Raw genomic sequence first — 56,365 nt, forward strand, 5'->3', positions numbered from 1 at the left:
CCTCGTAACCTCGGTGAGCTCCTACAGGATTTGGGTCTGCTCACCAAATTGCATTTTGTTTGATAAGGCGAATTTATTCGCGAAGGCGGCGTATCAGACGCAGATATTTTTGCAGGAGAAATCTGTTCGCGAATGAATTCGCTCCCACAAAAAGTGCATTTCAATCTGCGGTTTGTATGTTGTTCGTGAGCTCCCGCAGCCTTGTGCTTGAGTGCCATACATAATTAGCCCAAGCAAAAAAAACCAGCCGACATAGTGAGGCTTCAACTCACTAAGTCGGCTTTTTTATGAACGAAGACTGGAATCCTCTTCCCCAAAACGGCGCCACACTGGAACACCCGGCGACGGCAACCACCCCTGACAAGTCATGGGAGAAGCAGGACACCCTGAACTCTGCCAGTGGCTTTGCCACACAGTCGCGGGATCAGTTGGTGCCCTTGATCAACGAGCACGAACTGGCAACGCAGGCCCGCCAAAAACATCTGCAAGCCCTCAGAGCCAGACCAGGCTTCGCGCTCATCGCTCAGTCAACGCTGCTGCTCAAAGCCTGCCAGATGGACATGGATTACCCGCCCAAGCTGCGTGACTACGTCCGTCAGCAGCTTAAAAAAATGCTTTTGCAAACCATCGGCAAACCACTATCGCCCGACAAACTGAGTATTCGGTTACGAACTGACACCAACCCCGAAATCGATGAAAGCGGGCGCGAACGCTACTCGCGCCGCATGTCGCTGACGGACATAGGCGTGCTGTCCTTCAACAGACCGATGATTCTGGAGCTCATGCAGCACGGTTTTTTCGACAAGCCGCTGGATGATGCGTCGTCCAGCGCAACCTCCACGCTGACCGCCAGCACAGCTCTGGAATTGATCACCAAGGCTTCATGGGGGGCTGATTATCGCGACCTCATGGAGAAGTTCTGGAGCAGGCATCGGGGCACTTATCGAGCCTTGGCCAAACTGTCGTTTCTCGACGAACTGGCTCATCAATTCGCGCGTAAAGTGATTACACGAGAGGGCTATCAGCTCGCGCTGGACGCACTGGGTCTGAAGAGTTTCCCCACTTCTGCGCACGCTCTGGAAATATCCATTCGCGGCACCTACTCGACAGCGAACATGCTGTCGATCAATGGTCAGGTCATACCTGACGCCTTTCAGTTGAGATCGAACAACACGTCGCATTGTTTTATCCATATGCCGGGCCGACGCACAGCACCGCTGGAGTACATCAGTGAAGAACCGCGACACATGACGCAGAAAATAATCGAAGTGTTGAACAGCGTTAATGCGCTCGCCACCACAGCCGATGATTCGATCTCTGCGCAATTGTCAGTGGGCCTGAAGCAAATCGAAGGTGATGTATTTACCGCGATCACCCAGGCCCAGGAAATCCGGTCACTGGATTATCTGGCAACACAGGTCGGCTCAGGAGAGCAGCCTGATCCGCTAAAAGCCATCGGGCACGCAATGAGCCTGCTCAGCGCTGTGGATATCTGGCAGACACAACCGCAGATTCTCAGCCAGATACCTGCTCCGGATCGGCATGCGGCAGACATCATGGGCACTTTCCTGCGCGAGAAGTACGGTCAGCACCTGAATCCCGATCATGTGTTCATCCGCTACCTGCGTGGCCACTCGATCACGCCGTTGGGCAACGCGCGAAATCCGGGCAATGACATTCAGGTGCCCAGCGAAAACCCCGTCAGTCTGAGCGACGCACTGGTGAATAATTACCGGGTTGCGTCGCCCACTGGCTACATCGACCACGGCGGACGAAGCGTCGTGTACCTCGATCCGACAGGCAAAGGAGAATGGTCAGCCAGCCAGGAGTTGCCCATTGATCCGCAGGCCATAGAGAAAAAAATTCAGCAGATAGACTTTCTGAAGCTGATGAACGGGCATATCGATACATTTTGGGAGCAGCATAAAAGCGCCGTTGAAGATTCACTGCAAAACCACTTCATGACCCAAGCGGTGCTGTGCCTGAAACTAGGCAGCTTGCGGCGAACGGGGTTCGACCTGATCGTGAAAGCGCTGGACGAACAACACAACAGACCCGAAGGCACGCCGGTTCAGTGGTCGGTACCTGGCTTCTTTTTACAGCACTCGGTCTTTGAAAACCCTTCGCCCCAGAACTGCTCCAGCCTACTGGTGCTCAGCGAACCGGGCAAAGCGTCGAGGGTGTTCTACCAGGCGGGCATGATCAAAGCCTTCGTCGAGTGCCCGAGCGAAGCTCTGCTTCAGCACTACCTCAAACACGCCGCGCTCAGTCAGACGTGGCGACAATCCGTGCTCAACTACGTCCCCCTGCGCCACCACGAACGGCTCACCTACATCCTGAAAGTCTGGTCAGGCGAGCAAGCCCCAAGCGAACCGGTTTCCTCGCTGCGCCCCTGGACCGATGTACTGATCAATCACGACGTACATAAAGCCATGGCGCAAGACCTGGATAAGCACAACGTTACGAACTCACCTTTTGCCTGCATCAGACAAGGACTGCAGCAGAACAGCCGCTGGGATGCCGAAGACATCATCGTCACCTCGCACGAGGTTTCGCTGCGTTACTGGAGCCGCCGATTCAACCATCTGCAATTACTACTGGCGCCCATGTCGTTACTCATGACGCCCGCTCTGATTGCCTCGCTGGCCACCGAAGTCGGCATTGCGGCATTGAGTATCGTCTCAGCAAATCTGCCCGGCGCCCGTTATGCCGAGAAGCAACAGGCTTTTCTGACGATCCTGTCTCTAGCGCTGCTGCAAATGCCGCCCGTTACCCCCCGAATGGCCCACGCGTTGCGCAGGTGGGCAGCGCCGGTGAGGCCCGCTTTGCGCTCGGTAACTTCAGCAACCCACACCACGAAAAGTTTTGGTACCTGGTTGAACCGCTCGATGGGGCCCCGGCAAACCCGTCTGGAAAAATTCTTTCATACCGATGCCATGCTCAAAACCTGGCGCATTCCCGCCAACCCTTGGTTTTCGACACTGGCGGTCAAGGCGTGGAAGCTGCGACGTCAGTTTTTAATCTGGACCGCCGAAACAGGGCAGGCACGCACGCTGGTCATCAGCAGCCATGGCTACCATCTGCCGTGGAGCAAACAAGCCGCAATCCCCAATGGGACCGAATTGCACGTCTACACGCCTCACGGACACTCGTTGTCTGATCCCGGGCTGCATCGGGTAGTCAGCAGGAAGGTGGAAGCATTTGCGGTCCTTGATACGCAGAACAACAGCGCAGTCAAACCGGCCCCGCCGGGCTACACATTGACGGATAAGTTGATGGCGGGCACCTCGCGACAGGGCATGATAAAAAATTACACGCTCGGGAAATTCCAGAGCCCCAACTACGAGAGCTATCGGGACATTAGCCACATCGTGCGCAACTCGAACAGTTCCCCCTTCCTGAGCTCTTTACCGCCTGCCCCCATGGACATACTGACCGTCAGAAATCGCTTCGGCATGCCCAATCCCAGCCTGGAAAACCTGTTTGAAGCGTTGGCGGACAGCGGCATTCATTACGACCGGATCGTGCTCCTGCACTGCCGCTGCTCATTGCTTAAAGCGCTGGTGGGACAAGCACCGGTGTATCGCGCCCCATGAATGCAAAACAACCTATTTGCAGCTAGCGTGAGCACAAAATCGTCGAAAAACATTTAACCTCCCGATAGCGCAAAGACTGATGGCGGGCTAGCATGCCTGCCTTCATGGACAGGCAAAACATTCGGACACGTTATGGCTTTTCGCTCTGCTGGCCCTTCGCAACGCTCGCTCCTGTTTACGCTGGTGATCCTCCTGGGCTGTGGCTTTCTGGCAACGTCGCTGCTCAGCTATTACGCGTCGCGCACGTCCATTCGCGACAACATCATCAATACCGAGCTGCCGCTGACCTCCGATACGGTTTACTCGGAGATTCAGAAGGATCTGGTCCGGCCGGTACTGATTTCTTCAATGATGGCCCGCGACACGTTCATGCGTGACTGGGTTGTGGAAGGTGAACGCAACCCGCAGCAGATCACCCGCTACCTCAAAGAAGTCATGGACCATTACGGGGCGTTTACTACGTTTTTTGTGTCCGACAGCAGCCTGACGTATTACCAGGCCAAAGGCATTCTGAAGAAAATCGACGCCCGCGAGCCGCGCGATGTCTGGTATTACCGTGTCCGGGATATGGAAGCGCCATATGAGATCAACGTCGATCCGGACATGGCCAACAAGGACAACCTGACGTTTTTCATCAACTATAAAGTCTTCGACTACGACAACAAATTCATTGGGGCCACGGGGGTCGGGCTGACGGTAGACGCCGTCATCAAGCTGATCGACCGCTATCAACAGCGTTATGACCGCAGCGTGTATTTCGTCGACGCCTTCGGTCGTATCGTGCTGACCGGCGAAAGCGGAGGGCCGCAGGGCGCGGCTATCGGCGAGTCACTCAATCAGTTGCCGAGCATGGCCAACCTGCTGAGCAAAATGCCTAAACCGCTCAGCGGCACTTACGAACATCGGGTCAACGGCAAAGAACACTTTCTCAACGTGCGCTACATACCGGAGCTGAACTGGTACCTGTTCGTCGACAAGGAAGAAGAATCCGCGCTGAGTGACATACGCCACTCGCTGTACCTGAACCTGTTTATCTGTCTGGTGATCACGCTGATTGTGGTCTACCTGCTGAACCTGGTGGTGAGCCGCTTCCAGTACCGGATCGAAGCCCAGGCAACCCTCGACAGCCTCACCGGCCTGCCGAACCGGCGCGGTTTCAACCTGTGGGCTTTCAAGACCTTAAAGGATGCTCAGCGCGATTCGCGTCCACTCACAGCGATGCTGCTGGATCTGGATCACTTCAAACGACTCAACGACACCCACGGGCATCTGGCCGGGGATGAAGTGCTGGCCGGTTTTGCTGACGACCTGAAAAGCTGCCTGCGTCAGTCGGACATCATTTGTCGTTGGGGTGGCGAAGAGTTCATCATCCTGCTCAAGGGCACGGATACCGCTAGTGCCCATGAAGTCGCGGAAAAAATTCGGCTATTGGCCGAGCAACACACTTACCTGTTCTCCCGCGAACCGCTACAGGTAACGGTCAGCATCGGCCTGAGTCAGGTACGATCCGACGACACGCTGCAAAGCCTGATCGCCCGCGCAGACAGCGCGCTGTATCGCGCCAAGCAAAACGGTCGTAATCAGATCTGCACGGAGGCGCCACCCGCACCATGAACACCTCAGACAATGCCGCGCAGCGCTGCCCAGCCTGCGGGGCAAGTAACGCTTGCACCCTGGCAGACCCACGCACCGCAGATCAGGCGTGTTGGTGTTTTTCGGTGAGCATCGACCCGGCGGTGATTCAGGCGCTACCGGAAGAACTGCGCAACGAAGCCTGCCTGTGCCCGCGTTGTGCGGGGATCAATGATGCGCTTTCGGACAAAACTGATCCGAGCCGCGACTGAACCCTGCGCAAGATTCTATGTTTGCCCGCAAGCCTGATTAACGACGTGGGACCGGCTTTAGCCGGGAAGGCGGTATCTCTGTAGATGAAGATTCAGCGTCTGTCCCGGCCTCTTCCCGGCTGAAGCCGGTCCCACGTCATTAAACTCAATCCTGGGAGCGAACTCATTCGCGAAGAGGCCGGTGCGTGCAAAATCCATCTGCCCATGGTTAATGACGCCTGATCTGTAGGAGCTGCCGAAGGCTGCGAAGCGTTCGTCCTGACACACCGCCTTCGCAGCCTTCGGCAGCTCCTACAAGAATTGTCCCGAATCAGCGCCAGCACCTCGGAACAGGTAACATACCCGCCCTTCTCCCTTGTAATCACCACCGCCATGCGCCTCGATCGTTTCCTCAGCAACCTGCCACGCTTCAATCGCAAAGACGTACGTCTGGCGTTGATTGGCGGGCGGGTCAAAGTGGACGGGCAACGGGTCAGCGACCCGCATCACGATGTGCGTGAGTTCAATCGGGTAGAGTTTGACGAGGAAGTCCTGCAAGTCGGCAAGCCAGCGCGCTACTTCATGCTGCACAAACCTCAAGGCTGCGTCAGCGCCACCACCGACCCGCACCATCCCACGGTGCTGGACCTGCTGCACGAACCGGACAAGCAGGAACTGCACATTGCCGGTCGACTGGATTTCAACACCACCGGGTTGATGCTGCTGACCAATGACGGCCAATGGTCACGGCGTCTGACTCAACCCCAGACCAAGCTGCCGAAAGTCTATTACGTCGAAACCGAGCAACTGATCGACGAGCGTTATGTGCAGACTTTTGCCCAGGGTTTGTACTTCGCCTTCGAAGACCTCACCACTCAGCCCGCACAGTTGACCGTGCTGGGTCCACGTAGCGCGAGATTGAGCATCGTCGAAGGCCGCTACCATCAGATCAAGCGCATGTTCGGCCATCTCGACAACAAAGTGCTGCGCCTGCATCGTGAAAGCATGGCTCACCTGAAGCTGGACCCCGCACTGCAACCTGGCCAATACCGCGAGCTAGAGCCTTCGGAGATTCAGGGCGTATAAGCCTTTACTGACCGCTCGGCAGACTGGCCAGACAAACTACGAACGGCACTTGCGGGTTAGCCCATCCACTGCTTGAATCCAATCGTCGGTCCACATGTGACCGGCGAGTCATGCGTGCATTCCAAGAAACCTTTTGCCGCCCCGAGCCAACGCTCACGGCAAATCGCCCGCCAATAATAAAACCTGTCGGCAAGATCATTTCGGATCGACAAGGGCCCCTTTGCAAGGCAATGCCTACCTGTCACGAAACTCGTGCAACGTTGTTTGCGCGCACATCTTGTTTACGTCAGGAGACACACATATGAGGCCAGAAATTGCTGTGCTTGATATACAGGGACAGTTTCGGGTTTACACGGAGTTCTATCGGGCAGATGCCGCCGAAAAGACCATCATCATGGTCAACGGCTCACTGGCCACGACTGCATCGTTTGCCCAGACCGTGCGCAACCTGCACCCGCAATTCAACGTCGTACTTTACGATCAGCCTTATGCAGGCAAATCAAAGCCTCATAACCTCAATGAAAAGCCACTGAGCAAAGAGCTGGAAGGTCAGATCCTGCTTGAGCTGATCGACCACTTCAACGCGGAGCACGTGATGTCGTTCTCGTGGGGTGGCGCGGCGACGCTGGTTGCCCTTTCCCATCGACCACAGCGGATCGAAAAGGCCGTGATCAGCTCGTTCTCCCCGGTGATAAACGTGCACATGCGCGACTATCTGGAGCGCGGTATCACGCACCTCAGCGTTCATGATCGTTATGAAGTCGGCAATCTGGTCAACAGCACCATTGGCAAACACCTGCCGCCGCTGTTCAAGCGTTTCAACCATCGGCACGTGAGCAACCTGGACACCCACGAATACGACCAGATGCACTTCCACATCAACGATGTATTGACCCTGGATACCAAGAGCTACCTGACGGTCGCGCAGAACATCAACGTGCCGGTGCTGTTCCTTAACGGTGAGTGGGACGAGTACACCGCGGCCACCGACGCCAGACTGTTCGCCCCGGTTGTTCAGCACAGCACCTTCAGCACGATCCAGAGCACCGGGCACTTCCTGGACATGGAACACAAATCTGCCTGCCGTGACTCGCGCGACGCCCTGATGGACTTCCTCACGCCAAAACCTGAGGCCCGCAGCCGATCAACCTATCACTACCAACAGGCACAACCCCTACATGCCTTCGCCCTCTGAACCCGACGCACGACCGAGCAAGGGAACCCATCCGCCCGTGCAGCACGCACAAACAGGCGCGGATGGGCTCCGTTCGAGACAGGTATTCAGGGAATTAAAAACAGGGGCGAGAAATTAGCGCTTCAATTCAGCGTGCCGTTCTGGTACAAAGTCAGCCGCTTCAGAGCGGGTGTAGTTTAGTGGTAAAACGAAAGCTTCCCAAGCTTTAGTTGAGGGTTCGATTCCCTCCACCCGCTCCATTTCTTTCAAGGCTTCTGTGCCTTTCTTGTAACCTCCATAACTTCCTGCTTATTTTTTTCGCTTCGGCACGCTTCGACTGCGCTCGTCCATACCTGACTGCATTATTTCCTGTAGGAGCTGCCGAAGGCGGCGATGGCGGTGTGTCAGGATAAATGCTTCGCAGCCTTCGGCAGCGCCTACGAGGAATGCATTTCAACTTCAAAAGCCTGATGCAACGATGAGCCTGCGAGTTAACATCGCTCCCGGCCCCCCTTCGTTCAAGGAGCATCAAATGGCAGACAAAGCACACCATTACGAAGTCCAGGTCACCTGGACGGGTAACCAAGGCACAGGAACATCGTCCTATCGCGGTTACAGCCGGTCACATGTCATCCAGGCTGAAGGCAAACCCTCCATTGAGGGATCTTCCGATCCAAGCTTTCGCGGCGATCCGAAACGCTGGAACCCGGAGGAATTGCTGCTCGCCTCGTTATCGGCCTGTCACAAACTCTGGTACCTCGGTCTTTGCGCCGAAGCCGGAATAGTCGTGGTCGAGTACGAGGACAATGCAGAAGGCACAATGGTCGAGGAGAGCAACGGCGCGGGCCAGTTCACCTCAGTTGTGTTGAAGCCAAAAGTCACTCTGGCTCCGGGCTCTGATATCGAAGCCGCTCAGGCCCTGCACAAGACAGCTCATGAGAAATGCTTCATCGCGCGCTCGGTGAACTTCCCGGTCAGTCATGCAGCTGTCATATCGGTGACTGCGACCGCATAAATACCTGACTGGACTGTTTCCTGTAGGAGTGAACTTGTTCGCGAGACGTTGAACCTGCGCAATCAGAAATTACGACTCGCCAACACGTTAGCTCCTACAATCTACAACCCCTGACTATATCGACAAAAATCGCGTCGCCCTTCTCCACCAAGGGCGTTTCTCGCGGGTTTCGTGCAGCAGGATGTTGGGCATGTCCCGCAGACGAATCCACGATTCATTCTGCCAGTGCAGCAGGTTCATTGATGCGCCATCCCAGTCCAGCATACCGAGGAGCGGACGTTCGATGCGGCCTGGGTTTTGAACGTCACGCAGCACAGGCACGACCTGCAATGTTAGCCATTCACGCAGCTCACGATTTTGCGCCGAGGGGTGGTAAATCAGTAATGCGTATGCGCCTGACTCGTTGACCATCAGGGTGTCCTGAGTCGAGCCGTAGCAATGCAGCGGCAAGGTACGACACTCGTCGCGTCCGAGTTTTCGGGTTTTGCGTTCGTCGATGAACAAGCCCATCAAACGGCCCAGATCGCGGGCACAGAACCAGGCCTGGTTTTCCAGCATGAGCGCGTGGAGCGGGAGGGTTTGGCGGGTGAATCGGGTTGGGATGAAAGGCGTCGTTTCAGTTGTCGGCATCAGTCTATTTCTCTTTGCTAGTTAGACTGCCAGCTACCGTCGCCAAACGAATAGGGTGGCAGTTGTACGCAGGTTGGCGAACCGGAGCAAAGAACCGGCAGACCCGAAAGTCTCCCACGTACAACCGCCATAGCGGATCGCGGGCAACAACTGCCCGCTTCCGAATGGTACACGCTATACATCATTGCTAGCCGGATCGCCAAATCCAGTGCTGAGTTATTCAGCAGCCGCGGAGGTTACGGCGCGGGCTTTGGTCAGGCAAGGCAAGAAATGTAAAAAACCGGGGTGAGAGAACACATTGATAAATTTAATTTAGTGGTTATAGTAACCACCATTGAAGATCTCAAGGAAGACGTGTGAATAGCCGACACCTCATCGCTCAGATAGAGGCTGACGGTTGGTATCTCGTGAGGGTCAAGGGCAGTCATCACCATTTCAAGCATCCAACCAAGCCTGGACTGGTAACGATTCCTCACCCGAAGAAAGATCTACTGACCAAGACAGCAAGCAGCATATTGAAGCAGGCCCTGCTCTGACAGGCAGGGTTTCACTAAGTCCCAGGGAGGACTAAACAGTGCTTTACCCAATCGCGATTCTTCCCGGTGATGAACAGCACGCATGGGGTGTCGAGGTTCCAGATATCCCCGGCTGCTTCTCTGCCGGTGACGACCTGGACGACGCCATGGCGATGGCTCGCGAAGCCATTGAAGGACATCTGGAAATTCTGGCTGAGGATGGTTCGGCCATTCCGACCGCGCAGAAAGTGACCGTGCACGCGCAAAATCCGGATTACAAAGGCTGCACATGGGCGTTGGTGGACATTGATATCACCAAGTACATGGGCAAGTCCGAGAAGCTCAACATCACCCTGCCCGCTCACCTGCTGACCCGGATTGATGAATACGTGAAGCATCATCCTGAAGAGAAGAGCCGCTCGGGCTTTTTGGCTTCGGCAGCGCTCAGGGTATTGCATGAAGTGCGAGGTTAAGACGCCAAACGTTACACCAGCGAACCGTTAGGCACATCGTAAATACCTGGCTGCACCGTTTTCTGTAGGAGCTGCCGAAGGCTGCGATGGCGGTGTTTCAGGATAAATGTTTCGCAGCCTTCGGCAGCTCCTACAGAAAATGCATTTCAACCCAGTAGTTTGCATGTTGTTAGCGAGGCGGAGCGTCAGGTATACCGCCTCGCCAACAAGTTGCCTCCTACAAAAATAGACCTCAATCCTCTGCGACCCCCGCAAACCACCCCTGAAACAGCAACCGTACCGCATCCGTCCAGCGGGTCCACCAGCTTCCTGCTTCAACACTTTCCAGCGCGATCAACGGCCGAGTTGCCAGTTTTTGCTCGCCGTCAAACACGTCAATGCTGCCGACCACTGCGCCTTTATCCACAGGGGCAATCAGCGGCGCATCGATGTGGATGCGGGTTTCAGGCTTGTGCGAACCCTTGGGTGTTGTCAGCGTAATGTCATCGAGAACACCCACGGCAAGGGTGTTTTCAGCCCCCTTCCAGACTCTCGGGTGGCTCAAAGGCTGAAGCGCTTTTTCAAAGGTCTGGTTCTCGTAAAAGCGGAAACCGTAGGTGAGGAGTTTCTCGGTATCTGTCGCACGTGCCTGCGCCGAACTGGAGCCGAACACTGCGGTAATCAAGCGTCGTCCATCCCGTACAGCGGAGGTCACCATGCAGTAACCCGCCGCTTCGGTATGCCCGGTCTTGAGGCCGTCAACCGTACTGTCACGCCAGAGCAGCAGGTTGCGATTGGGCTGCCGAATACCGTTCCAGGTGAAGTGCTTTTTCTTGTACAGCGGGTAGTACGCCGACTCGTCGTTGATGATCGACTGGGCAAGCATCGCCATGTCATGGGCAGACGAGTAGTGATCAGGTTCTGGCAGGCCAGTCGGGTTATCGAAATGGGTATTGCTCAGCCCAAGACTTTGCGCGGTTTTGTTCATCAGGCTGGCGAAGCTGTCGGTACTGCCCGCAATGTGTTCGGCCAGCGCAACGCTGGCATCGTTGCCCGAGTCGATGACGATGCCTTGCAGCAAGTCGTGAACGCTGACGCTGCTGCCCGGATCGAGGAACATTCTGGAGCCTTCGGTGCGCCAGGCGTTTTCGCTGACGGTGACCAGTTCGTCCGGTTTCAATTGCCCGGCCTGAATATCCCGTGTGGCCACGTACACCGTCATCAGTTTTGTCAGGCTGGCGGGCGGCAGACGCTCGTCGGCGTTGTGCTCGACGATGACATGACCGGTATTCGCGTCCATCAATACCCAGGCATTCGCTGACAACTGGGGCGGTGAAGGAATCATGGCACCGGGCGTCGGAGCGGCCATGCCGACGTTCGACCAAAGGGCGTAAACGCAGATCAGGCTGATCCGCAATATCAGTGGTTTCACAGGGCGCAGGTCCAGATTGGCAGAAGGCCCGCCAAAGTAGGTGATGGCCTGCCCTGTCTCAAATGAAGCAAAGTTAAGAAAAGTTTAAGCGCGCCAGTGTGTTAGCTAAGTCAGTGGGCAGTCGATCACGATCCGTGTGCCGCCTGACTCCGAGGCTCGAATATGCAAGGTAAAAGCATGCAGGCGCACCACGGCCGCTACCAACGAAAGACCAAGCCCGTAACCCGGTTGCTGACGGCTGGCATCGCCGCGATACAGCCGCCGCACCACACTTTCCCGCTCGGCTTCGGGGATGCCCGGACCGTCATCAATCACTTCGATGCGCAGACTGTCGTCCACGACATGCGCCCGCAGACAAAGCCGCCCGCCCGGCGCGGTGAACTTGATCGCGTTATCCAGCAGATTCGTCAGCGCCTCGAACAGCAGCGCCTGATCACCTTTCATGACGGGTAAATCAGCGCCCAGCTCAAGGGCGAGAACCTGGCCCTTTTCCTGCGCCATGGGTTCGTAAAACTCGTGGGCCTGGCGCAGTAATACGTCAGGCTGAAAAGACGCAAAGGCCAATCGCCGTCGGGTGTCTTCCAGCTCGGAAATCCTCAGCAGTCCCTGAAAACGAAACATGATCGCTTCGCTCTCTTCCAGCGCCAGACTGAGGCTAGATGCGTGCGCGTCGGTCATGGGCAGTTGCTGTAATTGATAGAGCCGAGCACGCAAACGCGTCAACGGCGTGCGCAAGTCGTGGGCGATGCCATCGCAGACGCTTTTGACCTCATGCAACAGCCGCTCGATATGTTCGAGCATGGTGTTCACGGCGCTCGCCAGCATGTCCAGCTCATCACGGGCGGGCGACAGTGGCAGCCGCTCTGACAGGTTGCCGGAGACAATACGCTCGGTGCTGCGCTGCAGCCGTTCGACGCGACGCAATGGCCTGCGCCTGAGTAATTGCCAACCGATCAGGCCGGGTATCAGGGTCAGGGACAAACCCCAGAACAGCGCCTGACCGATGATGCCTGCGACAGCCGATATAGAGCCGCCGTCTCGGGCCAGCACTAATATTCGGCCGTCATTGCGGCGCTGTAGAAATGCGTGGCTGCTACGGGTTTCGCTCAAGGTGTCCGCGATCCGCAAACCACGTTTCAGGTAATGCACACGGCCGTCATCGGGCAAGCTGGAGCGCAGCTTCAGCAAGTTGCCTGCGATGTACTGCCCGTTGCCTTCAAACAACCCATAGGCGTCGATGCCGGGAATGGAATACGCCTCGCTGCCCTGCAATTCATCAAGCAGGTTGGCGTCATCGATTTTTTGGTAATAGTGCGCGCGCTGCATCAAGGTGCGCTCGGCCACGGTGCCGAGATAATCGGAAATCTTCCAGTACAGAACACCGGTGAACACCGCGCCCCACGCAACAAAGAACAGTGCGTAAAGGCCGATCAGCCGACTGTTACTGGAGCGCCAGCGCTCAGTTTTGAGTGCCAAGCACGTACCCCGACCCACGAATGGTATGAATCAACGGCGCGCCTGGCCCTTCGATCTTTTTGCGCAAGCGACCCATGTGGACATCAATGATGTTGGTGCCGGGATCGAAGTGATAACCCCAGACCTCTTCAAACAGCATGGTGCGCGTCACTTGTTGCCCGGCATGACGCATCAGGTAGGTGAGCAATTTGAACTCGGTGGGCAGCAATGTGATGCGCTCGCCGGAGCGCGAGACGGTGTTCTCGATCAGGTCGAGGGTCAGGTTGCCAACGTTGAGCTGATGGATCTGCGACTCGGCAGTCGGGCGTCGTAACAGTACCTCCAGGCGCGCAACCATTTCGACCATCGAGAACGGCTTGGTCAGGTAATCATCGCCGCCGCACCGCAACCCTCTGACGCGCTCATCAACATCGGATAATGCGCTGATCATCAATACCGGGGTGCGAATGCCGAGGCTGCGCAACGTAGTGACGATGGTCAGGCCATCGAAATCCGGCAGCATTCGGTCCAGGGTAATAGCGTCATAGCTGCCAGCGATTGCCATCGCCAGGCCGTCACGCCCCGTACTCGCTCGTTGCACGTCAAAACCATGAGCTTGCAGCTCGGTGGCGATGGATTGTGCGGTCACCTCATCATCTTCGATGACCAGCGCCTGATTCATGATTATCCCCGCTGACAGTCCGCGCATGCGGCGTTGAAGAACCGCGAGCCTAGGTAGTTGGCCACGGTGGGTAAACTAAATATTTATTAACGCAGGGTAACTTTTTAAGGGCGCGAGCGCCGTTTAGTGTCGTGTTTTTCTTCAACGAGTCCCCTGCCATGCCACGCTTGTTCACACCCCTCGCCTTTTCATGCGCTTTGCTTACAGCCCTCGCGGCCCATGCAGCGCCGGTGCCCGCACCGACCACGCTGACTGTTCTGAGCTCCGGCGGCATCATGGGTGCCGTTCAGGGAATCGCGCCGGACTACGAGAAAGCCACGGGCGTGAAGCTGAACATTGAAGCGTCGCCTTCCATGGGCAAGACACCTCAAGCCATCCCTAACCGGCTGGATCGAAAAGAGCCGGCTGACGTGGTACTGATGGTCGGCTCTGCGCTGGACAAACTCGTCGCGCAGGACCAGGTCGATAAAGCCAGCCGCGTCGATCTGGGCAAATCCTACATCGCCATGGCCGTGCGCAAGGGCGAGGCCAAGCCGGATATTTCCACCATGGACGCGTTTCGCAAGGCGCTGCTCGACAGCAAGTCCATCGCCTACTCCGATAGCGCCAGCGGCGTTTACCTCTCGCGCATCCTGTTCCCGAAAATGACCCTTGGCGCTGACTTCACAGCCAAGGCCCGAATGATTCCTGCCGAACCAGTCGGTGCAGTTGTCGCCCGCAAGGAAGCGCAATTAGGCTTTCAGCAGCTCAGCGAACTCAAGCCCGTTGAAGGCATCGACATTGTTGGCCTGATCCCGGACCAGGCGCAGCAGATGACGCTTTATTCGGGTGCTGTTACCCGTTCGACTGAACATGCAAAAGAGGCTCAGGCACTGCTGAAATACATGGCCTCCAAGGAAGGCGCAAAAGCCATTGAAGACAGCGGTTTGAAACCTGTAACAACCCGATAAACCGTAAACCTGTAGGAGCGCCGCCCCGGTCGCTCCTATAGAAAAACATTTCAATTAGAGGTTTGGTCACCAAAGCGCAATGTCATAGGTGATGTAGATCCGGTTACTGTCACGACCACGAGCAAAGTCCGAGCGGTACACGTAGTTACGCAGCTTCACGCCGAGCCCTTTCAATGTGCCGCTTTGCAGCACATACGCCAACTCCGCATCGCGTTCCCATTCTTTCAATTGCGCAGCGCCCGCTTTGCCGTTGTCGCCACTCAGATAGCGTGTCGAGAATGTCAGGCCCGGTAGCCCAACGCGCGCAAAGTCGTAGCCGTAGCTGAGCATCCAGGTCTTTTCATCCTCCTCGATGAACTTGCCAATCCCGACGTTGCTGAACGAGTACACGGTAGCGCCGCTGATATAGGGCAGGCCCGCGTCACCGCTCAGGGTCTGATAACCACCCCCGAAACTGTGCCCCGCCAGTGCATAGGTCAATTGCCCGCTGAGCATGTCGTTATCGATTTCGCCTCCGCGTCCCGTTCCGGCATCGACGCTGTTGAAATAACGCAGGTCGCTGGTCAGCACGCCTGATCCCAAAGGCAAATCATGCTGGATCGACGCAAATTGCTGCCGGTAAAAGTTTTCCAGTTCGCCGTAGAAGTAGCTGAGTTTGATGTTTTTCCCGAGTTTGTAATCACCGCCCACGTACGAGAAGTCCGAACCTCGCCCCGTGAAACCATCGGGGACAATTGAACGGCTGTCCGACGAGTCGCGCAGTTTGAATTGATCCAGGTGACCGCCCGTAAGTGTCAGGTTGTCGATGTCAGTGCTGGTGAATTGAGTGCCCTGATACGTCTGAGGCAGCAGCCGCGCGTCGTTGTAAATGAGCAGCGGTGTCTTGGGCAACAGTGTGCCGTACTTCAGCGTAGTCTTGGCCAAACGCACCTTGGCCGCAGCGCCGAGGCTGGCGAACTCATCGGCCGCACGACCGTCGTCATGCACGGGCAGCAAGCCGGTGCCGCTGCGTCCCCTGCCCGAATCGAGATTGACGCCCAACAGGCCCAGCGCGTCGACGCCAAAGCCTAATGGCCCTTGAGTGAAACCGGACTGGTAGTCGAGCAGAAAACCCTGCGCCCATTCAGTACGCTCACTTTTGGCGGTACTGGCAGCGCGAGCGCTCAGACCGTTTTCATCGCGGAAGTTCTCGTTGAAGTAGACATTGCGCAGTTGCAGCTTCAGCTTGCTGTCTTCGATAAAACCAGCGGCTTCTACACCGGCCCACGGCAACAGGGTCAACAGCGGTGCGCCTTTCATGACGGCGATGGCTCCACGCTTGAAAAACATAGTCATGCTCAATACTCATTGTTGTTATTGGAGATGCAGTGATCCGCACGCCCTGCTAAGAGCGTGTGGTTGGTTCAGTAACAGGTGACTAAAAACCGCTTCGTGTTAGGTAATCGCCGAATAACGTCAGAGTCAGTAGGAACTCACCGAGGTTACGAGGCCAGCGATGGCGTACTGTCTGACACACCGCCATCGCTGGCCTCGTAATCTCGGTGAGCTCCTACAGATTTGGCTCAACGCGGAAGCTGCGTTTGCACGAAGAGGGCGACGCCGTGAAGCGAGGTTTCAGGTGCGCTGCTATCAAACAAACAACGTCAGCGCACCGGTCAGCAGTGCCAGGGCTGTGACCACCAACGACGTCAGCACCGCCCATTTAACGGCGGCTTTCTGGAAGTCGCCGATGTCGCGGTCGATCATGCCCATCAGCAGCAGAGTAGAAGCCACCAACGGGCTCATCAAGTGCACCGGCTGCCCCAGAATCGATGCCCTGGCGATCTCCAGCGGGCTGATGCCATACGCCGCTGCGGCATTGGCAAGGATCGGCACCACGCCAAAATAGTAAGCATCGTTGGACAGGACAAAAGTCAGCGGCATGCTGGTCAGTGCAACCACCAGCGGGAACAAGTGGCCCCACTCTGGCGGGATCCACGCCACCAAAGTTTGCGCCAGCGCGTCGACCATCTTGGTACCCGAGAAGATCCCGGCAAACACTCCGGCAGCGAATACCAACAGCACTACGGTCATGGCATTGCCAGAGTGCGCCAGGATGCGTTCTTTCTGAATATCCAGCTGCGGATAGTTGATCATCAGCGCCAGCACAAAGCCGATCAGGAACAGCACCGCCGAGTGCATCAGGCCCATGACCAGCGCGATCATCACCACAACAACCAGCGCCAGATTGACGTAGGCCAGCTTGGGACGCTTGTGCGGGGTATCGCCCAGAATGGCTTCGATGTAGCAGTTACCGCCGCCGCTTTGCAGGTTCACATTACCGATACGTTTACGCTCGGCACGCCCCAGCAGAAAGGCTGTAAACACCACCCAGGCCGCGCCGCCAATCATGGTCGGCAGCAACGGAATGAAGTACTCCCCGGCATCCAGCCCCAGAGCAGCAATGGCGCGTGTTGCCGGGCCGCCCCACGGCGTCATGCCACTCATGATGCTCAACGAAAGCATCGACACGATGCCGAGGATCATCGGGTTCATGCCAATACGTTTGTACAGCGGCAGCATTGCAGCGCAGGTGATCATGTAAGTGGTGGTGCCGTCGCCATCAAGCGCGACGGTCAGCGACAACAACGCGGTGCCCACCGCAATTTTCATCGGATCGCCATTCACGCGTTTGAGGATCTTGCGAATCAGCGGATCGAATAACCCGGAGTCGATCATCAAGCCAAAAAACAGGATCGCGAACAGCAACAATGCTGCAGACGGCGCGACCATTTTCAGGCCATCGAGCATCATCTTGCCGGTGGTACCACCAAAGCCGCCAATGACGGCGAACACTATCGGAACGATCGTCAACGCCACGATGGGAGACAAACGTTTGGACATGATCAGGTAGGTGAACACCACGACCATGGCGAGGCCAAGGAAGGCAAGCATATGGATATTCTCTTGTTGTTATTTTCTGGCCAAGCGAATGCAGCCGGGCTTGCCGAGAACCGTGTGGACGATACCCGATCTACTCGAACAGCGATCGTTTGGAGTGGGCGTTACTACAAAAATTTAACTGGCCAACTGTTGCGCGACAGGCGCATAAACCTCACCGGAAAAAAGCCGGCGAGCAGTGCGGATCACTGAGGCTCGAATCGTTTGCCCGTCGTCCCCCACGTAGGCCAGCGCGACCTGAATAGAGCCACTGGGGTGTTCGATCCGGACCTGTTGCAAACGCGTAGACTCGCCGCCAATTCCGAGCAACTTCGCGACAACAGTGCCGTCGCTGACGCAAGCAGTCGCCAGCCCGATAGAGCCAGTAATGGCCAACGCCTTATGACAGTTATGCGGCATGAAGTAACGAACCTTGAGCGTGCCACCTGCATCCGGCCGCGAGACCAATACCGGTTTGGGGATTACTTTATTGCTGACATCGCCCAACCCCATCGCCATGCCTGCGCGCAGACGCAGAGCTTCGAGTTTGCGCAGGAACTCCTTGTCAGCGTCCAGCTCCGCAGGCGTTTCGTCACCTCGTTTACCCAGCAGGGAAGCTTCGATGATGACCATCGGCATCGCCATATCGATGCAGGTCACCGGCACCCCATCGAGGATGTCAGTCTGCTGACCGGTGGGGAACAACTTGCCCGTCTTGCTACCCGCCGCATCTAGAAACGTCAGTTGCACGGGAGCTGCCGAGCCTGGCACACCATCGATACGGGTCTGGCCTTCGTAGCTGACCTGACCTCCAGGCGTGTTGACGTCAGCACAGACGAAGGTGCCGGTATTGAGGTTACGAATCCGCACCTGAGTCACGTCACCGCTCGCCTTGACCAGCCCCTGCTCCACCGCAAACGGGCCAACGGCACAGAGCATGTTGCCGCAGTTGGGCGCGGTATCAACCCGACGCTGGGACACCATAACTTGCACGAACAGGTAATCCACGTCTGCGTCCTCGTGGGTCGAAGGGCTGACAATCGCGACCTTGCTGGTTTGCGGACTGCCGCCGCCGATGCCGTCGATTTCCAGTTCATGACCGGAGCCCATCAGCGCCAACAGAAGTTCATCACGCTCAGCAGTCGAATCAGGTAAATCGCAGGCAAGAAAGACCGGCCCTTTGGAGGTGCCGCCGCGCATCAGGACGCAGGGAATCGGTTGCATAATGGCTGACTCTTGTTGATCAATGGGTGTCATTGATGTGTTGAAAGCAAGAGTCCCACGGATGTTTTTTCTTATCCAATGCAAAGATCGTAGCGATTATTCCACTTTGGTAAATAATAAACTTGCGCTTAAAATCTCCCATGACTAACCACTGACAGGAGAATAAAAGTGGAATATGAGCTGCAAGATATTCGATCGTTCGTGAAAATCGCCGAACTGGGCAGTTTTCATGAAGCTGCTGAAGTGCTGCATATTTCTCAGCCAGCATTGACCCGGCGCATCAAGAAGCTCGAACAGGGACTGGGCACCTCGCTACTCGATCGCACCACTCGCAGGGTGAGCCTGACCAGCGTAGGGCGAGACTTTTTCCCCAAGGCACGCCGTCTGCTGGACGATTTTGAAGACTCGATTCTGAACATTCGCGAGCTGGCAGAACGGCAGATTGGTCAAGTGACCCTCGCCTGTATTCCCACTGCGGCGTTTTACTTTTTGCCCTCGGTGATTCGCCTGTACAACGAGCGCTATCCAAAAATTCGCATTCGATTGCTGGACCTCAGCGCCAACGAAGGACTGGAAGCAGTACTGCGCGGGGAAGCAGATTTCGGCATCAACATGATGAGCGGCCAGCATCCGGATATCGAGTTCGTGCCGCTGGTAAAAGAGCCTTTCGTGCTGGCCTGCCGTCGCGACCATGAACTGGCAAAACGCGAGTCTGTGTCCTGGATCGAACTCAGCGAATACCGCCTTATTGGTGTGGGACGTCTGAGCGGCAACCGGATGATCCTTGACCACGCATTGGCAGGGCTGAGCTGGCGTCCAAAATGGTTTTATGAGGTGCAGCATTTGTCGACATCGCTGGGCATGGTCGAAGCAGGTTTGGGCATTTCGGCCATGCCCAGCCTGGCGATGCCGGCCGAAGGTCACCCAACCCTGGTCAGCGTGCCGCTGGTTGATCCTGTGGTCGACAGAACGCTGGGGCTGGTGTCGCGGCGCGGAGCCTCGCTGTCTCCGGCCGCGGAAAAATTCGTCGCCATGCTGCTGGAGCAGTGGCCGCAGTGATGATGTCGCTCAGCCAATCCGCGATCTGTAGGGCCCACCGAGTTTACAAGGCCAGCGAGGACAGGTTCGCTGTCGCTGCCTCGTACTGGTCGTGAGTCCCTAAAGGATCTGTGCATTCAATCTGGCTCGAGCGGCCTGACCGTCAACACCTGAGTGACAATCCGTCAGTTCCCACCTCGTTATTCTTTCCCGCTCATCTGCGTATAGTTTTGCTCAGACAACAGCACATTCGTTACATCGGTGTTGTTCATTCCGGGTTCAACTCGACGTGTATTTTGCATCCCACTTTTTAGTGAAACATTGCTGCGACTGCTCACGTCAAGTGTCCAGGCTCTGATGCCTCTTGCGCGATCGTCGGTGGCTGCAACCCACGCTCATGGATTGAGCTAACGTCTTGAGTCAGCCTCTCGTGCCCTGCCGAGAGCTGGAGGTTTTATGTCAGAGAGCAATAACACTCCGATCACCCCGACGAGTTCACGCAGGCAAGTTCTCAAGGTTGGCGCAACTGCGCTGGCTGCTGGCTCACTCTCGGCAATGGCCATTGGCAGCAACGCTGCTCAAGCGGCAACTTCAGCCCCTACTGGAAAAGGACATCACGACATGACAAGTTTCACGACTAGCGACGGCACCGAAATCTTTTACAAAGACTGGGGCACCGGCCAACCGATCGTTTTCCACCACGGCTGGCCACTCAGTTCCGATGACTGGGACGCGCAGATGCTGTTCTTCGTGTCCAAGGGCTATCGTGTGATCGCTCACGACCGTCGTGGTCATGGCCGCTCGACGCAGACCGCGACCGGTAATGACATGGACACCTACGCCGCCGACGTTTCTGCGCTGGTGACTCACCTGAAACTCAAGGACGCTGTGCACATCGGCCACTCCACAGGCGGTGGCGAAGTGGCTCGCTATGTCGCACAACACGGCGCTGGCCGCGTGGCCAAGGCCGTACTGATCGGCGCAGTACCACCGATCATGGTCAAGTCCGCGAACAACCCCGGCGGCCTGCCGATTGACGTGTTTGACGGTTTCCGCGCCGCACTGGCAGCCAATCGTGCCCAGTTCTACAAGGAAGTGCCGATCCCGTTCTACGGCTTCAATCGCGACGGCGCCAAAGTCTCTGACGGTCTCAAAGACAACTGGTGGCGTCAGGGCATGATGGGCGGCGCCAAAGCCCATTACGACTGCATCAAGGCCTTCTCGGAAACCGACTTCACCGAAGACCTGAAAAAGATCACCGTACCGGTGCTGATCCTGCACGGCGATGATGACCAGATCGTGCCGATCGCAGACTCGGCTGAGTTAGCAATCAAGCTGGTCAAAAACGGCACGCTGAAAGTCTACAAAGGCTATCCGCACGGCATGTGCTCCACTCACCCTGAGGTCATCAACGAAGACCTGCTGGCCTTTATCAAGGGTTGATGGTTTCTGAATTGAACCCAATCCTGTAGGTGCTCACCGAAGGTGCGGGGCCAGCGATCGCGGCGTCTCAGACAAACCGCAATCGCTGGCCTCGTAACCTCGGTGAGCTCCTACAGGGCAATCATTGCTACACGACAGCAATTTACGTACTTTTCTATCGGCTCTGCCCCAAACACACCCTCTCTACATACTCCTGCAATGCACTCAATTGACGGATGGCGTCATCTCCGTCGACACCGGTATGGAGAATTCTTTCTGCAACCGCCGGGTCAAGTTGGGCTCGACTTTCTTCATCAGACTGGCCGGTGGAGGGGGCGGCGGTTCGCACTGCGGGGCAACTGGCGTTGACGTACACCCGCCGAGCGCCAGTAGCGACAGCAGTGAGCATGGCAGCATTTTTTTCATCGGCGCGGGCCTGTTCCTGAGTATGGCGGGTGTCCAGATCGAGCAGCAGCTTCTGGGTCTTCTTGCGTGATTCGTTGGCGGCGGTGAGCTGGCGGATCTTCTCTCGCTCAGCATCGCGCTCAAGCGCAACGGTGTCGCGGTCGGTTGTTACGTTTTCCAGCCGCACAGCCAGATAAGTACTGGCGATCAGCAGCGCCAGGACTATCCAGCCCCATAGAGGTATCCATTTGAAGAACGCGCTCATGGCACATCCTTGAAGAAAATGTGACGGCCGAGCTTGAATGTCCGCCTGGCCATCGATGCCCAGGCCGGAGCCTTGGGCATAGTCGTGGCGTAGTAATGAGTTGCGCCGCCAGTAGGATCAGATTGCTCGCCCGCGATGACTGCCGAAGCAGCTAGCGAAGCCAGCGCGAATTGAGCGGCTGGAATGGGCTTGCTGCCGCTCAGAAAGGGGTAGTTCGGATCATTACGATTCCAGCAACTGAACTGATACGGCGCCCGGCATACCCCCACATAGCCCTCCCCCCACCAGTCCGGTTTGCCGTCGTTGTGCAAATCCATTTCCACCCGGTTACGGATGGTCCAGCCAACGGCAATCATCCCCACCAATCCTTCACCACGAGCCTCGCCCCAGAGTGTGCGGGCGAGGGTATCGCGGTCTGTTTCTGTTGTTGCCATGGTTTTCTCCGGGCGAAAAATTACACCCTCGCCGTTTATAGGTGAGGCTATATATTGGGAGAAGCCATTCGCTAACTAATGGCTTCCCTTACAATAATGCGACACAAGACAAGACTAAAACGAAGGTACGAGAGGTATTGTTCAATAGGTAAATAACGATTTAAAAGCACCTAATTAAAACAAGGGATACTGACAAGGTTCGCGCCAAGGATTAGATATCCGGCAGTACCGGCCATTCGATAGACTGAGGATATCCCGCTAAATCAACTACCCTCAGAACGTTAACGCGGTACAACTTCCACACGTTCAAACTTTCGACTTCGCTGTCTGTTGCCAAACCCAAGTCCACTGCGTCCTGAAGAGGAGCAATTCGTAACGCCGCCACACCTAGCAACTCGCTGACTTTCGCCTGCGCCTGACTCAACATCACATCTTCAGATAATTGCGCCAACGAGGGAAGAGTCTCCGAGTAAATTTCCGTCTCAACATCAGGGAAAACTTTAGACTCATTACCTACATTAAATTCAGGCCCGTCTACGGCACGAAAACCAAGCCCATCTTTTCTAACCGCATAGCCACTCATAGATTGTCCTCCCAGCCCATACATTGCAATATTCCGACAGAAGAAGATGAGCAATACATCACGCTCATTGTTTTAAGGTTGATGTCTCCAGTGGCAGTAGGCACAGGTGATGATTGGTTATATCCGCCTACATACGGGAAGCCATTTACTTGTGCGGGGCTCAGATATCCATTACCTGGCGTCGCTAGTGCCGCCCCAACAGGCGCGAAACCTACATATCCACTGGTTGTACCAGCCACTAAAGATGCGCGGGCCGCAGTCTCGGGAACAAAACTATTCAAAGACGCAATTACTGCTGCGTTAGCCGTACCAGAGGCGACCGTTGGATACGCAACGATGTTAGAGCCTGCGACTAACTCGTAACGAACCTTGTTACCGAACTGACTAACTGAAAGAGGGTATTTGTTCGAGGTTGCATCAGTTCGAATGGCTCCTACACGAGCCGCATGGGTGAAGTCAGCTGGAAGTACCGGAGCCGATTTGCTAAGCGACAAAAGAGAGGCGATAGCATGCGTCACAGGATTGTGGATAACGTGAACGAAATACCATGTTGATCCAGCCGACACGCCTGTATCCAAGCCGTTTAAGCCCGCAGCCGTAAAATTGCATGACAGTGAAATATCGCTCAAAGTACGCATCGTTAGATGAGGCCCCTCCACCACCAAACGATCAGCAGTGATAGTAATGACCGCACTCACTCCCGTCGTAGATATTCGAAGATTCGAGAAACTGCCCTTGATGCCGACGCTCGCTTTCTCTGCCAGTTTTTTTGGGGTGACTATGGTTGAATCGTCTGTTCCGGTATCAACTTGCGTCTGCGTTGCAATCTTTGCGACACCCGACTTTTCTTCAGTCGCAGCACCTGCCAGGTTATCCGTAATCAATTGCTCAATAGCCAGCGCTAGCTGATTATTTTGCCCCTCCCTCGGCTCAAGTTCCGCAGACTCGATAACATTGATAATTTCCTGAGTTACCGCATTACCCCAAGAACTGGGGATATAAGTACCTGCTTGGCCAGTCGTTATATCTTCATCCACAAACTGACCGTTAACCAGCCCAATGTCTGGCATACTTTTTGGAAAATCCATTATTTCTACTCTGATAGGTTGTGCAAAAGCGCGATCCGTATACCGCTAATAAGCGGAGCTATAAAAAGGCTAATAAGGTGTTACGACGCCAATCAAATAGCTGCCTGCAGTTGGAATACTCAGATCAATTTAATGCGACCAGGATAAGCAATGTTTCGGGGCCGAATAGCATCCCAGTGATGCGCCGAGGAAGTTTCAGAGCCCGTCAGACGACCGCTTGAAACAGCAGTGCGCTTGTCATAGTTTCTGACATCGGCGGACCGCCCCTCTCCACTACCAGTCAGTACCTCACTAGCAGCCTGAAAGGAACCAGCCACACGGGAAACATCGGCTGCACGAGCCTCATCCAGGACTCGAATAAACTCCCCGCGCGCCTCAGGTATCCGGAAAGTGTTGACGCCATCACCATCAGTCCATCCCCCCTCCATACCTACACGAGTGGATTCAGTTGCCATCATTCCGGATTGCTGCGCGTGGTCCCATAGCCACGGCCAATCTGAGCGAACCAGCACTGCCCCGGAAACTGTTGCGTAGCCACCGGGAGGGAGCGCCATAGTGCTGTCGAATACAATCCTGCCCAATGGAGTGGAGTCACTACGCCCCACTGGCCACCAGCTACCTGCACCATCACTGCGCAGATGCCACCAGTCCCCTGCCCCCATCAACACCAAAAATGGATAACCGGCAGCGTTGAGATGGGTGTGCAGCTTGATTTTGTCATCACCACTCGCAACAACACTGAGCCGATTATCCGTGTTGTCCGCTCGGCGCAGGATGACATCCCGAACTCCCAGCGCGGGGGTTGAAGCAGGTAGTGTCAAACTCACAGTCGCTACAGCAGCATCAATAATTACCAACCCCAAATCTGAAGCCAGCAAGGTTTTAGAGGCGGAGGCTTTACGTACGGTCGCAGCCGTCAGCGCCTTTTTATCGATGGCTTGATGCACCCCAAACGGGGTGACGGCCTTTTGTTTGTTGGTCCCTGTCTGAGCCTCTTCTACACTGGCAAGCTTGACGGCGCCTGAGTCCATCTCAGTTGCTGTCGGCATTGCGTCCGGAATGGTGCGGGTGACGATTCTGTTAAGGGCGTCCAGTAACTGCGCGTCATTACCCTCCTCAGGCACCAACTCCGCCGCCTCAATAACGTTGATAATCTCCGACGTCATTGCATTACCCCAGTCCGCCGTGATCAACGATCCGACCTGACCGGTAACGTTGCTTTCGTCGACAAATCGGCCATCTACCAGCCCGACGTTGGGCACGCTTTTCGGAAAATCCATTATTCATTTACCCCGTAATTTATAAACTCATGTGCATGCGCAGGGACTGCCCGGCGGATGACGCATTCGAACGCGCTACTGGAGTTCACCCCGAAACGGTTGCCCCAGTGGGTTACCGCGAAGCGACGGCCTAGTCGCAGGCGTGGGCCGGTGTTCAGGGTCCACATGTACTGCGCTGACCAGGTGCCGAAACGTGCTTTGCCGAAGCGCGCATTACCAAAGCGTGGTGTGCGGTATTCGGTGACGGTCGCTTGCGGATACCCCACCGAAATCGCCAGTTGCACGAAGAACGCAGGGGTCTGTCCGCCGACTTCTGTCAGGCGACGGCGGACGGCCAGTTGCCGGTCTTCAAAGCTTGGGTTCAGGCCAAGGCACGGATCGGGAAGGCCCATGACCTGCTCCCAGTCCGGGACCAGTTCGCGTACCCGGTTTGGATCGCTTTCGCCCAGCAGATCAAACAAGCGCAGGTCTTCGCGGGCCAGCTCCAGGGAACCGGCTTCGAGCAACTGATGAATTTCCGGCACCCGTTCTGCATCCCACGCAGGCCCTTGCGGTAGCAGCGCCTTGAGCTGCGCGTAATACGCAGCAGCTGTTCTTATCGCCATAAGATGCCTCCAAAGGTGGGTAGCTCATTGGCGCCCGGCTGCACGTTGCCGAGTGGCGCGAACAGGGTGTGATCCTTTTCGCCAGCGGCGCCGCTGATCGCTTCCGCGATATGGCTGCCGAGCATGACAACGCCCAGGTCGGCCTCGCGGCTGTGCAGGTCAATCAAGGCGTCTTCCACCGCAGCGCGAATCGCCCCGCTGTCGGGCGTCAGTTTGATTTCGTACTGGATCGGCAACTCGACCGGCGCCAACACTCGCACTTCTGCAGTCACCGGGCGCATGGACTCGATGTACTCGGAAACGCGCTGCAACTGCTCGGCATTGGGAATCGGATCGATGTCGCCGTCGCGCACCACGAACAAGCCAACCGTGCCAGGCCCCATCCAGTGCCTGCGTACCCATGCCCGCGTCACGCCGGGCACTTCCAGCGCCCAGGTCACGTAGTCACTCTGATTACCGCCATGGGGCACTACCGCATACGAGCGCATGACTTTGGCCCGCAGTGCCTCAAGGCTTTCCTGCTCGGTGCCACCGGTCAGACCGGGCTCAAGCACCACGAAGGTATCGGCGACACCGGCGACCGGCGACACAGTGGTCAAGCGCATCGACGTAGGGGTGTTACCCAGAATGCCTGGCACCACAGCTTCCAGTTTGACCGAACCGCTCAGCGCCGTAAGCGTGACCGACAACGTCACTTTGAAAAGCGCGCCGTCACCTTCACGTTGCAGCAATGTCCCGGCATCCAGCACCGCCCCTACGACTCCGGTGAAGCTGGCGGTACCGGCTGAACTCACTGCGGGCAGATAACCGCGCCTCAGCCGCAAGAGTGCCATGCGCAGCAGGTTTTCCTCATCGGCGGTGTCAGGCAGGATCTGCGCGGCGATGTAGTGTTGATGCCCGTAGCGACCATAAGAGGCGGCACCATTGATGCGCGCCAGCACCTCGGCGTCGGAACGCAGCAGCGCGCTCGAACCTGCCAGATCGCTGCGGGCACGACTGATCAGCTCAGGTAGAGAAGGAGTTTTAAACGGCATTGATCACCAGCCATAAATTATCGAGATAAATTTCCACCGTGGCGCCGCCAGGCAAGGCCAGCCTCACCCGCATGTCGAGCCGCTCGGCACCGCGTGTGATGTCGATCAGGACGGCCGAAACCCGGCCGTCATCGAGCATCCATTGCAGCGCTTCACGGGCGTAATCCCGGGCATCGCGCTCGGTCTGCGCGGTGAGCGTGCGGCGACGCAGCAGGTAAAGGCGCGAGCCAATCTGGTCGTCGGTGACCGAAGGAAAACTGTCGCCCCACCAGCCATAGCGCTCCGGGTCATCGAGCTTGTCGTCGACCCCGGCCCGCCGCCATGTCAGCAGGCTGATGATTGCCGCGCGGCGCCAGGCCAGCTCTGTGGTTTCTTCATTGATCACGCTCATGGCTAGCCTCCCGGCACTGGTTTTTTGTCGGAGCCTTCATGCACGTGTGTCACCAGGCTGACTCCCGCCGCGACCTGATCGCCAGAGGACTCGATGCGCCCGGTGGTGTTGATCAATGGCGTGTCGAAGGTCACCCCGCCGCTCGCCTTGACGCTGAAGTTTTTGGTTTGTAACGCCACGGAGTCCGTGGCGCTGATCTGCAAGGTCAAGGTCTGCAACTCGATGACACGATTGCGTTTGAAGTGGATGAAATCTCCCTCATCGGTGTGCAGCGCCACTTCGCCGCTCTTCAGACCGGTCAAACGAAAGCGGCGGTCTGAAATACAGATCACCACGCCGTGTGACCGGTCGCCGCCGATGAAAGCGGTCAGGCCCTCAGCGCCCGGATGCGGGTTGGAGGTGTAGCCGTACGGTTCAAAGTGCTCGAGACCGTCCTTCACTTCGTCGGCGGTCAAAGTCATCTGCAGGGACTGAATTGCCCCGGCGGGGTTGACCAGATTGACGACTCCGCGGACGAGCGTGTTCAGCAGCTCTCTCATATCGAAGGCTTCCAGTAGGTAATAAAGTGGGTGAGCGATGGTTTACGTGGCGTTACTCAAGCTTTTTGGGCTCAGGTAGAAACGCTTCGATGGGCGCGACTGTGAGTTCTGCGGTGGTGCCGCTTTCCCCGAGGCTGTACTGGATCTGGCTGATCAGCATGTCCTGATCCTCACCGATCAAAGGGTCGACGATGCGCACGATCATGTTTTCCCGCCAGAGATCGCCGTTCGATTGCCGCCAGCCCTGAATCTTGTAGGTGCGGGTCAGCGCCTTGCCCTTGCGGCTGGCCCGCTCCCAGTCGGCACGAGATTGGGCGAGCTCCTGGGTCAGCTGATTCTGCTCATGAATGTGCTTCAGCCGTTTGCGCGGTGGTGTGTCGTCATTGGCAAAGGCTTCGACCTGCGCGGCTGCACTGGCGGGTTCTTTGTCTTCACGCTTACGCTGGCCAGTTACACGGTATTGAGAGAACACCCCGGAATAATCCAGTTGCGCGGAACCGGTCAGAATGTTGTCGCCCAATTGCAGCCGGTCCACCGCACGCCCACCGCTGCCGGGCGCGACAATGACCAAATTACCTGCCCCATCATCGGAGGAGAAAAGCCGGGAAAGCGTGAGTAATTTGTCGATGGATTCGAACGCGGTTTCGCCCGGCGTAATGACGTGTTCCTTTACCGGGAGTGTTTTGGCGACCTCACTGAGCACCTTTACGCTGTAAGGCGTAGCGAGCGCTTGCACGATGAACTGCACGCTCTGTTTTTTCCATTGACTGGCCGAACCGGTCGCCGCGCAATCCACCAGATCCGCCGTCAGCGAGCGCCCGGCAATCGAGCGGGTAACGCTGTTGGCGTCGTAGCTGACTGGCGTCGAATACACATGACCGGTGAGTACCAAATCAGCGCCGATACGAATTTCGCAGCGAGCGCCCTGCTTGACCGGAACTTCAATATCCTTGCCCGGCCAGCGCCAGGACACACCCAATGTGAAAGTGCGCGCCTGCTGCTCAATACCGGCAGTGATACTGACTGTTTTCCAGCCACGGTAATCCGTACCGTCGACGCTGAGCGTGACGACGTTTTGCGCGTCCATGGGTTACTCCTGAGCGACTTGAAGGGTCGCCGCCGGCAAAAAGCCTGGATGAGAAATGCCGTTACGCGCGACGATTTCATCGCCGCGAGTGGCGTCTGCAAACAGCCGGAAAGCCAGCACCACAGCGGGCACCGATTCTTTGGGCGTCATGTCAACGAGGTTTACCCCTGAACGCGCAACGGCGGTCAGGTGTTCCCTCATGCGTTTGCGAACCGCTTCAATACGCTCGAAGTGTTCGTAATCGGCCACCAATGCTGCTTGCCAAAGCACATCGTTCAGGGCGTCACGCAACTGCGTCACGTCAGACGCCACCGGGACTTCTGGCCGCGTCACCGGCGTTGCGACCTGCTGCTCAAGACCGGGCACCCCCGGCAATGCCGCAGGTGCCGCGACCACTGGCATTGCCGAAGCCAGACGGATGGCATCAGCCAGCACCACATCGCGCACCAGTTCACGCGTCGCGGTCACGGTCGCGACCGTCGCCGCGCCTCCTGAAGCGGTTGCCGGATTCGCCAGTCCCAGTGCAGTTTCCACCTTGGTCATGGCCTGGCGCTGCGAAGTTTTGAAGCGGTCAAACTCGCCGGTCATGCTGGAGAATTGTGCGCCCAGCATCGTTGACAGATTTTCGGGAAAGTTAGCCAAGGTGTCCGCCAGCGAAGCCGCCGAACTGACAAATCCGGTCAACTGACTGAACTCACGCTGAATCGCCAACTGCACCCCGGCGACGCCGTTTTGCAGGGCCGTCATGCTGATCCGCGCTTTGTTGATCAGTGACATCGCGCTCTTGTATCGGGCCAGTGCCGAATCCAGAAAGCTCTGGTTTTCCATTTCGAGCAGCCTGGCCGTATTGGCCACACCCACGGGGTAGCCTTTTTCACCGGCTTCCACGAACGAAAGAGAGAATCTCGCGATGCCGCCTTCCGCCCGCGCCTGTTTGACCTGACAACCCTCAGTCGCGGTCACGGTCATGCGCCCGAACCAGGGGTGAATCAACTCCCCCGAGCCGGGTTGATCGAGTGCATGCAACAGGTTGTCGCGCTGCACAAAGCAATCGTCTCCGATGACAAAAGCCTCGAAGGTTATCGCCCGGGTTTTGCGCCCCATGTCTTCAACCAAAGGCCGATCACGCTGGGGATATTCATGCAACTGCGTACGCCGCCCCACTACCGTGTTGTCACTGTCGACCCAAAAGCCGACACCACGGAACGAGGCCGACTGCAGGTCATCCCGCCAAGTCTTGCTCATGTCGCTGTCCTTTATTTCGAAAGGCTACTGTTGCGAGAGACTACGTACGCCCACTCGTGGCGATATCGAGAAACCCGGCTGATTGGTTTGCGCCTCACCGACGGTCGTGCCCGGCGGCGCATTCTGGAACTGCACCGTCAACGCGCCTTGCAGGTTCATGCGGTTGTTCGCCGCCGCCTGCTGGTTGAGCGACCCGGCCATGATCAGGCTGCCGGGTGCACCGGCTTGCTCAGGTGTTCGCAGCAACGAGTCGGCTGATGCACCGCCTTGAGTGAGGTTGCGCTGTGCTTGTTCGTCGCGGACAAGCTGGGCGGCATCAGCTTTCAGGAACTGGCCAGTGCCGCCGCCGACGCCTGCGTTTGACTTGCGCTGATCCGCGGCAAACTGGCTCAACTCATCGGTGGCACCTTTGATCAGTCCGCCGCCAAACAACGCCATCATGGGTTCAACGATGGTTTTCACTTCTCCCCAAAGCTCATGAAACCAGGTGGCTACCGGTTCCCAGTGTTTCTTGATCAGCTCCAACGGAGACCAGTCAAAAACACCTGCCAGAGAGTCAGTAAACGTTGATGCAAGGTCCGTCACCCCGCTCCAGATCGCTCCGAGCGTCTCGGTAACAGCCCCCCAGACTTCGATAACTTTGGCTACGGGTGGCCAGTCAAAAATGCCACTGAGAAAACTCATGAACGGGGACGTTATCGCTTTGACCGCATCCCAAAGCGCACTGAAATACCCTTTCAAAGGCTCCCAGTTTTCAATGATTGCGCCCAACGGCGACCAGGAGAAGATGGTTTTAATCCCCTCCCATGCCAACATCCCTGCCGCCTGAATCGTTGTCCAGACCGTCTTGAAAAACGCTGCAACCGACGACCAGTTGGCAATCAACAAGCCGGCTGCCAGAGCAATACCACGAATGATGAGCCCCACGGGATTGTTACCTATAACAGTGCTCATAACAGCACTGGCGACCGTCGCCGCGACCACCGCCAAACGCAGGAACGTAAACCCCGCCGCCGCACCGGCGATGCTTCTGACCAGCCCGGGATTGGCCTCGGTAAACGCCGAGACCTTGCTGATCAACGGCCCGATTGTGCCGAGGAAATCGTTAACCGGCGGCAACAAAGCCGTGCCAATGGCGATCCCCAAGCGGGTCGTCTGGTTATCCATCACCTGCAGCCGACTGGCGGTTGTCTGCGCAGTGGCCGCATAAGCGTCCTGTACCGAGCCTGCATACTGCTGACTGTTGCCAACCAACTGGAAGTTACGGTACAGCGTGTCGAGATCAGCCAATAGCGGAGCAGCAGATTGATCACCGAACAACTGCGACAGCATCGCGCCCTGCTTGCCTTTTTCCAACGCATTCAGCTTGGTCAGCACATTGCTGATCGTACCTTCGGCATCTGCAGACATGCCTTCAGACACCGCTTGCGCGTCCAGCCCCAACGCCTTGAAAGCTTGCTTTTGGCCCTCGGTTGCGAGAGTGCCTGCGTTCAGCGTTTGGGCAAAATTGCGCATACTGCTGGCGGCCGCTTCTTCGGAGGCGCCGCCCTTGACGAATACAGCGCCCATTGCAGCGGCCTGCCCCGAACTCAATCCGGACGAATCTGCGGCGGTGACGATCCGGGCGACTTTCCCTGCGTCCACGCCCCCGGCCCGGCCCAACTGAGCGATCTGGTCGGCAAGGGCCATGGCTTCAGTCTGGTTAAGTTTGAAGCCGGTGCGCCATGACGCCATCATTGCACCGGACTGTTCCCCGGTCTGATCGAACGCAATGCCCATCTTCAAAGCGTCTTCGGCGAACGCTTTCAATTCCTCTCGGGCAATGCCCGACTTCCCGCCCAACGCAAACACTTGCGCGATGCCCGCAGCGGACACCGGCAGGTTTTCCGACAGATCCAGAACGTCCCTGCTCATCGTCTTGAACTGCTCAGGCGTCTGAAAATCAACCACCCGCCTGACCTTGGCCATAGAGCTTTCAAAGGCAATAGCAGCTTTGGCGCCATCAACGAAGGGCTTCATCAGCCCTTCCTTGCCTGTCAAAGTGTCCATGAAGGGGATGTTGCCCAAGGCGCTCAAGGATTTACTCAGGGTCGATGCTTCTTTCTGCGCGCCTTTGAGCTGGAGCGACAACCGGTCAATACCAGTAATCACCATCGCGACTTGAAGTTTATTAGCCATTATTCCCTCGTTGCTCTTCGAGTATTCGAAAGGCATGCCACTCGCTTTCCAGAATTACATCCAAAGGTCTTCCCATGAGCACCTCAGGGTCCGACCTCCAGAAGTAAGCGAGGTCGTACACCACGCCGATCAGGTCGGCGACGCCACCGAAGCGCTCTGCAGGAAAAAACCGATGATTTTCCACACCAGGCTGTTCAGATCCGCCAGGTCCAGCTGGTTGACTGACCCCGCCGGAATGGCTGCACACACCGCGATGTATTTGCAGGCAGCTTCGATATCCGCCACCGGCATCGACGAATCGGAAAGCGTGTAAGGCAGCACCTTGATCGCCCGACATTCTTCAGCCGTCGGGCGACGCAGGTGCAGTTCGGTGAGTTCCTGACCGTGTGCCTTGATGGCGACGGCCAGGGTAAAGGTCTCTTTGCTCATCACTGCCAGTCCCCCGAGATGCCTTCGAATTTGAGGCTGACCTTGCCGTCCTCACTTGTGCTGGTCATGTCATCCACCGCGTAGGCGCCGCTGAGCACGTAAGTGGTGCCGTCGTTGAACTCGGCGGTGACCGTCATGTTGGTGCCGGTCTCGATTTTTGCCCGAGGGAAATCGACGGTACGAATCGCGTCGACCTTGATGAACGGCGTGACTTCATTTTCCTTGAAGTAGCCGACCACGACGGTTTCGCGCTTGACCCGGGACATCGGTACCTCTACCGCGCCCGTGATAACCAGCTGTTCGCCGTCGACCTTGATGTAGCAAGTACCCGCAACTTTCTGACCCATGTGAATCTCCACTAAAAAAGCCCGCACAGGGCGGGCTTGAAATGACGTTTGATTAAGCGGCTCAGGCCGCGTCGGAATACTGCAGACGGAACTGATACAGCAGCGCGAACACGCGCAGTTGATTGACCAGATCCGGTGGATACAGCACGTTCAGGCGATTCGGATTGGTCGCATCGCGCTCGACGATCAGGTTGTCCTTGAAGGCGTCGATGTTCTCGACAATCCCCAGACGCACCAGCTCACCATAAGCAGCGATCACCTCACCGCGAATCACCTTCGGGGTCACCATGCGCTGACCGGGACCGAATTTGGTGCCGTCGTTCGCCAGTTTGTGACGACCGTATTTGCTGGTGATACGGGTGCGCAGGAAACGCAGTACATAAGCCGACTGGTGCAGCGGCTCGCTGTCCAGATACGAGTCATCCGGCTGGTTGTACGCGTTACGCTGATACGTCGTGATCGCCCGCTGGATACGCATCGCGCTGCCCGAATATTCGAACGTAGCGATGCCGCTACCCAGCAACGACTGGTATTCATCCAGCATGAAACGGTCGCTGACCTCCGCTGGTTCAATAGCCCCCAACTCACCCGACTGGGTCGGGCATGCAGGGTCAGCGCTGATGAACACCGCAGTACGTGCGCTGAACTGCGCGGCCACTTCCCATACCGGCTGCGGAATGCTTTTTTCCATTGCGCCGATGGATACCGAAGGGTCATTACGCAGTTTGCCCGCAGCGACCAGGGCACCCAACGTACCGCGCTTGGCACTGTAGACCCGACCGTAGATCTGCTTCGCCCAGGACCAGCGGCCCGAGGTGAAATCCATGGTGGATTTCCAGTAATCCAGTGTTGCCGCGTCGGTCCATGGCTGGCTGATGAACTCGAACGGTTCATCGCCCAGCGCGGCCAGCGCGGCGGCCATTTCCGGTGTGCCCACACCACCGGCCATCGCGGCCACAACAACGTCCAGACCCGCTGGCAGTTGTTCACCATTGGCGGCACCCAGTCGGTTGAAGCTCAACTGGATATCGTTGCCCAACTCACCTTTGAACTTGCTGACCAGCGTCACAACGCCCGCTTCGGCGGTAGCGGTCACCGGCAGATCGGTGGCCGTATTGATAGCGCTCAGCAACGCAGTGGCTGCTTCGGCAGCAGTCGCCAGTTCAGGCACGATGGCACGTACGCGCACGCCGCCCACATACAGGTTGAGCAGACCGGCCGCCGTGGCGGTACCGGTCAACGTGACCTTGCCTTGGGCATTGGTGCCGGACTCGATCTTGAGTGGCAGGCACCAGACCTCGCCCGCAACGTCGATCTTGCGATGCGCTGCATGCATGGCCCACAACATCGAACCGGCGCCGCCGATGGAGCGCGCTTCGGTGCTGCGCGAAATCAGCACCAGGCGGCCGATGTCTTCACTGGTTGCATCATCGTTGACCTGACCAATGATCAGGCGACGCAGACTGGACGCGCCGCTGTTGGCCATCGAGTTATCAAGCTCGGCGTAAAACAGTGGCACACGAAGATCGGATGGAATCTGGCTGAAACCTACAGTCATTTGGCTGCACTCCCTTTGGCTTTGGGCAGGCTTGGAGCCGTACCCACGATTACGTCTGCATCATTGATCCGTCGCTGCCAAAAGGCAGTCAGCGGTACTTCGTAGCCCTCGGCGGACAGCAGTTCGCCGCCCCGGGCCGGATCCGGAACAGCCCGGCCTTCGGCAGGTTTCACATGCACTCGTTTCACTGGGGTATATCCTCACGGGTTTTAAATTCGATACGGCCATCCGGGCCGCGATCAGTCAGATTTCGGTCGACCATGGGGTCAATGAAGTCGATGTCCATATCAACTCCCTCAAGCAGTGGCAGGCCATCGTTGACCTGCTCCTGCCACGTTTCGGGAGGCCCTGCCGGATCACTGCGACCCAGCATGAACTCAGTGAAAAACCGGAATTGGTACACAACCCGGTTATCGTCAATCAGCAACATCGAGCTGCCGCTGTACTGCAAAGGATCGTCCTCAGCTTCAGGCTGAAAACCCACCAGAGCAGCCCATAGCTGAACCCGAATGCTGTGCAGATCCTGAGTCGCGGCCTGGCCGTATTGGTCACGGTTAGCCAGCGCCACGTTGATCAGGTATTGCTCACGAACGATGTGCCGGACCACGTTGGTGGTGGACTCCTGAGCGGTATCGCCCGCCGTCAGGACATAGGCAGCAGGCATCGCAAGCTGGTCATCGGTGCGGGCGCTGTCCCATTGCAGACCACCGGCGACCCGGCCCTGAAAACCGGAACAGCGCTCGCTTATCTGTGTGATCAAAGTTGTTACGTTCATCTCAGAACTCCAGTTTCAGAACTCCAGACACCACAAAGCCCCGCGGACGGGGCTTTGCAGTGGTCGTAAAAAATGGCTCAGCAGGCCCTGTAGGTCGGGGCTTTCAGAGGTTCTGATGAGTAAGTCATCAATGAAGCAGCCCGGCCTTTCCGCCGGGCTGCTATCTTTGTTAGTTGGTGATCAACAGATCCAGGCTAGTGGCGTCGCAGGAGTAGTCGCCTTTGTTGTCAAACACGAAATACAAAGGAGCACCTGTTGTAACCGGAATAGCATCCTCGCTCACGACGGCGCTGCCGCCATTAGGGAGGTCGTAAGTCTTGATCGCAGAGTCACCAGACTTGATGATCAAGGCAATGCCGTTGCCGCAGGACGTATGCAAATCATTCACACGGCCGTGAACACTGACCGACCCAGTAATTGGACTCGTCCAGCGAATAATCGACTGGGTGTTGTTGCCTGGGTGCAACGCGGCATCACCTTGCTTGAAGACAAAGCTGCCGCCACTTCCCGAAAAACCGTAATCAGCCTTTGGAATTGCGATCCAGCCGCCCGTGGCCGAGTTCTGCCAGCAGGTTGCTGGAGAGGCACCGCACTGATCTGCCGCAAAGGAAGGCATGGCGGTATAGTTCGCCGACGAACCGCCGCCCGCCGCACTTTGCATGAATGCCCAAGTAGAGCCAGCTGGTGCACTCTCTTTCATCAAATACATATCGCGAGCCAGGTTCCACGACTGAGCCGCAGCCCAAGTGTTTACGGAAATAAAGGACGACAACAATGTCGTAGCCAACAGAAGCGTTTTGAACAGTTTCATAGTTCACCTCGAGGTATTAATTTGGGTATCGATCCGGTTGCGTGGACTGTCCGCACGCTGGTCGCTCAGAGGCGATGACTCGGGGCTCTCGGCCCTCACATGATTCAACGTCCCGCATCGGGAACATTTGATCTGGAGTTCGGTGTACCCGCCCAATCGGGCAAGAAGTCTTTTGCATTTCCCACATCTGCAATCTTTCAACATCTGCTTATGCCTTTTACTTATGCCGGGGCACGCTAGGCTCAATCCGCAGTCGCCGGCCGGTTTTGCGTTGCAACGCAAAAGCCCCGAGAACGGGGCTTTGCAGTGATCGTGAAAAGTGGCTCAAAAAACCCGCCGAATGCGGGCTCTCAGAAGCTATTGGCATGCAGGCATCAGCTCATTGCCCGATCTTCCAGACTTGCGCCAGATTGCCGTTGCTCTGGTAAACAGAGCCGACAAATACAGCCAGAATCATGACCAGAGGCCAGGCCTGAACCGGCATGACCAGCATGCCTTTGCAGATGTAAACCATCACCGTACCTGCGCTGACCATGACCAGCCAGGCGAGACAGCTCATGTTGCGGCGAAACCGTGCGCCCTTGCGGCGAAACGTGAAGAGCCGAACGAACAAGCCCATGCACAACCAGAACGTCACCTGGGTGAGCAGTGCGCTAATCAAAGGCTTATCCATCCTGACCTCCAGGCTGCCCGGTCTCTAATCTGCCGCGCCGTTTGATGGCTGCCAGCGCCACCGTGACCACCAGCACGGATGCCCCGAATGCTGCGGGCCCTGAATATTTGAAAGGGCGGATCCCCCAGACCTCGAAGTCCACCAAAGCGGGGGCGAACAAATAACCCATTACGAATGACACCAACAGAAAGACCATCCGCTTCCAGACCGGCATTTCTTCTGTGGTGGTAAAGAACACCAATGCACCTGCCAATGCGCCGATGGCGGCGAGCGTATCGATGCCTGTCAACAATCCTGCGAAACCCGCACCGGCCGCACCAGCGACCACGACAGATGCGGCCGTGCTCGCTGGCTCGGCCATGCTCATACTCCATTGCGAACCCCAAGGGGGAAAAAGAAACCCCGCCGAAGCGGGGTGGGTGACTGCCTTTAAAAGGCCTGATGATAGGGCTGCAAAAGCCTGCCTGGCCGTTGCTGCCTCAGGCGTAAATCTCAGATCGTGCCGCCTTTGTACCTGCCGCCGGAAAGCATGGGAAGAGGCGATTTTGAGGAGGTTCACATACGACTTGAACGCGACAGGAATGTGACCAGAACACGACAAAGTCGCTCGACGAATGGTTGCCGAGTCATCATTTCAGGAGATCGGCAAACGGATGACACAGCTGTCGCGAAGTAAACACAGGATCTGTAGGCGCTGCCGAAGGCTGCGATCGCGGTGTACCAGAAGAGATGCTTCGCAGCCTTCGGCAGCTCCTACAGAAAACGCATTTCAATTCAGTATTTAGCTGTTGAGCAACGCGAGGCCGCGATGGCGTTCTGTCTGACACACCGCCATCTCTGCCTCGCGTTGCTCGTACGCTCCTACGGGAAATAAATTTCAAATCAGGTCCTGCATGTGTCACCTGCTGGAAGCCAACCCACGCTTGCCCGAACTCACCATTACAATCGCCATCACCTGCTCATGCAGCCGCTGCACCCAGTTGCGATAGGTTCGGTCGGCCCCTTCGGCAATCCCTGCGGTGCGCATCTGTTCGCGCACCGGTACCAGCTCGCAGTAACGTTGTGTGGCCAGTCTGGCCAAAGCCGCCTGACCCGGTGTGCGCTGTAATTGCGCAACGGCGCGATCTATCGCGGTGGCGATGGTGTCCATGCCAGTGCGGCCTGCAAGAATGCGCGAGCCCGGTGTGCTGCGCGGCGGTGCCCCGCCCCACTCGATCAATGCGCCTAACTGGCTGCCCAAACCACCGCCTAAACCTTGCTCACGGGTCTGCTCGCCCCAATGCACCATCAGCTTTTCAATTTCCTTGATCATTGTTGTTCCCTCTACATCAGCTCAATGCCCGCGAAGCTGGCATCGCGAAAAACCCAAGGCGTGATTGATCGACCTGACCGAAGTCAGGCAAATCGTCGTAAACCCGTGGGATGAACAAGAAGATTAGCAATCGCTAATATTTACATCAATAGCAAAATGTAATTTACTGTCTGCTAACGCAAAGCGATGATTGAGCCATGGATATCTACGAACAACGCCTTAGAGCCCTTCGCCATGCTATGGCTGGCCTCACCCAGAAAGACTTCGCCAACCAGTTCGGTCTGGACGCGTCTTATTTATCGCAACTGTTGAACGGCCATCGAAAGCTGGGCGAGAAAGCGGCTGCAACCCTTGAGGGCAAAATTGATCTGCCCGCAGGCACATTGGTTGCTCCAGAGACAAGCGATCTGCTTGAGGGCGCAGCGCCAAAAGCCGTGGCTGCCGTCGACACCAAAAGAGTCATGGAAACCTTGGGGTTTATCACCATTCCGCACCTCAACGTCGCAGCGTCGATGGGCTACGGTCTGGTTCCGGAAAATCAGGTTGAAGTCATTCGCGAGATGACCGTTCACCTTGATTGGCTGAAAACCCAGGGCGTGCCGTACTCCAGTCTTGAAAATCTGGCGATCATCACCGGTGATGGCGACAGTATGGAGGGCACCTTTCGCGACGGCGACTCGTTGCTCGTGGACCGGGGAATCACGGAAATCCGCACCGACGCGGTTTACGTGTTCACCCTTGACGGCGACCTGTTCATCAAGCGGCTTCAGCGGATGACCGGGGGCGCACTAAGAATGATCTCGGACAATCCCGTTTACCCGCCGATCATGATCGACGGGGCCGATCTGGAGAAAATCCATATTCAAGCGCGGGTCTTGCTCGTGTGGAATGCCAGGAAACTTTGAGGCTCTGAACCAAGCTAAAAAACACGCCCGCTCCTGCGGGCTTTTTTACGCTCAAACGAAAAAGGAGTACACACGTACTCTTTTACCTTGCCGTTTTGCCCCTCAATAATTACTGTATGTATATACATAACACCAAGGAGGATCACATGTCCAAGACGCAAACCAGGGCCCTCGTCCCCCCTACATCGCTCGAACTGCTGGGCGCACGCCTTCAGAAAATCATTACGTCACCCGCCGCTCGCAAGGAACATGCGGCGTTGGTCTACAAGGCGCCAGACGAGTCTCAGCAGGACTGGGATCAAATCATTGATGCCATCACCGAGACCGATGGCGTGTACGCAACCCTTCAGGACGACGGCTCCGTACGCGTGTTCTGGGACGTACCGGCTCAGGACTGAATGATTTATTCAAAACGCCAGGAAATATTTAGCAAAAGCTATTGTATAAATATTTAGCTATTGCTAATTTAATCTCGTACCCATTCATTACCGAGTACGAGCCATGAAGAACCCAAAGCATCACCCTCGCTGCCTGGTGTACCTGCATCCGGCAGCCGCTTCGAGTCCTGCTGCAATCCGGACTATCCAGCAGCAAGTCGGCCTGCTGCTGATCATTACTCCGAAAAATCGTCGCGATCAGGTCAATCCTGCCTTTGCCACTGCGGATCAGTCCAACCCTTGGGGAGGTGACGCAGCATGAGTCAGACACTCAATCAACTGCGATCCGAATTTGCCACGCCCTGCCCAACGCTGAGCGCCGTTAGAGAGCGGTATTTCTCTCATATATCGAGCGATCGTTACCTGATGCGCAAGATCAGCAGTGGCGCAATTGCCCTGAAAGTTACTCGCCTGGGCGGCTCCAATAAAGGTCAGCCAGTGGTGTATTTGCACAACCTCGCGGACTATCTGGATGCTCAAGACCAGTTACAGGCGGCGTGACCCGAGATAGCCGCTGCCAGACAGCGGCATCGATTTCATTCCCTGAAAGCAACAAATCTGATGCAAAACCCACACGCTTATCAACAATGGCATTGACAGGCATGCACAGCGAAGCGTCTAGGACGGCACTTTTCACAGACAGCGCTGATATTTAAGACTTTTTTCAGCTCATTACTGGATATTTCAAAATAATCAGCTAAGTGGTCTCAAGCTGAACCGTTTAACGTCGATAGGCTACTAACGTTTCCTCTCTCGACAGGCCCTTCGCATGAATCTGAGAAATCTTAATATCGCCCCCCGATCGCTACTCTGCTTTGGCTTTTTTGCCATGCTGATTACAGCCTTGGGCCTGTTCTCATTACAACAGTCTGTTGGTTTGAAAGAGTCACGAGAGACACTGCAGGACAACGTGCTGCCTACTATTCAGGCAATTGAGCAGATCAAGACTGACCTGGTCACGATCCGTCTTGGTAATACCGGTTTGCGCGCCGCGCAAGACGCAGAAAATGCCAAGAGGCAGCTCGACCGTATAAGCCAGGCACGCAACAGCCTGGAAACAGATGTCCGTAAGCTGAAGCCGTTACTGATTACCGAAGCCGGTCAAAAGGCATTCAGCAACATGGACCGCAATCTGGTGGCATACCTGGCCGTTCATTCGCGCTTCCTGGACGCGGTGGCGCAAAAGCGTGAAGACGTTATCAATGCGATGACGATCTCCACCGGTGAGATGACTCAGGCCGCCGAACTGTTAAGTAAGGACATCACAGAGGTTTCGCGCCTGGCCAACCTGAAGATGGCCGAGTCCGACGCTGTGGCCGACCAGACTTACTCCCAATCGCGTAACGTGACCATCGCGGCTATCGTGATCGCGCTGGCGGCGACGCTGGCACTGGCCGCGTTGTTTACCCGCAGCCTGGTAGCGCCGATCGCCAAGGCCCTGGCCGTTGCTCAGCAAATTGCCGCCAACGATCTCAGCAAGCCAATCGACATTGATGGCAAAGACGAACCGGGCCGCCTGCTGCAAGCGCTATCGGTAATGCAACAAAACCTGCGTCGTACACTGGGAGAGCTGGGCGACTCCTCGTCGCAGCTGGCATCGACCTCCGAAGAGATGACCGCCGTTACCGAGGACTCGTTGCGTGGCGTGCAGCGTCAAAACGACGAAATCAATCAGGCTGCAACAGCCATTAATCAAATGAGTGCGGCGGTTGAAGAAGTAGCACGCAACGCTTCGCTGGCTTCCACAGCTGCGCGTGATTCGAGCCAGTCGGCAGAAAACGGCAGCAAGCGTGTCGGCGAAACCGTGAGCGTGATTAATGAGCTGCATCAGGCAGTAGGTGTCACTGCGGTCGAGATCGACGGTCTGGCCGTACAAGTGCAAGGCATCAGCGGCGTGCTGGACGTGATTCGCGGTATCGCTGATCAGACCAACCTGCTTGCCCTCAACGCAGCGATCGAAGCAGCGCGGGCTGGCGAAGCCGGTCGTGGCTTTGCGGTAGTAGCAGACGAAGTTCGGGCGCTGGCCCATCGTACTCAGCAGTCCACTGCCGAGATCGAAAAAATGATCGCCTCGATTCAGGACGGCGCCGGTAAAGCGGTCAGCGCCATGGGCCACAGCAGTGAGCGCGCACGCGCCAGCCTTGACGTCGCTGAAGCGGCTGGCCTGGCACTGGCTGAAATCACGGCGGCGATAATACAGATCAACGAGCGCAACATGAGCATTGCTTCCGCCACTGAAGAGCAAGCGCAGGTTGCCCGGGAAGTTGATCGTAACCTGACCAGCATCCGCGACCTGTCCCTGCAAACATCCGCAGGCGCCAACCAGACCTCGGCTGCCAGCAGCGAGCTATCGCAACTGGCAGTGGGGCTGAATCAGTTGGCATTGCGCTTCAAGATGTGAGGATGATCATGCTGCCGCCGTGTCTTCGGCACGGCGCAGTCTTGCACAAAATGAAAACCCTGCAGGAACTGCCGAAGGCTGCGAATCGCGGCGAGTCAGGATGAATGCCTTCGCAGCCTTCGGCAGCTCCTGCAGGAAATTCATTCCAGTCCGAAGGATGCAGCTCTAGACCTTCACCCGCCGCTCCACCACTATCTCCGGCAAATCCAGCCGTCGCATGTATACCCGCAAAGGCTCGCTGATGCGCAAGCGGTCGTCGATGTTCTGCTCAAGAAGCAACTGAAGGCGCTCACGGCTGAGGGTCATCAAATCGTTTTCTGCGGCCATCCAGACGAAGTCGCAGGTCGGGATAATGCCGTCATCACTGACGTCCATACCAAACGAATCTTCGCTGAAGCGCACGATGTATCGCTGTGCCTTGTGGTGGTAACCGACGAAGCCGGCGAGGTCGTCGGCGGCTTCGCAAATAGTGCTGGAAGTGGTTTTCATCGGCAGTCCTGCCCCAGTGAGTGGGGAAGCAATCACAGTGCGCGGCGGAAGATGTCTTCTATCTGGGCCTGGTCAGCAGGACGCGGGTTGGTCAGGCCGCAGGCGTCTTTCAAAGCGTTGGCCGCCAGGACCGGAAAGTCCTCTTCCTTGACGCCCAGCGCGGTCAGCCCCGGCGGTATGTCGATGGAACCGGACAACGTACGGATCGCTGAAATCGCGGCACGGGCACCCTCCTCCGGCGCCAGGCCGCGAATGTCCGCCCCCATGGCATGCGCCACATCCGTCAGGCGAGCCGGGCAGACCGCGGCATTGAAACTCTGCACATGAGGCAGCAATACCGCATTGCACACCCCATGCGGCAAGTCGTAGAAACCACCCAGTTGGTGTGCCATGGCATGCACAAAACCCAAAGAGGCATTGTTGAACGCCATGCCCGCGAGGAATTGCGCGTACGCCATGTTCTCCCGCGCTTCCATGTCGGAACCATCGTTCACTGCGCGACGCAGATAACCGGCAATCAACGCCATCGCCTTTAGAGCACAGGCGTCGGTGATCGGCGTAGCGGCCGTCGAGACGTATGCTTCGATGGCATGAGTCAGCGCGTCCATGCCGGTGGCAGCGGTCAGCGATTTGGGCATTTTGGCCATCATCGCCGGGTCGTTCACCGACAGCAGCGGCGTGACATTACGATCTACAATGGCCATTTTCACGTGACGGACTTCGTCAGTGATGATGCAAAAGCGGGTCATCTCACTCGCTGTACCCGCCGTGGTGTTGATGGCAATCAACGGCAATTGCGGATTCTTCGAGCGGTCCACGCCTTCGTAATCACTGATGTGCCCGCCATTGGTGGCGCACAACGCAATGCCTTTGGCGCAGTCGTGAGGCGAACCGCCGCCCAGAGAAATCACGAAGTCGCATTCTCGCTCACGCAATATGGCCAGTCCGCTTTCAACGTTGCTGACGGTCGGGTTGGGTTTGGCGCCATCGAATACCACCGAGTCAATGCCCTGCTCTACCAGAAGACCAGCGATCTGGGTCGCCAGCCCTGCCTTGGCAAGGCCAGCATCGGTAACGATCAGTGCTTTGAGAAAACCGTATTTACGAATCGCCTGCATGGCCTCGTCGAGACAGCCAAGGCCCATGATGTTCACGGCGGGAATGAAGAAGGTGCTGCTCATGATGGAACCTCGGCGCAATCGCCTGCGTGGGAATGCTTACAGCATGCGCGTGCCGAGGAAGGAAAAATTGATCTGGCTCAATGAATTGGGCTGTGAGCGCGATCCTGTAGGAACTGACGAGCAACGCGAGGCTGCGATAGCGATCTGCCTGATAAACCGTCATCGCAGCCTCGCGCTGCTCGTCAGCCCCTACAGGTAGTGGGTCTTAGCTGATAAACCCATCCGCCTGCAGCAAGGTTTCAAGGCATTGTTCCTGAATACCGTAAAACACTTTCAGTTCCTGGATTTTCGCCAGTATCTCGGTGGATTTGAGCGGCTCGGCGCGTTTGACGGCCAGAATCATCTTGTTCTTATTGGTGTGCTCCAACGAGATGAATTCAAACACCTTGGTCTCGTAACCACAGGCTTCGAGCAGCAGCGCACGCAAGCTGTCGGTGACCATTTCAGCTTGCTGGCCCATGTGCAGACCGTATTGCAACATCGGCCGCAGCAACGTCGGGCTCTGGATTTGCAGACGGATCTGCTTATGGCAGCACGGCGAACACATGATGATCGACGCACCGGAGCGAATGCCCATGTGAATCGCGTAATCCGTGGCGATGTCGCAGGCATGCAACGCAATCATGACGTCCAGCGCACTGGGCGCCACGCTGCGTACGTCGCCGCACTCAAACTTCAGCCCCGGATGTTCAAGACGTTCCGCCGCGTTGTTGCACAGCGTGACCATGTCCTCGCGTAGCTCAACACCGGTGACCTGCCCTTCGGCTTGCAAGGTGTTGCGCAGGTAATCGTGAATCGCGAACGTCAGGTAACCTTTGCCGGAGCCGAAGTCCGCCACTTTGATCGGCTGATCGAGCTTGAGTGGCGACGACGTCAGGGCGTGAGAAAACACCTCGATGAATTTATTGATCTGCTTCCACTTACGCGACATGGACGGGATCAGCTCATGCTGCTTGTTCGTCACGCCCAGGTCAGTCAGAAACGGTCGGGTCAATTCCAGATAACGTTTCTTCTCCCGATCATGGCCTGCCGACGGTGCTTCACGTTCCTGCTGCGCCTTGCTCTTGAACAGCGTGCTTTTGCCTTTCTTGCTGAACTCCAGCTGGACCTCATCGGTCAACGACAGCAAGTGCGCATTCTTGAAAGACTCAGGCAATAGCTGTGCAATGACCTGCACCGCCTCGACCAATGGGAAGTTCTTGGTAATGTCGCGGGTTTTGTAGCGATACACAAAGGACAGGCAAGGCTGATCCTTGACCGTCAGCGCCTTGATGATCACCCGCTGCAACTCGGCTTCAGCGCCCACGTACTTGGCCAGCACCAGCTTGATGAACGAGTTCTGGGAAAGACTGTTTTCCAGCAGACTCAAAAACTGCGCACGATGATCCGGCGCGGGCTGGGTGGAAGTAGCGGTGACTGACATCGAAAAACGCCTCGGAAACGAGCTGATAGCAAAGATGGCTATTTTAGGCGGGTTAAGGCGCTGGAGGTTGGATTAATTGATGAACGCCGGTCTGGAAGAATAAAGCCGGATTGGCGAGCCTGTAGCCAGTTTGTTACTTTTTGATTCCGAATGGCTAAAGTGACTTTAGCCAAAACGTAAGTTCCCCTGCATAATCCGTCGCCTACGCCAAGATATCGAAAACCTGCGCGCTATAGATACTCAGCGCAATGAGAAGTACCGCGGCAATCTGCAGTCCTGGCCGATAAGTAATACCAAAGGTCTAAACCCATAAAATATGGCTGCCTGTTATTAAATGCGAGTTGCGGGCAAAGCCTTGAGAAATCATTCATGAATAAGCTGTGTTTACTCGGTCTCCTGGTCGGTCTGGCCAGTCAGCCAGCGTTGGCTGCAAACAATGTCAACGCCTCGGCCGCCAATAGTCAGGCCACGCTGCAAGCTAAAAACGCCTTCATCGCCAACTTGATGAAGCAAATGACCCTCGACGAAAAGATCGGTCAACTGCGCTTGATCAGCATCAGCCAGGAAGTACCGCAGCCGATGATTCTCAAGGAAATTGCTGCGGGTCGCATTGGCGGCACGTTCAATTCCATCACCCGCGCAGAAAACCGCCCGCTTCAGGAAGCGGCAGTTGCCAAGAGCCGTCTGAAAATCCCGATGTTCTTCGCCTACGACGTGATCCACGGCCATCGGACTATTTTTCCGATCAGCCTGGGCATGGCCGCCAGCTGGGACATGGCCGCGATTGCCGAGACTGGCCGCATTTCGGCTATCGAAGCCAGTGCCGACGGTCTGGACATGACGTTCGCACCGATGGTGGATATCTCTCGCGATCCGCGCTGGGGCCGTAGCTCCGAAGGCTTTGGCGAGGACACTTATCTGGTTTCACGCATTTCCAAAGAAATGGTCAAGTCATTCCAGGGCGCAAATGTCGCATCTGCGGACAGCATCATGGCAGCGGTCAAACACTTTGCCCTTTATGGCGCAGTCGAGGGTGGTCGTGATTACAACACTGTGGACATGAGTCCGAACCGCATGTATCAGGATTACCTGCCGCCCTATCGCGCCGGTATTGATGCAGGCGCTGGCGGTGTAATGATCGCACTCAACTCAATCAATGGCGTACCGTCCACCTCCAACAACTGGCTGCTGCAAGACCTGTTGCGCAAGGACTGGGGCTTCAAGGGCGTGACGATCAGCGACCACGGTGCGATCAAGGAGTTGATCGATCACGGCGTTGCCAAGGATTACCGCGAAGCGGCAAAACTGGCCATCAAGGCCGGCGTTGACCTGAGCATGAACGACAAGGCTTACGGTGAAGAACTGCCAGGTCTGGTCAAAAGCGGCGAAGTTTCCATGACGGAAATCGACAGCGCGGTCCGCGAAGTGCTGGGCGCCAAGTACGACATGGGTCTGTTCGCCAACCCATACCTGCGCATCGGCGATGCCGCTCAGGACCCGGCCGACACCTACTCTGACGACCGTCTGCACCGCGCAGAAGCGCGCGACGTAGCACGCAAGACTCTGGTGCTGCTGAAAAACCAGAACGAAACCCTGCCGCTGAAGAAAGAAGGCACCATCGCCGTGATCGGCAGCCTGGCCAAAAGTCAGCTGGACATGCTCGGCAGCTGGTCTGCCGCAGGTCGCCCGAATCAGTCGGTCACTGTGTATGACGGTCTGGCCAATGCCGTCGGCGACAAGGCAAAACTGCTTTATGCCCGTGGGTCCAACGTCAGCGATAACGAGCACATTCTTAACTACCTGAACTTCATCGAACACGAAGTAGAAGTTGACCCGCGCCCCGCTCAGGAAATGCTCGCCGAAGCGGTGAAGACCGCTGAACAGGCCGACGTAATCGTCGCAGTAGTGGGCGAGTCTCGCGGCATGTCACACGAATCCGCCAGCCGCAGCAGCCTGAACATCCCTGCCACCCAGCAGGCATTGATCAAGGCACTCAAAGCCACGGGCAAACCGCTGGTACTGGTGTTGATGAATGGCCGTCCGCTGACACTGGTCGACGAAGTCGAGCAAGCCGATGCGATGCTGGAAACCTGGTTCCCGGGTACCGAAGGCGGCAATGCCGTGGCCGACGTACTGTTTGGCGACTACAACCCGTCCGGCAAGCTGGCAATGTCGTTCCCGCGCTCGGTGGGTCAGTTGCCTATTTATTACGCGCACCTGAACACAGGGCGTCCGTATTCACCGGAGAAGCCAGGCAACTACACATCGCAATACTTTGAAGAAACCAACGGCCCGTTGTTCCCGTTTGGTTTTGGTCTGAGCTACACGCAGTTCGATGTTTCCGACATCACCCTGTCCGCCAAAGACCTGCCACGCAAAGGCAAGCTGACCGCCAGCGTGACCGTGAAGAATACCGGCAAGGTAGCGGGCGAAACCGTGGTTCAGCTGTACCTGCGTGATGTTGCAGCGTCCATCAGCCGCCCGGTCAAAGAACTCAAGGGCTTCGAGAAAATCATGCTGAAAGCCGGCGAAGAAAAAGTCGTGACCTTCAGCCTGACTGAAGAAGACCTGAAGTTCTTTAATCCACAGTTGAAATACGCTGCTGAAGCCGGTGAATTCAAGCTGATGATCGGCCTGGATTCTGCGACGGTTAAAGAAACGAGCTTTAATTTGTTGTAATCACCGCGGCCTTCCCCTTGTGGGAGCGAGGCTTGCCCGCGATGAGACTGGACGCGATAGATCTGATATCTGCGGCGTCCTTATCGCGGGCAAGCCTCGCTCCCACAGGAGTTAGCATTCCAAACCAGATAATGCGCAATCCTGGCTGCCCCGCTCATGCCCTCCACTTCCCGGTCCCTGCGCATCACGCTGTATGTCCTGCTGATCCTGGCGGGCGCTGCTGTCTCGGCCGGATTGGCGATGCGACAGGCGCAGCGTCATGGCGTAGAGCAAGATGCTGCACGGGCGCAGGAGCAGCTTTCGCTTTACGCCAACACCCTGCATACCCTGATTGAACGTTATCGGGCACTGCCCGCAGTGCTGGCCCTTGACCCGGAATTGCGCGCCGCCTTGAATGGCCCGATTACGGCCGTGTCCCAGGATGCCCTGAACCGCAAACTGGAGAAGATCAACGGCGCAGCGCAATCCTCGACCCTGGAGTTAATGGATCGCAATGGCCTGGCCATCGGTGCGAGCAACTGGCGGCTGCCGACCAGTTACGTGGGTCACAACTACGCTTTTCGCCCGTATTTCCAGCAGACCAAAGCCACCGGCGTCGGACGCTTTTACGCGGTCGGCGTGACCAGCGGCATCCCCGGTTACTTCCTGTCCCATGCGGTAACAGGCGATGCAGGTGAGTTCATGGGGGCCATGGTGGTCAAACTGGAATTCCCCGACCTTGAGCATGAGTGGGCCAAGGGCGAAGACTTGCTGCTGGTCAGTGACGCCAAGGGCATCGTCTTCATTGCTAGCCAGCCGCTTTGGCGTTATCGCGAATTGCTGCCCATTACTACGCAAGATCGCGCCGAACTGTCCGCGACTCGCCAGTACGACAAACAACCGCTGTCCCCGCTGCAACGCACTGAGCTGCGCGAATTCAACCAGCAAAGCCACCTGACCCAAGTCGATGGACCGGATGGCAAGGCTGATTATCTGTGGCAGTCCATGCCGCTACCTGGTGAAAACTGGACCCTGCACTTGTTACGCAACCCGCAACTGGCCAGTGAGGATGCCCGAAACGCAGCGCTGGCAGCCGCGGGCATCTGGCTGACGATCGTGTTTCTCGGATTGTTCCTCTACCAGCGCTGGCGTCTGGCACGCCTGCGCGAAAGCAGCCGGGATGAACTGGAGCGACAGGTTCAAGAGCGCACTCGGGATCTGCGTACCGCACAAGAGGGCTTGGTGCAGTCGACCAAGCTCGCCGCGCTGGGTCAGATGTCCGCAGCCCTGGCCCATGAAATCAACCAGCCGCTTACAGCGCAAAGCATGCAATTGGCTACGCTGCGTCTGCTGCTGGATCACGGCCGTATCGACGACGCCTACAAGGCCCTCGAACCGCTGGATCAACAGCTGATACGGATGAAGGCGCTGACTGGCCACCTGAAAACGTTCGCCCGCAAAAGCCCCGGAGGTTTGCGCGAACGGCTCGATCTGGCGGCGGTGGTTGATCAAGCCTTATTGTTGCTGGACTCTCGACTACGCGACGAGCATGTCGATTGCGTCCTGAACCTGACGAGACCGGCCTGGGTACGCGGCGACGCGATCCGCCTGGAGCAAGTGCTGATCAACCTGTTGCGTAATGCGCTGGACGCCATGCGCGACAAGCCCGTCAAACGCCTGGAAATCCGTATCTATCCGGAGCAGACGCGCTGGCTCATCAGCGTGGCGGACAGCGGCGGCGGTATTGAAGACGAGCATCTGGCGAATATCTTCGATCCATTTTTCACCACTAAACCTGTTGGCGATGGTTTGGGGTTGGGGCTTGCGGTGTCCTATGCCATCGTCCACGAGTTGGGTGGACGGCTGAGCGCCGAAAACCAGAACAATGGCGCGCTGTTCTGGTTCAGCCTGCCCAATGACTATCTGGAGCCTGATTCTGCATGTTGAACTCAGTGATTGTGGTCGACGACGAAGCCCCGATTCGTGAGGCCGTGGAGCAATGGCTGACCCTGTCCAGCTTCGATGTTCAGGTCTACAGCCGTGCTGAAGACTGCCTGGCGAATCTGCCCGAGCATTTCCCCGGAGTAATCCTCAGCGATGTGCGCATGCCGGGTATGAACGGCATGGAGTTATTGAGCCGCTTACGGGCAATCGACGCCGATCTGCCGGTGATTTTGCTGACCGGACATGGCGATGTACCCATGGCCGTGGATGCCATGCGCGAAGGTGCATATGACTTTCTCGAAAAACCCTTCAGCCCCGAGGTGCTGTTGCGCAACTTGCGTCGCGCCCTGGAAAAACGTGAGCTGATTCTGGAAAACCGTCGCCTCCACGAACAGGCCGACACCCGGACTCAACTGGAAGCCAAGCTGCTGGGCGTTTCACCCGGCCTGCAAACCTTGCGGCGTCAGGTACTGGACTTGTCGCAACTGCCGGTTAACGTGGTCATTCGTGGTGAAACCGGTAGCGGCAAGGAGATGGTCGCCCGCTGCCTGCATGATTTCGGCCCTAGGGCGCACAAGCCTTTTGTGGCGCTCAACTGCGCGGCGATCCCGGAGCAGTTGTTTGAAGCCGAACTGTTCGGCCACGAGAGCGGTGCTTTCACCGGCGCTCAAGGCAAACGTATCGGCAAGCTGGAATACGCGGACGGCGGCACGTTGTTTCTTGATGAAATCGAAAGCATGCCGCTGGCTCAACAGGTCAAACTGCTGCGCGTGCTGCAAGACAAGAAACTTGAGCGGCTGGGTTCAAACAAGCCCATTGATGTCGACTTGCGTATTGTCGCCGCCACCAAACCGGACTTGCTGGAAGAGGCTCGCGCCGGACGCTTTCGCGAGGATCTGGCCTACCGGCTGACGGTGGCCGAATTGCGCCTGCCACCGTTGCGTGAGCGCCGTGAGGACATCCCGCTGTTGTTCGCGCATTTCGCCAATGCGGCAGCGCAACGTCTGGGACGCGGCGCACCTGAACTCAGTGGCGCACAGCTGGGCCAATTGTTGAGTCATGACTGGCCCGGCAACGTTCGCGAACTGGCTAACGCTGCGGAGCGGCAAATTCTCGGCCTGACCTCATCGCCGACGTTCACAACCGATCCGGGACAATCCCTTGCGGCCCAACAGGAAGCCTTCGAAGCACAATGCCTGCGTGCCGCGCTGGCCCGGCACAAAGGGGATATCAAAGCAGTGCTCGAAGAACTGCAGCTGCCGCGCCGCACCTTGAACGAGAAGATGCAACGGCATGGGTTGCTGCGCGAGATGTTTGTCGAGTAGATCTGCAGCCAGGGCATCACTGATCGATCTGAAAACACCGTCCCTGTAGGAGCTGCCGAAGGCTGCGATGCATTTTTCCTGACACACCGCCATCGCAGCCTTCGGCAGCTCCTACAGATATTCGCGTTAGCGATGAAATTATCGGCAACTTTCCGCCTACCCCAACACCATCAATAAGCGGATTTCCGCTCATCCAGATAACGCCATCCCCTCTAAACCGGCCTTTTCTCACATGGCACAGCTCCTGCTATAGCCACAGCAAGGCCGCGCACTGACGCGCCATTCTAAAAACAATGAATAAAAAGGAACATGATGGACATTCCCAACTCTGCTTCTAAAGGGTCGGCCAACGCTCCAGCGGCTGAAAAAACCACCTCAAGTCGTCTCAAATCGATTTTCAGCGGCTCGGTCGGCAACATGGTCGAGTGGTATGACTGGTACGTCTACGCCGCCTTTTCCCTCTACTTCGCCAAGTCCTTTTTCCCGAAAGGCGACACCACAGCGCAACTTCTCAATACCGCAGCCATTTTCGCCGTAGGCTTCCTGATGCGCCCGATTGGCGGATGGCTGATGGGTTTGTACGCTGACCGCAAGGGCCGCAAGGCAGCACTGATGGCTTCGGTACTGTTGATGTGTTTCGGCTCCCTGATCATCGCGCTGACACCGGGCTATGAAGTCATCGGCGTCGGCGCTCCGATCCTGCTGGTCTTCGCCCGATTGCTGCAGGGCCTGTCGGTTGGTGGCGAGTACGGCACCTCGGCTACCTATCTCAGTGAAATGGCAACCAAGGAACGTCGCGGCTTCTTCTCGAGCTTCCAGTACGTGACGCTGATTTCCGGCCAACTCATCGCGCTCGCCGTATTGATCGTGCTGCAGCAGACGCTGACCACCGAGCAACTTTACTCGTGGGGTTGGCGCGTGCCGTTCGTGATCGGCGCACTCTGTGCTGTGGTTGCGCTGTTCCTGCGTCGTGGCATGGAAGAAACCGAATCGTTTACCCGTGCCAAGAAGGAAAAGCCAAAAGAAAGCCTGATGCGTACTTTGATGCGCCATCCGAAGGAACTGATGACTGTCGTGGGCCTGACCATGGGCGGTACGCTGGCTTTCTACACCTACACTACGTACATGCAAAAGTACCTGGTGAACACGGTGGGGATGAGTATCAGTGACTCGACCACTATTTCTGCCGCAACCCTGTTTCTGTTCATGGTGATCCAACCGCTGGTTGGCGCGCTATCGGACAAGGTCGGTCGCCGCCCCATCCTGATCGCCTTTGGTGTGATGGGTACGCTCTGCACCGTGCCGATCCTGACTACCCTGCATACGATCCAGACCTGGTGGGGCGCGTTCTTCCTGATCATGGCGGCGCTGATCATCGTCAGCGGTTACACCTCGATCAACGCAGTGGTGAAAGCAGAACTGTTCCCTACCGAGATTCGCGCATTGGGCGTTGGTCTGCCGTATGCACTGACCGTGTCGATCTTTGGCGGCACGGCGGAATACATCGCGCTGTGGTTCAAGAGCATTGGCATGGAGACCGGGTACTACTGGTACGTTACGGCGTGTATCGCCTGTTCGTTGCTGGTTTACGTGTTCATGAAAGACACACGCAAGCACTCACGCATCGAAACCGACTGATTCCATCAGCGGCAATGATAAGGGGCAGCCACACTCGTGGGTCTGCCCTTTTTTAATACGAGAAATTCTCAACTGGCACCCGCCAGATCGGTGCAATCCACAGCTAAAAAAATAACAAAAAAGGCAATAATTATGACAATTTAAATTTGTCAAGAGGGTTTATTACAAGATTTTTCAAAAAAATGCACCGTCCTGATGCAGGCCAAGCTGAGAAGCCCGAAAATCGTGCCCTGTATCCAACTATCATTTCTAGCGATGGTCGTTAGCACTGCTATTCACTTCTGAATAAATTTCAGGCGCGTAGCATTCACTCCATACCGAACTGACAACCCATTCGATTACTGGAGTACACCATCATGAAAACCAACAAACTGATTTTTGGCATTGCATTCTCTGTTCTGGCTTCAAGCGCATTCGCTTCGCCACAACTTCCAAGCCTGCCAGGCAACAACCACACCAACGCGGTTGAGCAATCTTCGACCCTTACTGTTGCCGAAGGCGGTTCCGTACACACCAACGTAGGCAGCATCCGCCAAGCGGCTGTTGGCAGCGATCAGGTTGGTGCTGATCGTCTGGCTGCTGACGGTGCCGACAATGTAGGTCCTAACCGCCAGGCCGCTGATGGTGCTGATCACGTAGGCGCAAATCGTCTGGCTGAAGACGGTGCTGACCGTGTAGGTGCAAATCGTCTGACTTCTGACGGCGCCGACCACGTTGGTGCAAATCGTCTGGCCGCTGATGGCGCAGACCGCGTAGGTGCAAATCGTCTGATCTAACTGATCGAACGGTCCCTTTTAGCCCGGCCTTGCGCCGGGCTTAATCGTTTTTGAGTCACGCAAAAATATCAGACGCTTTGAATGTCAGGCACTATAGACGCATCTTTTCATGCGCCTTTGAGCCCACAGGATTAGCACATGTCAGACGATATTTATTCGTACGAACCCTCCCAAGGCCACGGCTTGCCACACGATCCGTTCAATGCAATCGTAGGTCCTCGCCCTATCGGCTGGATCTCGTCACAAGATGCCAACGGCAAGTTGAATCTGGCGCCGTACAGCTTCTTCAACGCCTTCAACTACATCCCGCCGATCATTGGCTTCTGTAGCGTTGGGCGCAAAGACAGCCTGAACAACATCGAACAGACTGGCGAGTTTGTCTGGAACCTGGCCACGCGGTCGCTGGCTGAAGCCATGAATCAGAGCTGCGCACCGGTTGCTGCGGATGTCAGCGAGTTCGAATTGGCAAACCTGACGCCGCTGGCATCGCAAATAGTGGCCGTGCCGCGCGTTAAGGAAACGCCGGTTTCGTTCGAGTGCAAGGTGACCCAAATCATCCAGTTACAACGCGCCGACAAAGAAGTCGTGCCTAGCTGGCTGATTCTGGGTGAAGTGGTGGCGGTGCATATCGCAAAATCACTGCTCAAGGACGGGATCTACGACACAGCGGCTGGCGAGCCTATTCTGCGTGGCGGCGGCCCGGCAGATTACTTCCAGCTAGGTCCGGAAGCGCTGTTCAAGATGCACCGCCCCAAAGCCTGATCATTGAGCCTGAAATGAAAGACCGCCCTCAGCATCGATATTGATCAAGCGGTTCAGCTCATCGGTAGCTGCAACATCAGCTTCATGGGCGGTCTTGAATTTTTGCTCGGGCAGCACCCGATTGAATACCGGTGCACCACCGGCCCCCAGGCCCTTTACTGCAATGGCGGCGCTGTAGCCACCTTCGCCTGGGACGACTGCTGAAACCGCTTCGAAGCCATTGAGTTCTTTACGTGCCATGGGTCCAGATCCTGCCTGTGCTTTGAAAGCTGGGGATTCTAAACCTACGACGCTCAAACCGCTTGCATCAGGTGCTCGGCCTCAGCAAGGGTGGCAAAGGTATGGAAATCCAGGCTGCTGACCATATAGGTCTGCATGACGTCGGCAAACACTTGTAACTCGGGGATGGTCAGCCAGCTGTTCATTGCCTCTTCGCTGACCCAGCAGCCGGAAATCAGCCACAGGTCCGGATCCTTTAGCGAGCGCTGCAAAGCGAAGCTCAAGCAACCTTCAGCCGTGCGAGAAGGCTCGATCAGGCAGAGCAAGCGCTCGCCCAGTTGTTCGCTGTGACCAGTCCTGGCGCGGGCGAAAACCAGATGGCTCACTGATGATGACTGAGGCATGGTCATAGCTCCTTTAGTGTACAGGATGATGTTTTCAGGGTGCGGCGACAGGAACCGAGATTAGAGGCTTAGGGCAACACTCGTTAGTCAGTTACTGTCGGCTTCTTGCCTGATCCTGCGTAGCTGTGAAAATCACGCGATACAGAAGGGGCAGACTTCATGCAACGCCAACGCAGTAACAGGCAACGGCAGACCCGGTTTGACAGCGTGAAACATGCACTCTGGCAGAATCAGGCAATCATCTCGCAGGATTCAGGTAGTGCTTTGGCTTGCACAAAAATAAGCTGGGCACATCAATGAAGGATTAAAGGACTCGCTCATGCCGCCACTTCAGCCACTCAAAGAACCGCTTAGCGAAGACCTCGAGAAGCAGCGAATCGAGCTGGCTGACCTGGTTCGCCGATTCGCTCCTGCCGAAGGCTCATTTCAGACGGCTATTTCGCCGCTGCACATGGTGCGCTATGAAAGCCCGGCGCAATCGCTGCCTAGCCTGGTTCAGCCTGCGCTTTGCTTGTTTGCCCATGGCAGCAAGGAAGTGCGTCTGGGTGACGAGACCTACACTTACGATCCACTCAACTACCTGGTGCTGTCTGTCGCGTTGCCGTTGAGCGGCAGAATCCTTCACGCGACACCGGAAAATCCGAATCTGGCTTTGCGACTGGATATCGACCCGGCAGATATCAACGCCCTGATCGCCGAAGCCGGTCCCATGAGCGTTCCGACCCGCCCCAGCGGACGCGGCCTCTATATCGAAAGGATCGACACGCAGTTGCTGGATGCAGTGCTACGCCTGTCACGTTTGCTCGATAGCCCGAAAGACATCCCCATGCTCGCGCCACTGATCAAACGCGAAATTCTGTATCGACTGTTGCGTAGCCCCCAAGGCCATCGCCTCTACGAAATAGCCATCACCAGTTGCCAGACTCATCGCGTGACTCAGGCGATCCGATGGCTCAATCACAATTTCACTGAGCCTTTGCGCATTGAAGAACTGGCCAGGGAGGTGAACCTCAGCGTTTCCACTCTGCACCATCGCTTCAAGGCCGTCACGGCGATGAGTCCGTTGCAATACCAGAAGCAGTTGCGGCTGCAGGAAGCACGACGCTTGATGCTGGCCGATGGGCTCGACGCGTCGGCTGCAGGCTACCGAGTGGGCTACGAAAGCCCATCGCAATTCAGCCGGGAATACAGTCGTCTGTTCGGCGCTCCGCCGCTGCGCGATCTTGCCCGGTTGCGGGCCACTGTTTAGCGCTGTTCGCCACACACTCCTGTAGAAGCGCACGAGTACCGCGAGGCCGCGATAGCATCCCGCCTGACACACCGCCATCGCAGCCTCGCGGTGCTCGTGCGC

General features: G+C 56.8%; 58 protein-coding genes, 1 tRNA gene and 1 pseudogene. 26 read left to right on the forward strand and 34 right to left on the reverse strand.

The genetic code is table 11. The features are described 5' to 3' along the window. Positions 1–287 precede the first annotated feature (287 nt). The 7 genes from AUC60_RS03570 to AUC60_RS03600 all read left to right on the forward strand — a co-directional run bounded on the left by AUC60_RS03570 (position 288) and on the right by AUC60_RS03600 (position 8,694). Positions 288–3,596, forward strand: coding sequence for a dermonecrotic toxin domain-containing protein (locus AUC60_RS03570; RefSeq protein ID WP_087264714.1), 3,309 nt, complete (start codon positions 288–290; stop codon positions 3,594–3,596). A gap of 132 nt (positions 3,597–3,728) precedes the next feature. Then, positions 3,729–5,210, forward strand: a complete 1,482-nt coding sequence (locus tag AUC60_RS03575) for a sensor domain-containing diguanylate cyclase (RefSeq protein WP_087264715.1) — start codon at positions 3,729–3,731, stop codon at positions 5,208–5,210. After that, a complete protein-coding gene (locus AUC60_RS03580; protein ID WP_087264716.1) occupies positions 5,207–5,440 on the forward strand; it encodes a cysteine-rich CWC family protein in 234 nt (77 codons plus the stop codon). Before AUC60_RS03575 ends, AUC60_RS03580 begins: the two co-directional genes overlap by 4 nt. Before the next feature lie 372 nt (positions 5,441–5,812). Then, positions 5,813–6,505: a pseudouridine synthase gene (locus AUC60_RS03585; RefSeq protein WP_087264717.1), complete on the forward strand. Its 693-nt coding sequence runs from the start codon at positions 5,813–5,815 to the stop codon at positions 6,503–6,505. Between the two features lie 301 nt (positions 6,506–6,806). Then, on the forward strand, positions 6,807–7,700 hold the full coding sequence (locus tag AUC60_RS03590) for an alpha/beta fold hydrolase (protein ID WP_087264718.1): 894 nt from the start codon (positions 6,807–6,809) through the stop codon (positions 7,698–7,700). A 165-nt stretch (positions 7,701–7,865) separates the two neighbouring features. Further along, positions 7,866–7,939, forward strand: a tRNA-Gly gene (locus AUC60_RS03595). A 272-nt stretch (positions 7,940–8,211) separates the two neighbouring features. Then, complete coding sequence (locus AUC60_RS03600) at positions 8,212–8,694, forward strand: OsmC family protein (protein WP_087264719.1); 483 nt, start codon at positions 8,212–8,214, stop codon at positions 8,692–8,694. Between the two features lie 114 nt (positions 8,695–8,808). Here AUC60_RS03600 and AUC60_RS03605 read toward each other — a convergent pair whose 3' ends face one another. Further along, a complete protein-coding gene (locus tag AUC60_RS03605; protein WP_087264720.1) occupies positions 8,809–9,324 on the reverse strand; it encodes a BRO-N domain-containing protein in 516 nt (171 codons plus the stop codon). A gap of 356 nt (positions 9,325–9,680) precedes the next feature. Here AUC60_RS03605 and AUC60_RS03610 point away from each other — a divergent pair, with 356 nt between their 5' ends. After that, positions 9,681–9,860 (forward strand): type II toxin-antitoxin system HicA family toxin, encoded by a 180-nt coding sequence (locus AUC60_RS03610; RefSeq protein ID WP_087264721.1) that lies wholly within the window; start codon positions 9,681–9,683, stop codon positions 9,858–9,860. Positions 9,861–9,898: 38 nt separating this feature from the next. Next, positions 9,899–10,312 (forward strand): type II toxin-antitoxin system HicB family antitoxin, encoded by a 414-nt coding sequence (locus tag AUC60_RS03615; RefSeq protein WP_087264722.1) that lies wholly within the window; start codon positions 9,899–9,901, stop codon positions 10,310–10,312. A gap of 232 nt (positions 10,313–10,544) precedes the next feature. Here the strand turns inward: AUC60_RS03615 and AUC60_RS03620 are convergent, their stop codons facing one another. From AUC60_RS03620 to AUC60_RS03630, 3 genes are all read right to left on the reverse strand, one after another. Beyond that, complete coding sequence (locus AUC60_RS03620) at positions 10,545–11,660, reverse strand: D-alanyl-D-alanine carboxypeptidase family protein (RefSeq protein ID WP_087264958.1); 1,116 nt, start codon at positions 11,658–11,660, stop codon at positions 10,545–10,547. 168 nt (positions 11,661–11,828) lie between these two features. Beyond that, positions 11,829–13,199, reverse strand: coding sequence for a sensor histidine kinase (locus AUC60_RS03625; protein ID WP_087264723.1), 1,371 nt, complete (start codon positions 13,197–13,199; stop codon positions 11,829–11,831). Next, on the reverse strand, positions 13,183–13,860 hold the full coding sequence (locus AUC60_RS03630; RefSeq protein WP_087264724.1) for a response regulator transcription factor: 678 nt from the start codon (positions 13,858–13,860) through the stop codon (positions 13,183–13,185). Before AUC60_RS03630 ends, AUC60_RS03625 begins: the two co-directional genes overlap by 17 nt. A 158-nt stretch (positions 13,861–14,018) precedes the next feature. Here AUC60_RS03630 and AUC60_RS03635 point away from each other — a divergent pair, with 158 nt between their 5' ends. Next, complete coding sequence (locus AUC60_RS03635) at positions 14,019–14,810, forward strand: substrate-binding domain-containing protein (protein WP_087264725.1); 792 nt, start codon at positions 14,019–14,021, stop codon at positions 14,808–14,810. Between the two features lie 66 nt (positions 14,811–14,876). Here the strand turns inward: AUC60_RS03635 and AUC60_RS03640 are convergent, their stop codons facing one another. The 3 genes from AUC60_RS03640 to AUC60_RS03650 all read right to left on the reverse strand — a co-directional run bounded on the left by AUC60_RS03640 (position 14,877) and on the right by AUC60_RS03650 (position 18,953). Further along, complete coding sequence (locus AUC60_RS03640) at positions 14,877–16,145, reverse strand: OprD family porin (RefSeq protein WP_087264726.1); 1,269 nt, start codon at positions 16,143–16,145, stop codon at positions 14,877–14,879. A 294-nt stretch (positions 16,146–16,439) separates the two neighbouring features. Then, positions 16,440–17,744 carry a CitMHS family transporter gene (locus tag AUC60_RS03645; RefSeq protein WP_087264727.1) on the reverse strand — a complete coding sequence of 435 codons (1,305 nt, stop codon included), beginning with the start codon at positions 17,742–17,744 and terminating at the stop codon, positions 16,440–16,442. Positions 17,745–17,867: 123 nt separating this feature from the next. After that, complete coding sequence (locus AUC60_RS03650) at positions 17,868–18,953, reverse strand: 4-oxalomesaconate tautomerase (protein ID WP_087264728.1); 1,086 nt, start codon at positions 18,951–18,953, stop codon at positions 17,868–17,870. Positions 18,954–19,121: 168 nt separating this feature from the next. Here AUC60_RS03650 and AUC60_RS03655 point away from each other — a divergent pair, with 168 nt between their 5' ends. Next, entirely contained in the window at positions 19,122–20,012 is an 891-nt protein-coding gene (locus tag AUC60_RS03655) for a LysR family transcriptional regulator (RefSeq protein WP_027901660.1), read from the forward strand. Positions 20,013–20,612: 600 nt separating this feature from the next. Then, positions 20,613–21,434 (forward strand): alpha/beta fold hydrolase, encoded by an 822-nt coding sequence (locus tag AUC60_RS03660; protein ID WP_167384310.1) that lies wholly within the window; start codon positions 20,613–20,615, stop codon positions 21,432–21,434. A gap of 154 nt (positions 21,435–21,588) precedes the next feature. On the opposite strand, the gene AUC60_RS03665 is transcribed toward AUC60_RS03660, so the two are convergent. The 22 genes from AUC60_RS03665 to AUC60_RS03770 all read right to left on the reverse strand — a co-directional run bounded on the left by AUC60_RS03665 (position 21,589) and on the right by AUC60_RS03770 (position 38,452). Next, a complete protein-coding gene (locus AUC60_RS03665) occupies positions 21,589–22,083 on the reverse strand; it encodes a lysis system i-spanin subunit Rz (RefSeq protein WP_087264730.1) in 495 nt (164 codons plus the stop codon). Beyond that, on the reverse strand, positions 22,080–22,517 hold the full coding sequence (locus AUC60_RS03670; protein WP_087264731.1) for a cell wall hydrolase: 438 nt from the start codon (positions 22,515–22,517) through the stop codon (positions 22,080–22,082). Before AUC60_RS03670 ends, AUC60_RS03665 begins: the two co-directional genes overlap by 4 nt. Positions 22,518–22,728: 211 nt before the next feature. Further along, on the reverse strand, positions 22,729–23,100 hold the full coding sequence (locus AUC60_RS28275) for a tail fiber assembly protein (protein ID WP_087264732.1): 372 nt from the start codon (positions 23,098–23,100) through the stop codon (positions 22,729–22,731). Further along, a complete protein-coding gene (locus tag AUC60_RS03680; RefSeq protein WP_144443223.1) occupies positions 23,097–24,188 on the reverse strand; it encodes a hypothetical protein in 1,092 nt (363 codons plus the stop codon). Before AUC60_RS03680 ends, AUC60_RS28275 begins: the two co-directional genes overlap by 4 nt. A 119-nt stretch (positions 24,189–24,307) precedes the next feature. Next, the gene (locus AUC60_RS28000) at positions 24,308–25,468 is read right to left on the reverse strand and encodes a tail fiber protein (RefSeq protein WP_087264734.1); all 1,161 of its coding nucleotides are present in this window, start codon (positions 25,466–25,468) and stop codon (positions 24,308–24,310) included. After that, on the reverse strand, positions 25,468–26,073 hold the full coding sequence (locus AUC60_RS03690) for a YmfQ family protein (RefSeq protein WP_087264735.1): 606 nt from the start codon (positions 26,071–26,073) through the stop codon (positions 25,468–25,470). The genes AUC60_RS28000 and AUC60_RS03690 overlap by 1 nt, the downstream gene beginning before the upstream one ends. Next, positions 26,064–27,107 carry a baseplate J/gp47 family protein gene (locus tag AUC60_RS03695; RefSeq protein ID WP_087264736.1) on the reverse strand — a complete coding sequence of 348 codons (1,044 nt, stop codon included), beginning with the start codon at positions 27,105–27,107 and terminating at the stop codon, positions 26,064–26,066. The genes AUC60_RS03690 and AUC60_RS03695 overlap by 10 nt, the downstream gene beginning before the upstream one ends. Beyond that, complete coding sequence (locus AUC60_RS03700) at positions 27,097–27,492, reverse strand: phage GP46 family protein (RefSeq protein WP_372489467.1); 396 nt, start codon at positions 27,490–27,492, stop codon at positions 27,097–27,099. Before AUC60_RS03700 ends, AUC60_RS03695 begins: the two co-directional genes overlap by 11 nt. A gap of 8 nt (positions 27,493–27,500) precedes the next feature. Then, entirely contained in the window at positions 27,501–28,037 is a 537-nt protein-coding gene (locus AUC60_RS03705; protein WP_087264738.1) for a phage baseplate assembly protein V, read from the reverse strand. Positions 28,038–28,089: 52 nt separating this feature from the next. Then, complete coding sequence (locus AUC60_RS03710; protein ID WP_087264739.1) at positions 28,090–29,124, reverse strand: phage baseplate assembly protein; 1,035 nt, start codon at positions 29,122–29,124, stop codon at positions 28,090–28,092. 3 nt (positions 29,125–29,127) lie between these two features. Beyond that, positions 29,128–30,369 (reverse strand): DNA circularization protein, encoded by a 1,242-nt coding sequence (locus tag AUC60_RS03715; RefSeq protein WP_087264740.1) that lies wholly within the window; start codon positions 30,367–30,369, stop codon positions 29,128–29,130. 24 nt (positions 30,370–30,393) lie between these two features. Further along, positions 30,394–32,547: a phage tail tape measure protein gene (locus AUC60_RS03720; protein WP_158099095.1), complete on the reverse strand. Its 2,154-nt coding sequence runs from the start codon at positions 32,545–32,547 to the stop codon at positions 30,394–30,396. Between the two features lie 129 nt (positions 32,548–32,676). Next, entirely contained in the window at positions 32,677–32,976 is a 300-nt protein-coding gene (locus AUC60_RS03725; RefSeq protein WP_087264742.1) for a phage tail assembly protein, read from the reverse strand. Next, positions 32,976–33,323, reverse strand: a complete 348-nt coding sequence (locus AUC60_RS03730) for a phage tail tube protein (protein WP_087264743.1) — start codon at positions 33,321–33,323, stop codon at positions 32,976–32,978. The genes AUC60_RS03725 and AUC60_RS03730 overlap by 1 nt, the downstream gene beginning before the upstream one ends. 61 nt (positions 33,324–33,384) lie before the next feature. Beyond that, on the reverse strand, positions 33,385–34,881 hold the full coding sequence (locus tag AUC60_RS03735) for a phage tail sheath C-terminal domain-containing protein (protein ID WP_087264744.1): 1,497 nt from the start codon (positions 34,879–34,881) through the stop codon (positions 33,385–33,387). Further along, entirely contained in the window at positions 34,878–35,069 is a 192-nt protein-coding gene (locus AUC60_RS03740; protein ID WP_087264745.1) for a DUF2635 domain-containing protein, read from the reverse strand. Before AUC60_RS03740 ends, AUC60_RS03735 begins: the two co-directional genes overlap by 4 nt. Then, complete coding sequence (locus AUC60_RS03745; protein WP_087264746.1) at positions 35,066–35,656, reverse strand: phage tail terminator protein; 591 nt, start codon at positions 35,654–35,656, stop codon at positions 35,066–35,068. The genes AUC60_RS03740 and AUC60_RS03745 overlap by 4 nt, the downstream gene beginning before the upstream one ends. A gap of 169 nt (positions 35,657–35,825) precedes the next feature. Continuing rightward, positions 35,826–36,467, reverse strand: coding sequence for a hypothetical protein (locus AUC60_RS03750; protein ID WP_087264747.1), 642 nt, complete (start codon positions 36,465–36,467; stop codon positions 35,826–35,828). Positions 36,468–36,470: 3 nt separating this feature from the next. Further along, positions 36,471–36,671 carry a Com family DNA-binding transcriptional regulator gene (locus tag AUC60_RS03755; protein WP_087264748.1) on the reverse strand — a complete coding sequence of 67 codons (201 nt, stop codon included), beginning with the start codon at positions 36,669–36,671 and terminating at the stop codon, positions 36,471–36,473. A gap of 175 nt (positions 36,672–36,846) precedes the next feature. Continuing rightward, positions 36,847–37,140: a phage holin family protein gene (locus AUC60_RS03760; protein ID WP_238599512.1), complete on the reverse strand. Its 294-nt coding sequence runs from the start codon at positions 37,138–37,140 to the stop codon at positions 36,847–36,849. Beyond that, the gene (locus AUC60_RS03765) at positions 37,133–37,501 is read right to left on the reverse strand and encodes a putative holin (RefSeq protein ID WP_087264749.1); all 369 of its coding nucleotides are present in this window, start codon (positions 37,499–37,501) and stop codon (positions 37,133–37,135) included. The genes AUC60_RS03760 and AUC60_RS03765 overlap by 8 nt, the downstream gene beginning before the upstream one ends. A gap of 537 nt (positions 37,502–38,038) precedes the next feature. After that, the gene (locus AUC60_RS03770; RefSeq protein ID WP_087264750.1) at positions 38,039–38,452 is read right to left on the reverse strand and encodes a hypothetical protein; all 414 of its coding nucleotides are present in this window, start codon (positions 38,450–38,452) and stop codon (positions 38,039–38,041) included. Between the two features lie 197 nt (positions 38,453–38,649). Between AUC60_RS03770 and AUC60_RS03775 the strand changes: the two genes are divergently transcribed. From AUC60_RS03775 to AUC60_RS03795, 6 genes and pseudogenes are all read left to right on the forward strand, one after another. Further along, a complete protein-coding gene (locus AUC60_RS03775) occupies positions 38,650–39,357 on the forward strand; it encodes an XRE family transcriptional regulator (protein ID WP_087264751.1) in 708 nt (235 codons plus the stop codon). A 146-nt stretch (positions 39,358–39,503) separates the two neighbouring features. Beyond that, on the forward strand, positions 39,504–39,755 hold the full coding sequence (locus tag AUC60_RS03780) for a DUF1654 domain-containing protein (protein ID WP_087264752.1): 252 nt from the start codon (positions 39,504–39,506) through the stop codon (positions 39,753–39,755). A 103-nt stretch (positions 39,756–39,858) separates the two neighbouring features. Next, complete coding sequence (locus tag AUC60_RS03785) at positions 39,859–40,056, forward strand: hypothetical protein (RefSeq protein WP_087264753.1); 198 nt, start codon at positions 39,859–39,861, stop codon at positions 40,054–40,056. Next, on the forward strand, positions 40,053–40,295 hold the full coding sequence (locus tag AUC60_RS03790; protein WP_087264754.1) for a pyocin activator PrtN family protein: 243 nt from the start codon (positions 40,053–40,055) through the stop codon (positions 40,293–40,295). The genes AUC60_RS03785 and AUC60_RS03790 overlap by 4 nt, the downstream gene beginning before the upstream one ends. A gap of 328 nt (positions 40,296–40,623) precedes the next feature. Continuing rightward, a pseudogene (locus AUC60_RS28430) lies at positions 40,624–41,046 on the forward strand (MCP four helix bundle domain-containing protein); the annotation flags it as partial. Between the two features lie 42 nt (positions 41,047–41,088). Next, complete coding sequence (locus AUC60_RS03795) at positions 41,089–42,195, forward strand: methyl-accepting chemotaxis protein (protein ID WP_405623625.1); 1,107 nt, start codon at positions 41,089–41,091, stop codon at positions 42,193–42,195. 165 nt (positions 42,196–42,360) lie between these two features. On the opposite strand, the gene AUC60_RS03800 is transcribed toward AUC60_RS03795, so the two are convergent. Together AUC60_RS03800 and yiaY are read right to left on the reverse strand one after the other, a co-directional pair. After that, positions 42,361–42,684 (reverse strand): DUF2025 family protein, encoded by a 324-nt coding sequence (locus AUC60_RS03800; protein ID WP_087264756.1) that lies wholly within the window; start codon positions 42,682–42,684, stop codon positions 42,361–42,363. A 32-nt stretch (positions 42,685–42,716) separates the two neighbouring features. Next, a complete protein-coding gene (gene yiaY / locus AUC60_RS03805; RefSeq protein WP_087264757.1) occupies positions 42,717–43,865 on the reverse strand; it encodes an L-threonine dehydrogenase in 1,149 nt (382 codons plus the stop codon). Between yiaY and AUC60_RS03810 the strand changes: the two genes are divergently transcribed. Then, positions 43,864–44,064, forward strand: a complete 201-nt coding sequence (locus AUC60_RS03810) for a hypothetical protein (protein WP_087264758.1) — start codon at positions 43,864–43,866, stop codon at positions 44,062–44,064. The genes yiaY and AUC60_RS03810 overlap by 2 nt on opposite strands. 6 nt (positions 44,065–44,070) lie before the next feature. Here the strand turns inward: AUC60_RS03810 and AUC60_RS03815 are convergent, their stop codons facing one another. Beyond that, on the reverse strand, positions 44,071–45,288 hold the full coding sequence (locus AUC60_RS03815) for a class I SAM-dependent methyltransferase (protein WP_087264759.1): 1,218 nt from the start codon (positions 45,286–45,288) through the stop codon (positions 44,071–44,073). Between the two features lie 369 nt (positions 45,289–45,657). Between AUC60_RS03815 and bglX the strand changes: the two genes are divergently transcribed. From bglX to AUC60_RS03845, 6 genes are all read left to right on the forward strand, one after another. Further along, on the forward strand, positions 45,658–47,967 hold the full coding sequence (bglX, locus tag AUC60_RS03820; RefSeq protein ID WP_087264760.1) for a beta-glucosidase BglX: 2,310 nt from the start codon (positions 45,658–45,660) through the stop codon (positions 47,965–47,967). A 156-nt stretch (positions 47,968–48,123) separates the two neighbouring features. Further along, positions 48,124–49,893, forward strand: coding sequence for an ATP-binding protein (locus tag AUC60_RS03825; protein WP_087264761.1), 1,770 nt, complete (start codon positions 48,124–48,126; stop codon positions 49,891–49,893). Beyond that, complete coding sequence (locus AUC60_RS03830) at positions 49,887–51,215, forward strand: sigma-54-dependent transcriptional regulator (RefSeq protein WP_087264762.1); 1,329 nt, start codon at positions 49,887–49,889, stop codon at positions 51,213–51,215. The genes AUC60_RS03825 and AUC60_RS03830 overlap by 7 nt, the downstream gene beginning before the upstream one ends. A gap of 312 nt (positions 51,216–51,527) precedes the next feature. Further along, a complete protein-coding gene (locus AUC60_RS03835) occupies positions 51,528–52,853 on the forward strand; it encodes an MFS transporter (RefSeq protein ID WP_087264763.1) in 1,326 nt (441 codons plus the stop codon). 356 nt (positions 52,854–53,209) lie between these two features. Further along, positions 53,210–53,629, forward strand: coding sequence for a hypothetical protein (locus AUC60_RS03840; RefSeq protein WP_087264764.1), 420 nt, complete (start codon positions 53,210–53,212; stop codon positions 53,627–53,629). A 138-nt stretch (positions 53,630–53,767) separates the two neighbouring features. After that, on the forward strand, positions 53,768–54,391 hold the full coding sequence (locus tag AUC60_RS03845; protein ID WP_087264765.1) for a flavin reductase family protein: 624 nt from the start codon (positions 53,768–53,770) through the stop codon (positions 54,389–54,391). Here the strand turns inward: AUC60_RS03845 and AUC60_RS03850 are convergent, their stop codons facing one another. Together AUC60_RS03850 and AUC60_RS03855 are read right to left on the reverse strand one after the other, a co-directional pair. Then, positions 54,392–54,631: a hypothetical protein gene (locus AUC60_RS03850; protein WP_087264766.1), complete on the reverse strand. Its 240-nt coding sequence runs from the start codon at positions 54,629–54,631 to the stop codon at positions 54,392–54,394. Positions 54,632–54,684: 53 nt separating this feature from the next. Further along, complete coding sequence (locus AUC60_RS03855; RefSeq protein WP_087264767.1) at positions 54,685–55,014, reverse strand: putative quinol monooxygenase; 330 nt, start codon at positions 55,012–55,014, stop codon at positions 54,685–54,687. Positions 55,015–55,333: 319 nt separating this feature from the next. Here AUC60_RS03855 and AUC60_RS03860 point away from each other — a divergent pair, with 319 nt between their 5' ends. Continuing rightward, positions 55,334–56,263, forward strand: coding sequence for an AraC family transcriptional regulator (locus AUC60_RS03860; protein ID WP_087264768.1), 930 nt, complete (start codon positions 55,334–55,336; stop codon positions 56,261–56,263). Positions 56,264–56,365: the final 102 nt, after the last annotated feature.

Origin of the sequence: Pseudomonas caspiana, assembly GCF_002158995.1 — a bacterium.
Lineage (GTDB): Bacteria > Pseudomonadota > Gammaproteobacteria > Pseudomonadales > Pseudomonadaceae > Aquipseudomonas > Aquipseudomonas caspiana.

Bases quoted from the DNA above. Each gene is read 5' to 3' on its own strand.
- AUC60_RS03570 (WP_087264714.1), top strand. From the start codon at position 288: ATGAACGAAGACTGGAATCCTCTTCCCCAAAACGGCGCCACACTGGAA.
- AUC60_RS03575 (WP_087264715.1), top strand. From the start codon at position 3,729: ATGGCTTTTCGCTCTGCTGGCCCTTCGCAACGCTCGCTCCTGTTTACG.
- AUC60_RS03580 (WP_087264716.1), top strand. From the start codon at position 5,207: ATGAACACCTCAGACAATGCCGCGCAGCGCTGCCCAGCCTGCGGGGCA.
- AUC60_RS03585 (WP_087264717.1), top strand. From the start codon at position 5,813: ATGCGCCTCGATCGTTTCCTCAGCAACCTGCCACGCTTCAATCGCAAA.
- AUC60_RS03590 (WP_087264718.1), top strand. From the start codon at position 6,807: ATGAGGCCAGAAATTGCTGTGCTTGATATACAGGGACAGTTTCGGGTT.
- AUC60_RS03600 (WP_087264719.1), top strand. From the start codon at position 8,212: ATGGCAGACAAAGCACACCATTACGAAGTCCAGGTCACCTGGACGGGT.
- AUC60_RS03605 (WP_087264720.1), bottom strand. From the start codon at position 9,324: ATGCCGACAACTGAAACGACGCCTTTCATCCCAACCCGATTCACCCGC.
- AUC60_RS03620 (WP_087264958.1), bottom strand. From the start codon at position 11,660: ATGGCCGCTCCGACGCCCGGTGCCATGATTCCTTCACCGCCCCAGTTG.
- AUC60_RS03630 (WP_087264724.1), bottom strand. From the start codon at position 13,860: ATGAATCAGGCGCTGGTCATCGAAGATGATGAGGTGACCGCACAATCC.
- AUC60_RS03635 (WP_087264725.1), top strand. From the start codon at position 14,019: ATGCCACGCTTGTTCACACCCCTCGCCTTTTCATGCGCTTTGCTTACA.
- AUC60_RS03640 (WP_087264726.1), bottom strand. From the start codon at position 16,145: ATGACTATGTTTTTCAAGCGTGGAGCCATCGCCGTCATGAAAGGCGCA.
- AUC60_RS03645 (WP_087264727.1), bottom strand. From the start codon at position 17,744: ATGCTTGCCTTCCTTGGCCTCGCCATGGTCGTGGTGTTCACCTACCTG.
- AUC60_RS03650 (WP_087264728.1), bottom strand. From the start codon at position 18,953: ATGCAACCGATTCCCTGCGTCCTGATGCGCGGCGGCACCTCCAAAGGG.
- AUC60_RS03660 (WP_167384310.1), top strand. From the start codon at position 20,613: ATGACAAGTTTCACGACTAGCGACGGCACCGAAATCTTTTACAAAGAC.
- AUC60_RS03665 (WP_087264730.1), bottom strand. From the start codon at position 22,083: ATGAGCGCGTTCTTCAAATGGATACCTCTATGGGGCTGGATAGTCCTG.
- AUC60_RS03670 (WP_087264731.1), bottom strand. From the start codon at position 22,517: ATGGCAACAACAGAAACAGACCGCGATACCCTCGCCCGCACACTCTGG.
- AUC60_RS28275 (WP_087264732.1), bottom strand. From the start codon at position 23,100: ATGAGTGGCTATGCGGTTAGAAAAGATGGGCTTGGTTTTCGTGCCGTA.
- AUC60_RS03680 (WP_144443223.1), bottom strand. From the start codon at position 24,188: ATGGATTTTCCAAAAAGTATGCCAGACATTGGGCTGGTTAACGGTCAG.
- AUC60_RS28000 (WP_087264734.1), bottom strand. From the start codon at position 25,468: ATGGATTTTCCGAAAAGCGTGCCCAACGTCGGGCTGGTAGATGGCCGA.
- AUC60_RS03690 (WP_087264735.1), bottom strand. From the start codon at position 26,073: ATGGCGATAAGAACAGCTGCTGCGTATTACGCGCAGCTCAAGGCGCTG.
- AUC60_RS03695 (WP_087264736.1), bottom strand. From the start codon at position 27,107: ATGCCGTTTAAAACTCCTTCTCTACCTGAGCTGATCAGTCGTGCCCGC.
- AUC60_RS03705 (WP_087264738.1), bottom strand. From the start codon at position 28,037: ATGAGAGAGCTGCTGAACACGCTCGTCCGCGGAGTCGTCAATCTGGTC.
- AUC60_RS03710 (WP_087264739.1), bottom strand. From the start codon at position 29,124: ATGGACGCGCAAAACGTCGTCACGCTCAGCGTCGACGGTACGGATTAC.
- AUC60_RS03715 (WP_087264740.1), bottom strand. From the start codon at position 30,369: ATGAGCAAGACTTGGCGGGATGACCTGCAGTCGGCCTCGTTCCGTGGT.
- AUC60_RS03720 (WP_158099095.1), bottom strand. From the start codon at position 32,547: ATGGCTAATAAACTTCAAGTCGCGATGGTGATTACTGGTATTGACCGG.
- AUC60_RS03725 (WP_087264742.1), bottom strand. From the start codon at position 32,976: ATGAGCAAAGAGACCTTTACCCTGGCCGTCGCCATCAAGGCACACGGT.
- AUC60_RS03730 (WP_087264743.1), bottom strand. From the start codon at position 33,323: ATGGGTCAGAAAGTTGCGGGTACTTGCTACATCAAGGTCGACGGCGAA.
- AUC60_RS03735 (WP_087264744.1), bottom strand. From the start codon at position 34,881: ATGACTGTAGGTTTCAGCCAGATTCCATCCGATCTTCGTGTGCCACTG.
- AUC60_RS03745 (WP_087264746.1), bottom strand. From the start codon at position 35,656: ATGAACGTAACAACTTTGATCACACAGATAAGCGAGCGCTGTTCCGGT.
- AUC60_RS03750 (WP_087264747.1), bottom strand. From the start codon at position 36,467: ATGAAACTGTTCAAAACGCTTCTGTTGGCTACGACATTGTTGTCGTCC.
- AUC60_RS03755 (WP_087264748.1), bottom strand. From the start codon at position 36,671: ATGTTGAAAGATTGCAGATGTGGGAAATGCAAAAGACTTCTTGCCCGA.
- AUC60_RS03760 (WP_238599512.1), bottom strand. From the start codon at position 37,140: ATGGATAAGCCTTTGATTAGCGCACTGCTCACCCAGGTGACGTTCTGG.
- AUC60_RS03765 (WP_087264749.1), bottom strand. From the start codon at position 37,501: ATGGCCGAGCCAGCGAGCACGGCCGCATCTGTCGTGGTCGCTGGTGCG.
- AUC60_RS03770 (WP_087264750.1), bottom strand. From the start codon at position 38,452: ATGATCAAGGAAATTGAAAAGCTGATGGTGCATTGGGGCGAGCAGACC.
- AUC60_RS03775 (WP_087264751.1), top strand. From the start codon at position 38,650: ATGGATATCTACGAACAACGCCTTAGAGCCCTTCGCCATGCTATGGCT.
- AUC60_RS03780 (WP_087264752.1), top strand. From the start codon at position 39,504: ATGTCCAAGACGCAAACCAGGGCCCTCGTCCCCCCTACATCGCTCGAA.
- AUC60_RS03785 (WP_087264753.1), top strand. From the start codon at position 39,859: ATGAAGAACCCAAAGCATCACCCTCGCTGCCTGGTGTACCTGCATCCG.
- AUC60_RS03790 (WP_087264754.1), top strand. From the start codon at position 40,053: ATGAGTCAGACACTCAATCAACTGCGATCCGAATTTGCCACGCCCTGC.
- AUC60_RS03795 (WP_405623625.1), top strand. From the start codon at position 41,089: ATGGCCGAGTCCGACGCTGTGGCCGACCAGACTTACTCCCAATCGCGT.
- AUC60_RS03800 (WP_087264756.1), bottom strand. From the start codon at position 42,684: ATGAAAACCACTTCCAGCACTATTTGCGAAGCCGCCGACGACCTCGCC.
- AUC60_RS03810 (WP_087264758.1), top strand. From the start codon at position 43,864: ATGATGGAACCTCGGCGCAATCGCCTGCGTGGGAATGCTTACAGCATG.
- yiaY (WP_087264757.1), bottom strand. From the start codon at position 43,865: ATGAGCAGCACCTTCTTCATTCCCGCCGTGAACATCATGGGCCTTGGC.
- AUC60_RS03815 (WP_087264759.1), bottom strand. From the start codon at position 45,288: ATGTCAGTCACCGCTACTTCCACCCAGCCCGCGCCGGATCATCGTGCG.
- bglX (WP_087264760.1), top strand. From the start codon at position 45,658: ATGAATAAGCTGTGTTTACTCGGTCTCCTGGTCGGTCTGGCCAGTCAG.
- AUC60_RS03825 (WP_087264761.1), top strand. From the start codon at position 48,124: ATGCCCTCCACTTCCCGGTCCCTGCGCATCACGCTGTATGTCCTGCTG.
- AUC60_RS03830 (WP_087264762.1), top strand. From the start codon at position 49,887: ATGTTGAACTCAGTGATTGTGGTCGACGACGAAGCCCCGATTCGTGAG.
- AUC60_RS03835 (WP_087264763.1), top strand. From the start codon at position 51,528: ATGGACATTCCCAACTCTGCTTCTAAAGGGTCGGCCAACGCTCCAGCG.
- AUC60_RS03840 (WP_087264764.1), top strand. From the start codon at position 53,210: ATGAAAACCAACAAACTGATTTTTGGCATTGCATTCTCTGTTCTGGCT.
- AUC60_RS03845 (WP_087264765.1), top strand. From the start codon at position 53,768: ATGTCAGACGATATTTATTCGTACGAACCCTCCCAAGGCCACGGCTTG.
- AUC60_RS03850 (WP_087264766.1), bottom strand. From the start codon at position 54,631: ATGGCACGTAAAGAACTCAATGGCTTCGAAGCGGTTTCAGCAGTCGTC.
- AUC60_RS03855 (WP_087264767.1), bottom strand. From the start codon at position 55,014: ATGCCTCAGTCATCATCAGTGAGCCATCTGGTTTTCGCCCGCGCCAGG.
- AUC60_RS03860 (WP_087264768.1), top strand. From the start codon at position 55,334: ATGCCGCCACTTCAGCCACTCAAAGAACCGCTTAGCGAAGACCTCGAG.